Origin of the sequence: Microlunatus endophyticus (assembly GCF_014646195.1) — a bacterium.
GTDB lineage: Bacteria > Actinomycetota > Actinomycetes > Propionibacteriales > Propionibacteriaceae > Microlunatus > Microlunatus endophyticus.
Map to the genome: position 1 here is coordinate 1 of NZ_BMMZ01000013.1, position 57,671 is coordinate 57,671.

50 protein-coding genes and 3 pseudogenes (1 of these 53 running past the window's edge) are annotated in these 57,671 nt (G+C 67.6%); 35 read left to right on the forward strand and 18 right to left on the reverse strand.

Going from position 1 to position 57,671, the window contains the following annotated elements; translation table 11 throughout:
• Nucleotides 1-136: 136 nt before the first annotated feature.
• Entirely contained in the window at nt 137-1,129 is a 993-nt protein-coding gene (locus IEY07_RS20005) for an aldo/keto reductase (protein ID WP_188897181.1), read from the reverse strand.
• Between the two features lie 163 nt (nt 1,130-1,292).
• Here IEY07_RS20005 and IEY07_RS20010 point away from each other — a divergent pair, with 163 nt between their 5' ends.
• Nucleotides 1,293-1,769, forward strand: coding sequence for a GAF domain-containing protein (locus IEY07_RS20010; protein ID WP_188897182.1), 477 nt, complete (start codon nt 1,293-1,295; stop codon nt 1,767-1,769).
• A gap of 13 nt (nt 1,770-1,782) precedes the next feature.
• Here the strand turns inward: IEY07_RS20010 and IEY07_RS24585 are convergent, their stop codons facing one another.
• Nucleotides 1,783-4,755, reverse strand: a complete 2,973-nt coding sequence (locus tag IEY07_RS24585) for a helix-turn-helix transcriptional regulator (RefSeq protein WP_188897183.1) — start codon at nt 4,753-4,755, stop codon at nt 1,783-1,785.
• 140 nt (nt 4,756-4,895) lie between these two features.
• Between IEY07_RS24585 and IEY07_RS20020 the strand changes: the two genes are divergently transcribed.
• Nucleotides 4,896-5,180: a chorismate mutase gene (locus tag IEY07_RS20020; protein ID WP_268239251.1), complete on the forward strand. Its 285-nt coding sequence runs from the start codon at nt 4,896-4,898 to the stop codon at nt 5,178-5,180.
• A gap of 17 nt (nt 5,181-5,197) precedes the next feature.
• Here IEY07_RS20020 and IEY07_RS20025 read toward each other — a convergent pair whose 3' ends face one another.
• Nucleotides 5,198-6,862, reverse strand: a complete 1,665-nt coding sequence (locus IEY07_RS20025; protein ID WP_229670395.1) for an FAD-binding dehydrogenase — start codon at nt 6,860-6,862, stop codon at nt 5,198-5,200.
• A 129-nt stretch (nt 6,863-6,991) separates the two neighbouring features.
• On the opposite strand from IEY07_RS20025, the gene guaA reads away from it, so the two are divergent.
• Nucleotides 6,992-8,569 carry a glutamine-hydrolyzing GMP synthase gene (gene guaA / locus IEY07_RS20030; protein WP_188897186.1) on the forward strand — a complete coding sequence of 526 codons (1,578 nt, stop codon included), beginning with the start codon at nt 6,992-6,994 and terminating at the stop codon, nt 8,567-8,569.
• Here guaA and IEY07_RS20035 read toward each other — a convergent pair whose 3' ends face one another.
• The 3 genes from IEY07_RS20035 to IEY07_RS20045 all read right to left on the reverse strand — a co-directional run bounded on the left by IEY07_RS20035 (nt 8,570) and on the right by IEY07_RS20045 (nt 10,723).
• Nucleotides 8,570-9,106, reverse strand: a complete 537-nt coding sequence (locus tag IEY07_RS20035; RefSeq protein WP_188897187.1) for a PspC domain-containing protein — start codon at nt 9,104-9,106, stop codon at nt 8,570-8,572.
• Nucleotides 9,107-9,179: 73 nt separating this feature from the next.
• Complete coding sequence (locus tag IEY07_RS20040; RefSeq protein WP_188897188.1) at nt 9,180-9,374, reverse strand: hypothetical protein; 195 nt, start codon at nt 9,372-9,374, stop codon at nt 9,180-9,182.
• Nucleotides 9,371-10,723 carry a PspC domain-containing protein gene (locus tag IEY07_RS20045; protein WP_188897189.1) on the reverse strand — a complete coding sequence of 451 codons (1,353 nt, stop codon included), beginning with the start codon at nt 10,721-10,723 and terminating at the stop codon, nt 9,371-9,373. Before IEY07_RS20045 ends, IEY07_RS20040 begins: the two co-directional genes overlap by 4 nt.
• A gap of 185 nt (nt 10,724-10,908) precedes the next feature.
• Here IEY07_RS20045 and IEY07_RS20050 point away from each other — a divergent pair, with 185 nt between their 5' ends.
• The 5 genes from IEY07_RS20050 to IEY07_RS20070 all read left to right on the forward strand — a co-directional run bounded on the left by IEY07_RS20050 (nt 10,909) and on the right by IEY07_RS20070 (nt 14,226).
• Nucleotides 10,909-12,306: an ATP-binding protein gene (locus tag IEY07_RS20050; protein WP_373288898.1), complete on the forward strand. Its 1,398-nt coding sequence runs from the start codon at nt 10,909-10,911 to the stop codon at nt 12,304-12,306.
• A gap of 8 nt (nt 12,307-12,314) precedes the next feature.
• Nucleotides 12,315-13,034, forward strand: a complete 720-nt coding sequence (locus tag IEY07_RS20055; RefSeq protein ID WP_188897201.1) for a response regulator — start codon at nt 12,315-12,317, stop codon at nt 13,032-13,034.
• Between the two features lie 40 nt (nt 13,035-13,074).
• A complete protein-coding gene (locus tag IEY07_RS20060; RefSeq protein WP_188897203.1) occupies nt 13,075-13,338 on the forward strand; it encodes a GlsB/YeaQ/YmgE family stress response membrane protein in 264 nt (87 codons plus the stop codon).
• An 80-nt stretch (nt 13,339-13,418) separates the two neighbouring features.
• Nucleotides 13,419-13,769 carry a hypothetical protein gene (locus IEY07_RS20065; protein WP_188897205.1) on the forward strand — a complete coding sequence of 117 codons (351 nt, stop codon included), beginning with the start codon at nt 13,419-13,421 and terminating at the stop codon, nt 13,767-13,769.
• A gap of 10 nt (nt 13,770-13,779) precedes the next feature.
• Complete coding sequence (locus IEY07_RS20070; RefSeq protein WP_188897207.1) at nt 13,780-14,226, forward strand: RrF2 family transcriptional regulator; 447 nt, start codon at nt 13,780-13,782, stop codon at nt 14,224-14,226.
• Nucleotides 14,227-14,418: 192 nt separating this feature from the next.
• Here the strand turns inward: IEY07_RS20070 and IEY07_RS20075 are convergent, their stop codons facing one another.
• Entirely contained in the window at nt 14,419-15,657 is a 1,239-nt protein-coding gene (locus tag IEY07_RS20075) for a phospholipase D-like domain-containing protein (protein ID WP_188897209.1), read from the reverse strand.
• A gap of 82 nt (nt 15,658-15,739) precedes the next feature.
• Between IEY07_RS20075 and IEY07_RS24590 the strand changes: the two are divergent.
• Nucleotides 15,740-17,470: pseudogene (locus tag IEY07_RS24590) on the forward strand (UvrD-helicase domain-containing protein); the annotation flags it as partial.
• 315 nt (nt 17,471-17,785) lie between these two features.
• Nucleotides 17,786-18,481 (forward strand): annotated as a pseudogene (locus tag IEY07_RS24595) (3'-5' exonuclease); the annotation flags it as partial.
• Nucleotides 18,482-18,654: 173 nt separating this feature from the next.
• Here IEY07_RS24595 and IEY07_RS20085 read toward each other — a convergent pair.
• Entirely contained in the window at nt 18,655-19,680 is a 1,026-nt protein-coding gene (locus IEY07_RS20085; RefSeq protein ID WP_188897213.1) for a M23 family metallopeptidase, read from the reverse strand.
• Nucleotides 19,681-19,847: 167 nt separating this feature from the next.
• A pseudogene (locus IEY07_RS20095) lies at nt 19,848-20,941 on the reverse strand (M23 family metallopeptidase).
• Here IEY07_RS20095 and icmB point away from each other — a divergent pair.
• The 4 genes from icmB (at nt 20,882) to IEY07_RS20115 (ending at nt 24,399) form a co-directional block, all read left to right on the forward strand.
• Nucleotides 20,882-21,298, forward strand: coding sequence for a coenzyme B12-dependent isobutyryl CoA mutase small subunit (gene icmB / locus IEY07_RS20100; protein ID WP_188897219.1), 417 nt, complete (start codon nt 20,882-20,884; stop codon nt 21,296-21,298). The pseudogene IEY07_RS20095 and the gene icmB overlap by 60 nt on opposite strands.
• 96 nt (nt 21,299-21,394) lie before the next feature.
• Nucleotides 21,395-22,558 (forward strand): ADP-forming succinate--CoA ligase subunit beta, encoded by a 1,164-nt coding sequence (gene sucC, locus IEY07_RS20105; protein ID WP_188897221.1) that lies wholly within the window; start codon nt 21,395-21,397, stop codon nt 22,556-22,558.
• Nucleotides 22,559-22,592: 34 nt separating this feature from the next.
• Entirely contained in the window at nt 22,593-23,471 is an 879-nt protein-coding gene (sucD, locus tag IEY07_RS20110; protein WP_188897223.1) for a succinate--CoA ligase subunit alpha, read from the forward strand.
• Between the two features lie 10 nt (nt 23,472-23,481).
• Nucleotides 23,482-24,399: an aminoglycoside phosphotransferase family protein gene (locus IEY07_RS20115; RefSeq protein ID WP_188897225.1), complete on the forward strand. Its 918-nt coding sequence runs from the start codon at nt 23,482-23,484 to the stop codon at nt 24,397-24,399.
• A 12-nt stretch (nt 24,400-24,411) separates the two neighbouring features.
• On the opposite strand, the gene IEY07_RS20120 is transcribed toward IEY07_RS20115, so the two are convergent.
• Nucleotides 24,412-26,127 (reverse strand): hypothetical protein, encoded by a 1,716-nt coding sequence (locus IEY07_RS20120; protein ID WP_188897227.1) that lies wholly within the window; start codon nt 26,125-26,127, stop codon nt 24,412-24,414.
• Nucleotides 26,128-26,264: 137 nt separating this feature from the next.
• Here IEY07_RS20120 and IEY07_RS20125 point away from each other — a divergent pair, with 137 nt between their 5' ends.
• Genes IEY07_RS20125 through IEY07_RS20135 form a run of 3 tightly spaced genes read left to right on the forward strand, consistent with a single transcriptional unit; the run spans nt 26,265 to nt 28,649 of the window.
• Nucleotides 26,265-27,695 (forward strand): cell division protein PerM, encoded by a 1,431-nt coding sequence (locus tag IEY07_RS20125; protein WP_188897229.1) that lies wholly within the window; start codon nt 26,265-26,267, stop codon nt 27,693-27,695.
• Nucleotides 27,696-27,733: 38 nt separating this feature from the next.
• Complete coding sequence (gene purN / locus IEY07_RS20130; RefSeq protein ID WP_188897231.1) at nt 27,734-28,354, forward strand: phosphoribosylglycinamide formyltransferase; 621 nt, start codon at nt 27,734-27,736, stop codon at nt 28,352-28,354.
• A complete protein-coding gene (locus tag IEY07_RS20135) occupies nt 28,344-28,649 on the forward strand; it encodes a DUF3017 domain-containing protein (RefSeq protein ID WP_188897233.1) in 306 nt (101 codons plus the stop codon). The genes purN and IEY07_RS20135 overlap by 11 nt, the downstream gene beginning before the upstream one ends.
• Before the next feature lie 26 nt (nt 28,650-28,675).
• Here the strand turns inward: IEY07_RS20135 and IEY07_RS20140 are convergent, their stop codons facing one another.
• From IEY07_RS20140 to IEY07_RS20160, 5 genes are all read right to left on the reverse strand, one after another.
• Nucleotides 28,676-29,005: a DUF4190 domain-containing protein gene (locus IEY07_RS20140; RefSeq protein WP_188897235.1), complete on the reverse strand. Its 330-nt coding sequence runs from the start codon at nt 29,003-29,005 to the stop codon at nt 28,676-28,678.
• 45 nt (nt 29,006-29,050) lie between these two features.
• Nucleotides 29,051-29,758, reverse strand: coding sequence for a DUF4190 domain-containing protein (locus IEY07_RS24350; RefSeq protein WP_229670396.1), 708 nt, complete (start codon nt 29,756-29,758; stop codon nt 29,051-29,053).
• A gap of 43 nt (nt 29,759-29,801) precedes the next feature.
• A complete protein-coding gene (locus IEY07_RS20150; RefSeq protein ID WP_188897237.1) occupies nt 29,802-30,083 on the reverse strand; it encodes a DUF4190 domain-containing protein in 282 nt (93 codons plus the stop codon).
• 96 nt (nt 30,084-30,179) lie between these two features.
• Complete coding sequence (locus tag IEY07_RS20155; RefSeq protein ID WP_188897239.1) at nt 30,180-31,637, reverse strand: S10 family peptidase; 1,458 nt, start codon at nt 31,635-31,637, stop codon at nt 30,180-30,182.
• Between the two features lie 7 nt (nt 31,638-31,644).
• Nucleotides 31,645-32,634, reverse strand: a complete 990-nt coding sequence (locus IEY07_RS20160; RefSeq protein WP_188897241.1) for a malate dehydrogenase — start codon at nt 32,632-32,634, stop codon at nt 31,645-31,647.
• 141 nt (nt 32,635-32,775) lie between these two features.
• Here IEY07_RS20160 and IEY07_RS20165 point away from each other — a divergent pair, with 141 nt between their 5' ends.
• The 4 genes from IEY07_RS20165 to trpS are packed head-to-tail and all read left to right on the forward strand — an operon-like array spanning nt 32,776 to nt 37,440.
• On the forward strand, nt 32,776-33,822 hold the full coding sequence (locus tag IEY07_RS20165) for an SGNH/GDSL hydrolase family protein (RefSeq protein ID WP_188897243.1): 1,047 nt from the start codon (nt 32,776-32,778) through the stop codon (nt 33,820-33,822).
• Between the two features lie 15 nt (nt 33,823-33,837).
• The gene (locus IEY07_RS20170; protein ID WP_188897249.1) at nt 33,838-35,007 is read left to right on the forward strand and encodes a nucleotide sugar dehydrogenase; all 1,170 of its coding nucleotides are present in this window, start codon (nt 33,838-33,840) and stop codon (nt 35,005-35,007) included.
• Between the two features lie 49 nt (nt 35,008-35,056).
• Nucleotides 35,057-36,436, forward strand: a complete 1,380-nt coding sequence (locus IEY07_RS20175) for a hemolysin family protein (protein ID WP_188897252.1) — start codon at nt 35,057-35,059, stop codon at nt 36,434-36,436.
• Nucleotides 36,433-37,440: a tryptophan--tRNA ligase gene (gene trpS, locus IEY07_RS20180; RefSeq protein ID WP_188897254.1), complete on the forward strand. Its 1,008-nt coding sequence runs from the start codon at nt 36,433-36,435 to the stop codon at nt 37,438-37,440. The genes IEY07_RS20175 and trpS overlap by 4 nt, the downstream gene beginning before the upstream one ends.
• Before the next feature lie 9 nt (nt 37,441-37,449).
• Here trpS and IEY07_RS20185 read toward each other — a convergent pair whose 3' ends face one another.
• On the reverse strand, nt 37,450-39,348 hold the full coding sequence (locus IEY07_RS20185; RefSeq protein ID WP_188897257.1) for a Na+/H+ antiporter: 1,899 nt from the start codon (nt 39,346-39,348) through the stop codon (nt 37,450-37,452).
• Between IEY07_RS20185 and IEY07_RS20190 the strand changes: the two genes are divergently transcribed.
• From IEY07_RS20190 to IEY07_RS20230, 9 genes are all read left to right on the forward strand, one after another.
• Nucleotides 39,347-40,600, forward strand: a complete 1,254-nt coding sequence (locus IEY07_RS20190) for a phosphotransferase (protein WP_188897259.1) — start codon at nt 39,347-39,349, stop codon at nt 40,598-40,600. The genes IEY07_RS20185 and IEY07_RS20190 overlap by 2 nt on opposite strands.
• 179 nt (nt 40,601-40,779) lie before the next feature.
• Nucleotides 40,780-42,357 (forward strand): acyl-CoA mutase large subunit family protein, encoded by a 1,578-nt coding sequence (locus IEY07_RS20195; RefSeq protein ID WP_188897261.1) that lies wholly within the window; start codon nt 40,780-40,782, stop codon nt 42,355-42,357.
• 246 nt (nt 42,358-42,603) lie between these two features.
• The gene (locus tag IEY07_RS20200; RefSeq protein WP_188897263.1) at nt 42,604-43,026 is read left to right on the forward strand and encodes a hypothetical protein; all 423 of its coding nucleotides are present in this window, start codon (nt 42,604-42,606) and stop codon (nt 43,024-43,026) included.
• Nucleotides 43,027-43,070: 44 nt separating this feature from the next.
• Nucleotides 43,071-44,279 carry an amidohydrolase gene (locus IEY07_RS20205; RefSeq protein ID WP_229670397.1) on the forward strand — a complete coding sequence of 403 codons (1,209 nt, stop codon included), beginning with the start codon at nt 43,071-43,073 and terminating at the stop codon, nt 44,277-44,279.
• A gap of 153 nt (nt 44,280-44,432) precedes the next feature.
• Entirely contained in the window at nt 44,433-45,551 is a 1,119-nt protein-coding gene (locus IEY07_RS20210) for a BMP family lipoprotein (RefSeq protein ID WP_188897265.1), read from the forward strand.
• Between the two features lie 8 nt (nt 45,552-45,559).
• A complete protein-coding gene (locus tag IEY07_RS20215) occupies nt 45,560-47,155 on the forward strand; it encodes an ABC transporter ATP-binding protein (RefSeq protein WP_188897416.1) in 1,596 nt (531 codons plus the stop codon).
• Nucleotides 47,152-48,306 (forward strand): ABC transporter permease, encoded by a 1,155-nt coding sequence (locus IEY07_RS20220; protein WP_229670398.1) that lies wholly within the window; start codon nt 47,152-47,154, stop codon nt 48,304-48,306. The genes IEY07_RS20215 and IEY07_RS20220 overlap by 4 nt, the downstream gene beginning before the upstream one ends.
• Nucleotides 48,303-49,604 carry an ABC transporter permease gene (locus tag IEY07_RS20225; RefSeq protein WP_188897267.1) on the forward strand — a complete coding sequence of 434 codons (1,302 nt, stop codon included), beginning with the start codon at nt 48,303-48,305 and terminating at the stop codon, nt 49,602-49,604. Before IEY07_RS20220 ends, IEY07_RS20225 begins: the two co-directional genes overlap by 4 nt.
• Before the next feature lie 7 nt (nt 49,605-49,611).
• On the forward strand, nt 49,612-50,007 hold the full coding sequence (locus tag IEY07_RS20230) for a cytidine deaminase (RefSeq protein ID WP_188897269.1): 396 nt from the start codon (nt 49,612-49,614) through the stop codon (nt 50,005-50,007).
• A 72-nt stretch (nt 50,008-50,079) separates the two neighbouring features.
• Here the strand turns inward: IEY07_RS20230 and IEY07_RS20235 are convergent, their stop codons facing one another.
• Nucleotides 50,080-50,946 (reverse strand): endonuclease domain-containing protein, encoded by an 867-nt coding sequence (locus IEY07_RS20235; RefSeq protein WP_188897270.1) that lies wholly within the window; start codon nt 50,944-50,946, stop codon nt 50,080-50,082.
• A 157-nt stretch (nt 50,947-51,103) separates the two neighbouring features.
• On the opposite strand from IEY07_RS20235, the gene IEY07_RS20240 reads away from it, so the two are divergent.
• Genes IEY07_RS20240 through IEY07_RS20260 form a run of 5 tightly spaced genes read left to right on the forward strand, consistent with a single transcriptional unit; the run spans nt 51,104 to nt 57,280 of the window.
• Nucleotides 51,104-52,195 (forward strand): adenosine deaminase, encoded by a 1,092-nt coding sequence (locus IEY07_RS20240; RefSeq protein ID WP_188897272.1) that lies wholly within the window; start codon nt 51,104-51,106, stop codon nt 52,193-52,195.
• A complete protein-coding gene (gene cls / locus IEY07_RS20245) occupies nt 52,192-53,664 on the forward strand; it encodes a cardiolipin synthase (protein ID WP_188897274.1) in 1,473 nt (490 codons plus the stop codon). Before IEY07_RS20240 ends, cls begins: the two co-directional genes overlap by 4 nt.
• Nucleotides 53,665-53,700: 36 nt before the next feature.
• The gene (metG, locus tag IEY07_RS20250; protein WP_188897275.1) at nt 53,701-55,485 is read left to right on the forward strand and encodes a methionine--tRNA ligase; all 1,785 of its coding nucleotides are present in this window, start codon (nt 53,701-53,703) and stop codon (nt 55,483-55,485) included.
• A 38-nt stretch (nt 55,486-55,523) separates the two neighbouring features.
• Nucleotides 55,524-56,015, forward strand: coding sequence for a MarR family winged helix-turn-helix transcriptional regulator (locus IEY07_RS20255; protein WP_188897277.1), 492 nt, complete (start codon nt 55,524-55,526; stop codon nt 56,013-56,015).
• Nucleotides 56,012-57,280 (forward strand): MFS transporter, encoded by a 1,269-nt coding sequence (locus IEY07_RS20260; protein WP_229670400.1) that lies wholly within the window; start codon nt 56,012-56,014, stop codon nt 57,278-57,280. The genes IEY07_RS20255 and IEY07_RS20260 overlap by 4 nt, the downstream gene beginning before the upstream one ends.
• Before the next feature lie 24 nt (nt 57,281-57,304).
• Here the strand turns inward: IEY07_RS20260 and IEY07_RS20265 are convergent, their stop codons facing one another.
• On the reverse strand, nt 57,305-57,671 hold the 3' end of the coding sequence (locus IEY07_RS20265; RefSeq protein WP_188897279.1) for an aldehyde dehydrogenase family protein. It continues 518 nt past the right edge of the window; 367 of the gene's 885 nt are visible here — the last part of the coding sequence; its start codon lies beyond the right edge, outside the window; its stop codon occupies nt 57,305-57,307.

The window sequence follows — 57,671 nt, forward strand, 5'->3', positions numbered from 1 at the left end:
GGACCAAACCCGCCGACGAAATCCTGCCTCACGCCACCCGTCAACGAACTTCAGACGCGCGACACTAGCTGCAGCTGGTGCGGACTTCGGCAGGTGGTGCGGCTGTGCCCAGGAAGGAGGGCAGTGAGGGGTGGGTTCAGCGGGCGGCGTCGCCCAGCCGGTAATCGCGGGTGGCCTCGTCCAGCTTGGCGAGCAGGTCGGCGTCGAGGGTGACGTCGGCTGCGGCAAGGGACGCGTCGAGCTGCTCCGGCCGGCTGGCGCCGATGATCGGCGAGGTGACGGCGGGCTGGGCCAGCACCCAGGAGACGGCCAGTGTCACCAGCTCCAGATCCGCCTCGCCGGCCAGTGCCGACAGCTGTTCGACGGTGTCAAACTCGCGCTCGTGCCAGTACCGGTTCTGGTAGTTGGCGGCGGCGTTGCCGAGCGTGAACCGGGAACCCTCGGGCGGGGGCGCCTGGCGGTCATGCTTGCCCGACAGCAGCCCACCGGCGATCGGGTTGTAGGGGATCACTCCGACACCCTCCTGGAGAGCCAGCGGCAGCAACTCCCGCTCGATCTGGCGGAACAGCAGGTTGTAGCGCGGCTGCACCGAGTCGAATCGGACCAGCCCGAGGGCCTCACTGCGGCCGATCGCCCGCGCCATCCGATAGGCCAGGAAATTCGAGCAGCCGACATAGCGCACCTTGCCCTGCCGGACCAGGTCGTCGAGGGCCTGCAGCGTCTCGTCCAGCGGTGTCTCGCGGTCGTCGCTGTGCAACTGGTAGAGATCGATGTAGTCGGTCTGCAACCTTCGCAGTGAGTCCTCGACCGCCGACATGATGTGCTTGCGGGAGGCGCCCTGGTCCCACGGGTTCGGGCCCATCTGGCCGACGCACTTGGTGGCCAGGATGAAGTTGTCCCGCCTGCCCTTGAGCCAGTTGCCGACGATCTCCTCGGTGCGGCCCTTGAGCTCGAGTTCGCTGCCGAGCGGGTAGACGTCGGCGGTGTCGAAGAAGTCGACCCCGCCCTCGGCCGCCGCGTCCATGATCGAGAAGGCCGTCGACTCGTCGCTCTGCAAACCGAAGGTCATCGTTCCCAGGCACAGCCGCGAGACCAGCAGTCCGGTTCGTCCAAGGCGTACGTGATCCATGATCGGGATGCTACTCAGCGCCGATCCGGCCGGGGCGCGACCCCGGCCCGCTCGGAACCCGGGCCCGACTCTTGCGGGCCCGACCAGCCGAGCCGGACAATGGTGTCCCTTGAGGGTCACGATCATTCGATGCGCGGGGGAACCAGTGAATCCCTATGCGGCCTTGGACACCGCCACTTCGGTGCTCGATGTCGCCGACACCGTCCGGCAACTCGCCCGGCGCACCACGGGTGCGGACGGGGCGACTTTCGTCGTGCGCGAGGATCGGCACTGCTTCTACGTGGACGAGGACGCGATCTCGCCGCTCTGGAAGGGGCAGCGGTTTCCGATCGAGACCTGCATCTCGGGCTGGGCGATGCTGCACAGCGAGCCGGCTGTGATTCCCAATACCGGCGTCGACGAGCGGATCCCGCAAGCGGCGTATCGACCTACCTTCGTGAAGAGTCTGGTGATGATGCCCGTCGGTCAGCCGCAACCGGTTGCTGCGATCGGCATCTACTGGGCGCGGATCCACACCGCAACAGCGACCGAGCTGGCCGCCGTCGCCGACCTGGCCGCACGCACCGCGACGGCACTGCAGCGGGTCGGCCTCGCCGGTGCACCCTGGGCGCCGAACTTCAAACTCGACCGATCATCCTGACCCGCCGCCAGATTCAGCCGAGCAGTCCCTGGCGACGAGCGATCGCGACCGCCTCGGTCCGGCTGTCGGCGCCGAGTTTGGCCATGATGTTGGAGACATGCACGCTGGCGGTCTTGGTGCTGATCACCAGCCGGCATCCGATCTCCCGGTTGCTCAACCCCTCGGCGACGAGATCCAGGACCTCCCGCTCCCGCGCGGTGAGCGGGTTGCGATCCGACGGGCGGGGAGCGGCGGCTCCTCGTACGCCCAAGGTGGCCAGTTCTGCCTCCAGCGGCCGAGCACCGAGCCGGGCGGCGACCTGAGCGGCATCGGCGATCAACTCCGCCGCCTCCTGCCGGTCGTCGTGGTCGCCGTCGCGCAGCACGGCTGCGAGCCGGATCCGCGACCGGGTCGACTCGAGCAGGTGCGGATATTCGGTGAAACCCTGCACCGCGGCCCGCCAGGCGGCGACCTGGTCGGCGTACTCGACGGCCTGGCCGGTGGCTGACCGGAAGCGCAACTCCTCGGCCCGCACCCGAGCGAGCCAGGCGTACGCCTCCGGTCCCGGCGTCCGCATCGTCAGGAAGGAGTCCATGGCAGTGGTCGCGGCGGCCACCGCATCCTCGGCACGCGCCGCCAGCGGCGCGATGTCACGGCTCGCCCGCGCGGCCATGGTCAGCACGTCCAGCAGCACCCCGGACATCCGCAGCTGTCCGATGAACGTGCCGCCGTAGGCGCGTTCGGTGGCGGCCACCAGCTCGTCGTAGAGTCCCAGCGCCGCGTCGAAGCCGCCGGTGAATGCGTACAACTCGACAGCCGGCACCGAGTTGATGATCGTCATCGCGTCATAGGGCCACCAGCGCCGGAGCCGGGGCAGCAGCGCGAAGCCACTGGGGTCGCCCCGACCGGCGCGCACCGCCAGGATCCCGAGGTCCAGATTGGCGCGGCTGAGGTCCGGGACCTGTTCGTCGCCGGCCGACAACTCCAGGCTGCGATCCCATTCGCCGAGCGCGAAGGCCGTCTGTGCTGCCATCACCGCGGAGTCCAGACCGTGTGGTGACCATCGACGGCCGATGGTGGTGGCCCGCTCAGCACCGCGTTCGAAGGCGGCCAGGGCATCGGCCAGCCGGCCCTGCTCGAAGCGGATCGTGCCCAACTGGTCGGTTGCCCGCACCTCGGTCCCGGCGTCCCCGTCGGCGACCGCGTTCGCCAACACCCGCTCGGTCTCCTGGATCGAGGACTCCGGGTCGCCCAGCCGCTGTTTGATCCTGGCCAGCAGGATCGTCTGGTGCGCGACCGTACGATGCAGGCCGAGCTCGCGAGCCAGCGCGGTCGCCCGCCGGGAAGCCTCGATCGCGTCGCTGTAGCGGCCGCGGCTCATGAACGACCGCGCCCGGGTCGCCAGGATCTTGCAGTAGAGCTCCCGGTCGCGCTCCGGATCGACGAGATCGAGGGCCTCGGTCAGCAGCGTCCGTTCGTCGAGGTCGTAGTCGCTGTAGAGCAGTGAGGCGGCCAGCGCCTGCAGCAGGGCGGCCCGGACCGCGCCGGCCACCGCAGGCCCGTCGGACAGCCGGTCCCGGAGCAGGTCGATCGACTGGTCGAGATGGCCCGCGGTCTCGGCCGCGTCGGCAGCCTTGATGGTCAGCGACACCAGTGCCGCGGCCTGGTCGTCGACCCCGGGGATCGGGTTGGTCTCGGCCAACCGCAACGCGTTGCGATAATGCCGCAGCGCGTCGTCCGGGCCACCGACGCGCAGTGCCTCGTCGCCCGCCTCGATACTGGCGCGGATCGTGGTCGCGATGTCATGTGCGGACCGGGCATGCCGGGCCCGCTCGGCGGCGGTCCCGCCGATTCCCGGCCGGGACAGGGCCTGCACGTAGCGGGCATGGAAGCGGACCCGTTCACCCGGGAGCAGATCGTCGTAGACCGCCTCGGCCAGTAGCGCATGCCGGAATGCGTACCCGTCGCTCCGGCCGACCAGCACCTGTCCCTCGACGGCGCTGCGGATCGCCTGGTCCAGCTCGTCGGTGGGCAGCTCGGCCACGGCGGCCAGCAGTTCGTGCCCGACCTGGCGACCGGCCACGGCGGCGACCCGGACCACCTGCACGGCCGTCTCGGTGAGCGCGTCCAGCCGGACCAGCAGCAACCCGGCCAGATCCGACGGCACCGTGCCGCGGACGTCGGCGGCCGCCGCCAGCTCCTCGGCGAAGAAGGCGTTCCCGTCGGCCCGCCGCACGACGCTGTCCAACTCGCCGTCCTGCAGCTCGGGCCGCAGCCCCAAGACCATCTGCTGCAACTCGCCGTCGGACAGCCGGGGTAGGTCGATCCGCTCGAGTTGGTCCAGCCGCGACCAGTTGGCCAGCACCGCACGGAGCGGGTGGCTGCGGACCAGGTCGTCGGTCCGGTACGACATCACCAGGCAGACGGGATGCTCGAACCGGCGGGCCAGCAGATAGGTCAGCAGGTCCCGGCTGGACGGGTCCGACCAGTGCAGGTCCTCGATCATCACGACCAGCCCGCCGTCGGCGGCCAGCCGGTCGAAGGCTCGTGCCACCGCGTCGAAGAGCTCGGTCCGGCCGACATGCCCGGTCGGTTCGGCCGGCTCGTCGGGATCGTCGGGCAGGGCTCGCTCGGAGGGCAGCAACCGGCGGATCGCACGATGCCGGTGGGCGATCGCAGACATCTCGCTCGCCGCCTCGGCCTGCAACCGGCCGAAGATCTCGGTGAACGGCAGATACGGCAGCGTGGCGTCACCGAAGTCCAGACAGTGACCGATCGCCAGTCGGCGGTCCGATGATCCGACCAGCCGGCCGAGCTCGGTGAGCAACCGGGTCTTGCCGATGCCGGCGTCCCCGGCCACCAGCACATGCCGCAGTGCGCCGCTGGGTCCTGCCGCCGATCCCGGGCCGGTCAGGTCCAGCGCACGGGTCAGCCGCTCCAACTCCGCAGTCCGTCCGACCAGGGTCGACGCTGTCGGGGAGCGCGCGCTCAGCAGTTCCGTCGGCACCCGTCCATTCTCCCCGATGGCACTGACACTCCGCCCCCGAATTCCCGGCCGCCGGCTCGGATCCGCTGCGGGCAGAAGATCGCGGGCCGGATAGGCTTCGCGCTGTGGCTAAGGGTGTGCAGGCGGATGTGCAGGCAGGTGTGCAGGCCGAGTTGCATCGGCTCCGGTTGAGTATCGACAACATGGATGCTGCCCTGGTGCACCTGCTGGCCGAGCGGTTCAAGATCACCCAGGAGGTCGGTGAGCTGAAGGCCGCCAACGGCCTGCCGCCGGCCGATCCGGAGCGCGAGGTCCAGCAGATCGCCCGGCTGCGGGCGCTGGCCAGCGAATCCCATCTCGATCCCGAGTTCGCGGAGAAGTTCCTCAACTTCATCGTCGCCGAGGTGGTACGTCACCACGAGGCGATCGCCAACCGCGCCGGCTGATCCGACAACCCCGGGACTCAGCCCACGGCCGCGGCTGCCGCCTGGCCGGCGACCCGGCCCGAGAACAGGCAGCCACCCAGGAACGTGCCCTCCAGCGACCGATAGCCGTGGACGCCGCCGCCGCCGAAACCGGAGACCTCACCGGCGGCGTACACACCTGGCAGCGGGCTGCCGTCGGCCGTCAGCACCCTGCCGTCCAGATCGGTCTCCAATCCGCCGAGGGTCTTGCGGGTCAGCACGTGCAGGCGTACGGCCACCAGCGGGCCACCGGTGCCGGCGATCCCGGCTCCGGGTCGACGCGGATCGAGGTAGGGGTGCGGTGTGGCCACCCGGGAGAGTCGGTCGCCGAGGTAGCGCCGGGCCGCGGCGGTCGCGGTGACCTGCGGATCCTTGCCGAGCCCGGAGACCACCTGCTGGTCCCGCAACTCGATCAGCTGCCGCAACCGGTCGGCGTCGATGTGGTCGGTGCCGGTCAGCTTGTTCATCCTGGCGACCAGGTCGTCCACACTGCCGGCCGTGACGAAGTCCGCACCGCGCCGCAGGAAGGCCTGCACCTCGGGGGTCGGGCCCGGCCGGACCCGGGTGGACAACTGCCTGATGTCCTTGCCGGTCAGGTCGGCGTTCTGTTCCGATCCGGAGAGCGCGAGTTCCTTGCCGACCGTCTCCAGGTCCAGGACGAACCAGGAGTGGTCGTCGCCCCGGCTGGTGATGTGCCGCAGCGCCCCGAGGGCGTCGAATCCCGGGTAGAGCGGGAAGGGCAGCCGCTCGCCGTGGGCGTCGACCCACAGCGCGGAAGGGCCGGGCAGGATCCGGATGCCGTGCTCGGTCCAGATCGGTGCATGGTTGATCACTCCCTCGGGGTAGTGCCACATCCGGGTGCGGTTGATCACCCGGCCGCCGGCCTGCTCGGCGACCTGCAGCATCGAGCCGTCGACGAAGTCCGGCACGCCGATGATCATCTTCTCGGGCGGCCGGCCCCAGTCGGCCGGCCAGTACTTGCGGACAAGATCGACATTGCCGCCGATGCCGCCGGAACTGATGATCACCGCCGACGCGGAGAACGAGAAGTCGCGGGCGACCCCGTCCGGGCTGCGAGCACCCCGCGGCACCGTGCTGGCCAGCAGCACCTGACCGTTGACTCGTACGCCATCGGGGCCGGTCTCGAGGCCGGAAACCTTGTGTCGGTTGAGAATCCGGACCCGGTCGTTGCCCCGGATCCGATCCAGGAACGGTTGCACCAGAGCCGGTCCGGTGCCCCAGGTGATGTGGAAGCGCGGTACCGAGTTGCCGTGCCCCGGGATCGGACCGCCGCCCCGCTCGGCCCACTGGACCACCGGGAACCAGCGCACCCCGAGGCCGTACAGCCAGCTGCGCAGCTCGCCGGAGGCGAAGGACACGTACGCCTCCGCCCAGCGCCGCGGCCAGTAGTCCGACGGCGAGTCGAAACCGGCCGATCCCATCCAATCCGCCAGCGCCAGTGCCGCGGAGTCCTTGACCCGCATCCGTCGCTGTTCCGGGGTATCGACCATGAAGAGCCCGCCGAAGGACCAGTAGGCCTGGCCGCCGAGCGACTGCGCCGGCTCCCCGTCCAGCAGGATCACCGACCGGCCGGCAGCAGCCAGCTCCGCGGTGGCGACCAGACCTGACAGCCCTGCCCCGATGACGATGACGTCGGCGTCCATGAGCACGGCTTACCAGTCGCTAGCATCCGGCGCAACGGTTGAAGGGATCGCGGCGTCGTCCCGGTAGACTTCAGACCCAACCACCCCCGAGAGCCCAGAGGGTTGCCCGACGATCATGACCATTCCCGCATGAGCAGCCAGAGCCAGACCGCCGACGACCACGATCTGGTGATCGTCGTGGACTACGGCGCGCAATACGCGCAGCTGATCGCCCGCCGGGTGCGCGAGGCCAAGGTCTACTCCGAGATCATGCCGCATTCGGCGACTGTCGCCGAGGTCCTGGCGCGCAAGCCCAAGGCGGTCATCCTGTCGGGCGGCCCGGCTTCGGTATACACGCCCGGAGCGCCGCAGGTCGACGCGGATCTGTTCGACGCCGGTGTGCCGGTCTTCGGCATCTGCTACGGCTTCCAGGCGATGGCCAAGGCGCTCGGCGGCGAGGTCGCCCGCACGGGCGGCAGCGAATTCGGCCGCACCGACCTGCGGGTCGGCGATCACGGCCGGTTGCTCGCCGGGTTGCCCGACCAGTTGCGGGTCTGGATGAGCCACGGCGATTCGGTGGTCTCAGCGCCGCAAGGTTTCGCGGCACTGGCCGGTACCGACGGTGCCCCGATCGCGGCCTTCGAGGATCTCGGCCGCGGGCTGGCCGGTGTCCAGTGGCATCCGGAGGTGCTGCACACCCAGGCCGGTCAGCAGGTCCTTGAGCAGTTCCTCTATGACGTCGCGGGCGCCCGGCCGACCTGGACCGCGGCCAACATCGTCGAGGAATCGGTCGCCGCGATCCGTGCGCAGGTGGGGGACAAGCGGGTCATCTGCGGGCTGTCCGGCGGTGTCGATTCCGCCGTCGCCGCGGCCCTGGTACAGCGCGCGATCGGTGATCAACTGACCTGTGTCTTTGTTGATCATGGTTTGCTGCGCAGGGGCGAGGCGCAGCAGGTGGAGAAGGACTTCGTTGCTGCGACGGGTGTCGATCTCAAGGTTTTCGATGCCAGGAAGCAATTCCTCGCCGCCTTGGCCGAGGTGACCGACCCGGAGCGCAAGCGCAAGATCATCGGCAAGGAGTTCATCGACTCGTTCGAACAGGCCGCCCGGGAGATCGTCGGCTCCAGCGAGGAGTCGGTCGAATTCCTGGTGCAGGGCACCCTGTATCCGGATGTCGTCGAGTCCGGCGGCGGCGAGGGGGCGGCCAACATCAAGAGCCACCATAACGTCGGCGGCCTCCCGGATGATCTTCAGTTCAAGCTGATCGAACCGCTGCGGACCCTCTTCAAGGACGAGGTCCGGGCTGTCGGCGAGGAGCTGGGACTGCCGGCCGACCTGGTCTGGCGGCACCCGTTCCCGGGCCCCGGGCTGGCGATCCGGATCATCGGGGCGGTCACCCAGGAACGCCTGGACATCCTCCGCGAGGCCGATGCGATCGTCCGTGCCGAGGTCACCGCGGCCGGGCTGGACCGCGACATCTGGCAGTTCCCGGTGGTGCTGCTGGCTGATGTCCGTTCGGTCGGCGTCCAGGGCGACGGCCGGACGTACGGCCATCCGGTGGTGCTGCGACCGGTGACCAGCGAGGACGCCATGACCGCGGACTGGGGCCGGTTGCCGTACGACCTGCTGGAGCGGATCAGCTCCAAGATCACCAATCAGGTGCGGGAGATCAACCGGGTCACCCTGGACATCACCAGCAAGCCGCCGGCAACCATCGAGTGGGAGTGATCAGCTCGTCGGCTGATCGCTCTGACCGCTGTCTTTCTGATCACTGTCGGCAGGCGGCGGCGTGCTCGGTCCGCTGCTCGGCTGCGTCGGGTGCTTGGCCCGGCTGAAAAGGTCCTCCGCGCTCTGCCGCGGCGGTTGCGGTGCCGAGGTGTCGACGGTCTCGTCCTGGTTCGGTCGCCACGGCGGACCCGCCGGACCCCACACGGTGTCGGAGTGCGGCTGCGGCGCGCGGTCCTGACCGGACTGCCAGGGTTGCTGCTGCCCGGGTTGCCAACCGGACTGCTGCCACGGGTAGCGGGGCGCCGGGCCGAGGGATCCGGGCCGCTGGGTGTCGGCCTCGGGGATCAGCAACATCATCAGCAGGTAGATCGCGGCGACCGGTACCGCGGCCGTGACCAGGGCGATGATCACCACGCCCACCCGGACCAGGGTCGCGTCCATGTTCAGGTATTCGGCGAGGCCCCCGCAGACGCCGCCGATCCAGCGATCGTTGCGGCTGCGCCGCAATCGCCGAGGCTGATGGGCCGGATAACTCATGATCATGCCTTCCTGGTGTGTGGTTGCTACGAGTTCAAGATCAGCGGTCCGTTGGCTCAGGATCGCGGCTGACTCAGGAGCGCGGTCGGGCGGCGACCAGGCCGATGATTCCGATCAGCACGAGGACCAGCGGCGCCGCGATCCGCAGCGTGGACCATTCGATGGTGCCACCGAAGGAGAGCCAGAGGCCGCCCAGCGCCAGGATCGTCGCCATCAGGCCGAGAATCACCGACACCGCGTCGGGGCGCCGCTTCATCGGCGTATTCATCGGCGTACCTCCAGTTCTCCGTCGCCGACGGACAACCTGACCGTGAAGACCGGTCCCTTGGAGCCGGCCGGGGCCGGCTCGGTCAGGACCAGGTCGGGCCCGGTTCTGATGGACTGCTGGTCATTTCCGGTCTTCAGCATTCCGTTGTCGACCCGGGCGGTCAACGCGGTCGTGACGTCCGGTGGGAGATCGACGACCAACCGCCCCTTGTCCACCGACGCGCTGTAGGTCACCGACCGGTCCGGTCTGAGGGTGCTCAGATCGACGGTCAGCTGCCCGGTCCGCAGGTGATCGGCGGCCGGCAGCTGCTTCAGCGAGCCGTACGTCCGCTGTTGGACCCCGATGTCGCCGGCGAAGGAGGTGTTGTTCTGCCCGATCAGGGTCAGCACCATCGCCACGGCGACCACGACAGTGGCGAATGCCAGCCCGCGCGGCCGGCCGATCCGGGCACCGATCAGCAGCGTGATCCCGAAGACCAACAACGCCGCCGAGAGGTACACCGAGGCCGTGATCGGCAATCCCAGCACCGACAGCACACCCAGGCCCGTCATGGTCAACCCGAGCACGATCACCGACATCAGTCCCAGCCGCCGGGCGGCGCGCCGGCGCAGCCGCCGTTCGGTCGTCAGCCGGTCGATCGCACTGTCCGGTGCCGGTTCGGAATACAGGCCGACCGGGTCCGGGTCCGCAAGGAACGCCTCATGATCAAAATCCCGATCCGGGGCAGCAGTCGCCGCGCCCGCGCGGGGCTCGGCGTAGGCGAAGGTCCCCCACGAGGACGGCTGGTGGCGTACGGACGGTTCGCGGGTTGTCTGCTGACGGACCGACTGCTCCCGCAGCTGCGCCTGTTGGTAGTCGGCGATCCGCTGTTGCCAGGCGCGCGCCGCCTCGGTGAACGCGGTCGGCTCGCCCGGGAACTCGGCGAATCGCAGCTGCTGTTGTTGCGGTTGGTCGCGCTCGGCGCGGTGCTGGTCGCGGTTGCGGTAGTAGCCGAAATACCAGATCGCGGCCACCACCAGGGCCGCGGTGAAGCTGAAGGGCACCAGCCAGGACAGCGCGACGGCGCCGATGATGCAGGCGACTACGACGATTCCGATCTTGACCTCGCGCGACCAGCCGGCCGTCTGCGGCACCCACTCCTCGAGCTGGGACTTGTCCTTGTCCTCGAGTGGGACCATCAGCCAGCCGGCGGCGTACAGGACGATACCGACGCCGCCGCCCAGAGCGAGCACCGCGAAGCCGACCCGGACCAGCATCGGGTCGACATTCCAATCGGCGGCAAGACCGCCCGCCAGCCCGCTGACCTTGTGGTCGGTCGCGCTGCGGCGGACAGTCCAGATCGAACTCATGACACCAATAGTGGAACGCCGACGGCGCCAGCACTATCAGGGACGACCCCCAGCCGTCGTGGATTCCGACCCCATGGACTCCGGTGCCGTAGAGACCGGCGGGGAACCGATTCAGGGTTCCGCTGCGGGCTAACCCTGCTGCCCGCCGCCGCAGAACGTGCAACTCTGGATACATCATGGTTTCCGTGGGCTCTGCACGGCGGTCCGGTTCCGAGCTGGAACCCGGATCTGACCAGTTGCGCCCCCAGAATCCCGAGCGGTCACAGCGTGACCCTGCTGCCGAGCCGGACTCCGTCCCGGACCGGGTGCTGCGGACCGCAGCCCGCAAGGCCGAGGAGTCCGCCCCGAAGCCACGCAAGGCGACCCGGGTCAGCGACGGTGCCCTGCTCGGCGGTGTCTGCACCGGCCTGGCCCGGCATCTCGGCTGGCCGGTGATGGTGTTGCGGATCGGATTCGTCGCCCTGGCGCTGACCCAGTTCCTCGGCGTGATCGCCTACGCGGCGCTGTGGCTGTTGATGCCGCCGGAGAACAAGACCGCCGCTCCCGGACTCGAGGCGCACAGCCGGCAGGGCCTGCGGCAGGTGCCGCACCTGCGGTTCCGCCGCGGCGGCGATCTGGGGGTGCTGCTGGCATTGGCCGTGCTCGGCGCCGGGCTGGTCTGGTTGCTGCAGATGACCGGGTTGGGGATCCGGCAGCAGGTCTTCTGGCCGGTCGCGTTCGCCTGCGCCGGCGCCGCGCTGGTCTGGCGACAGGCCGACACGGCCCGGCAGAACCAGTGGAAGAAGGATGCCGGCGGCCGGGTCTGGCTGGCACCGCTGGTAGCGCGTGGCGGCTGGCCGGCGATCGTCCGGGTGGTCATCGGTCTGGCGCTGGTGGGTGCGGCGTTCGGCATCGTGATCGCCCAGCAGAACCAGATCCAGCAACTGCCCGACGTGCTCGCGATGACCGTGCTGGCGCTGGCCGGGCTGGCGATCGTCGCCGCACCCTGGCTCTACCGGTCCCGGACCGCCCTCAACGAGGCACGTACGGCGAAGGTCCGGGCGGATGCCCGGGCGGATATGGCCGCCCATCTGCATGATTCGGTGCTCCAGACGCTGGCGCTGATCCAGCGCCAGTCCGACGATCCCAAAGAGGTCCAGCGACTGGCCCGCCGGCAGGAGCGCGAGCTGCGCACCTGGCTCTACGGCGAGGAGGTCGCCGAGGAGACCCTGAAGGCCGCACTGACGAACGCGGCGGCCGAGATCGAGGACGAGCGCGGGATCCCGGTCGAGTTGATCATGGTCGGCGACTGCGAGCTCACCGAGCGGCTGCAGGCGGTCATCCGCGCTGCCCGCGAGGCGATCGTCAACGCCGCCAAACATTCCGGAGCGGACAAGATCGACGTGTATGCCGAGGTCTCCGAGGACGACGTCGAGGTCTTCGTCCGGGACCGGGGCAAGGGATTTGATCAAGAAACCATCGACGACGACCGGATGGGGGTGAAGGGCAGCATCATCGGTCGGATGAACCGGCACGGTGGCAGCGCCCGGATCCGCAGCGCACCCGGCGAAGGAACCGAAGTACGACTGGAGATGCGGATATGAGTGGGGACATGACACAGGACCAGAACCAGCCGGACACACTCGGCCGGCCCTCCGAGGCAGCCGAGGACACGGCTGATCCGCGGTCGAACAAACCCCGCAGCGTGGTGATCGTCGATGATCACGCGATGTTCCGCAGCGGCGTACGGCACGAGATCGGCACCCGATGCCGGGTTCTCGGCGAGGCCGAGGATGTCGACGCCGCGGTCCAGGTGATCCTGCGGACCAACCCCGACGTGGTGCTGCTGGATGTGCACCTACCCGGCGGCGGCGGTACCGAGGTGCTGACCCGGGTGCACCAGAAGAATCCCGATCAGAAGTTCCTGGCGCTGTCGGTCTCGGATGCCGCCGAGGACGTGATCGGCGTGATCCGTGCCGGTGCCCGGGGTTATGTCACCAAGTCGATCAGCGGACCGGAATTGATCGACGCGATCCGCCGGGTCGCCGAGGGGGACGCGGTGTTCTCGCCGCGACTGGCCGGATTCGTCCTGGACGCATTCTCCGGGGCGATCGACATCGCCAGCGTCGACGAGGACCTGGACCGGCTGTCCCCGCGGGAACGTGAAGTGATGCGATTGATCGCCCGCGGGTACGCCTACAAAGAGGTGGCCAAGGAACTGTTCATCTCGATCAAGACGGTGGAGACCCACGTCAGCAGCGTGCTGCGCAAGCTGCAGCTCTCCAACCGCCACCAGTTGACCAGATGGGCGACCGATCGCCGGCTGGTTTGAACGATCTCGGCGGCCGTGAACCGGCCGGAAGGAGTTGGTCATGAGCATCTTGGGAACGATCATCGCCGGCTTGGTGGTCGGTGTGCTGGCCCGGGTCGTACTACCCGGCCGGCAGGCGTACGGATGGATCGTCACCATCCTGCTGGGCATCGCGGGTGCGCTGATCGGCTACTGGCTTGCCGACCAGTTGGGTGTCGCCCAGACCCGGGGCATCGATTGGATCCGATGGATTCTCAGCGTGGCGGTGGCTGCGGTGCTGAGCGTGATCTTCAGCGCGATCACCAAGCGCAGGAAGGCCGCTTGACCGGCTTGCGGTCCCTGGCTCCATGGCCGTGGTCGTCGCGCCTGCGCCGGATGCGGCCGGGTGACTGCTAGTTTGCGGCCATGGAGCTGCTCGACGAGATCGTCCTGCTGCTGCATCTGATCGGCTTTGCTGCGCTCTTCGGCGGGATCCTGGTGCAGATCAGGGTGCGCGAGCCGGAGATCAACGCCGCGATGTTGCACGGCTCGTACACCATGCTGGTCACCGGGCTCGCGCTGGCGGTGTTCCTCAAGGCCGGTTTGGTCATCGGCGATATCAACCTGCCGCAGCTGGTGATCAAGCTCGTGATCTCGGCGATCATCACCTTCCTGGTGATCATCAACCGCCGGTTCACCTCGATCCCGCGGGGTTTGTGGACCCTGTTGGGTGTGCTCACGCTGGGTAACGCGGCTGTGGCCGTGCTGTGGCAGTAATCTTCTGTCGATGAGACTTTCAGCGCGCGTGGACTACGCCCTCCGGGCTGCCGCCGAGCTGGCAGCTGCGGGCGGACCTCGCACGCTCGACCAGCTGGCAGCGGCCCAGGAGATTCCGGCCAAGTATCTGGAGAGCATCCTGGGCGAGATGCGCCGGGGCGGCATTCTGCGCAGCCAACGCGGTCCCGACGGGGGCTATCGCCTCGGCCGACCGGCCGAGGACATCAGCATCGCCGACATCATCCGGGTTCTCGACGGCGAGCTCGCCAATGTGCGTGGCAGCCGTCCGGAGAATCTGGAGTACACCGGCGCCGCCGTCCCGCTGCAGCAGGTCTGGATCGCGCTGCGGGCCAGCGAACGTTCGATCCTCGAACAGGTCACCCTCGCCAACATCGCCAGCGCGAACATGCCGCAGGCCGTCGCCGATCTGATCGCCTCACCCGCCGCCTGGCTGTGAGATTGGGGGGCCGAGCTCCCCGACCCCCACGTTCACGGGCGGCGACGTGCGTTCTCGCTTCGCCTCGGTCCGGCTCTTTTAGCCCTCGCTTCCCGCCCATGCGCTCGCTTCCCGTGCCCGGGAAGCGAGCGAATGTTGGGGAAGCGAGAAACGTACGAAGTGAAGCGAGGTCGGAGCAGCTGCAGACCCGGGTCAGAGCAGGGGGCGGAAGGGCGTCAGAACACTCTCGCTGAATTTCACCATCGCCGGGCGGCTGTGCCATTCGTCCAGGGTGAGTTCGCGACAGTTGCCGGAATCGACGTCGAAGATCTCCTCCAGCTGCCGGGCGACCGCGTCGGAGAACACCTCGATGTTGATCTCGTAGTTCCCGGCCAGCGACAGCCGGTCGATGTTGGCGGTGCCGATCGTCGACCACTGGCCGTCGATACAGGCCGTCTTGGCGTGCACCATCGCGCCCTGGAAGAGGAACAGCCGGACACCGCCGCGCAGCAGCTGGCTGTAGAAACCGCGGGACAGCCAGTCGGCAACGATGTGGTTGGACTCCTCCGGGACGATGATCCGTACGTCCACCCCGCGATCGGCGGCCTGCAGCAGAGTGCGCACCATGTCGTCGTCGGGAATCAGATACGCGTGGGTCAGATAGATGTGATGCCGGGCCCGGTCCATCGCGTCCAGGTACATGCTGCGGATCGGGAAGACCAGGTTGCGGGGGACATTGCGGTAGAGCCGGATGTTGGGCTGCCAGACCAGACCGCCGGTGTCCGGCAGCGCCGGCAGCCGCTTGCGCGGGAAGAGATTCCAATAGTCGATGAAGGCATTCTGCATGTCCCAGACGATGTCGCCGGTCAGCCGGGCGTGCGTATCGCGCCAGTTGGTCGCGTACAGGCTGCCGATGTTGTAGCCACCGATGAACGCGACGTCGCTGTCCACGACCAGCAGCTTGCGATGGTTGCGTCCCAGCCGACGGGGCAGCGGCAGCGCGATGCCGCCCAGCCCGTGCGGCTTGATCTTGATGTTGGGATGCCTGGGGAAGTGGAAGAAGCTGCGCGGGACGACGAGATTGGCGAAGACGTCGTAGACGATGTAGACCCGTACGCCTCGGTCGGCCGCGGCAATCAGCGCGTCCTTGAACTCTTGGCCGACAGGATCGGATTTCCAGATGAAGGTTTCGAAGAAGATCTGCTTCTTGGCCTGCCGGATGGCGCCGAGCATGTCGGCGTACAGATCCTCGCCGTAGGTGTAGATGGTGACCTCGGACCCACCGGCTGTGACCGACCGCGGCGGCACCCGCGGGAAGACGGCCGGACGACGGTTCTTCTTGCGCCGGTGGTCCACCACCGCCAGCGAGGCCAGTGTCACGGCCTGGGCCGCACCGACTGCGAGTGCTGTGCGCCGCAGGATCTTGCGCACCGGTACCCGCCGCAACCACATGGCGACAGCGTAGCCGCCATCCACAACCAGGACCGCCCGTCGAGGCCGGTCTGTCCTCAGACCCCACTAGGCTGGACCGGTCATGGCCAACCCGTCCTCTTCCGTCCCGTCGTCAGCCGCCGCGCGCCCGACCCCGCCCGAGGACGCGCTCTTCCCGCAGGCCGACCGCGCAGCCAAGCGCAAGGACCGCGGCAAGGGCCGGGCGAAGGCGAAGGACCTTCTCGAGGGGCTCAATCCGCAGCAGCGACAGGCGGTCACCCACGAAGGTGCTCCGGTGCTGGTGGTGGCCGGCGCCGGCTCCGGCAAGACCCGGGTGCTGACCCGCCGGATCGCCTACCTGGTCTCCGAGCGCAATGTGCACCCCGGATCGATCCTGGCGATCACCTTCACCAACAAGGCGGCCGCCGAGATGCGCGACCGGGTGATCGAGCTGGTCGGCAACCGGGCCAGGTTGATGTGGGTGTCCACCTTCCACTCCGCGTGTGTCAGGATCTTGCGCGCCGAGATCGGCCGATTCGGCATCTCGCGGACATTCTCGATCTACGACGACACCGACGCCAAGCGGCTGATGCAGTTGATCTGTCGTGATCTCTCCCTTGATCCCAAGCGGTTCCCGCCGCGCGCGGTTCTGAACTGGGTGTCCAACCTGAAGAACGAGTTGATCGATCCGGATTCGGCCGGCGATCGGGTCAACACGGCTCTCGAGGAGGGCTATCTCGAGGCCTACAAGGAATATCAACGTCGGCTGACCGCGGCCAATGCGCTGGACTTCGACGATCTGATCATGACCACGGTCCATCTGATGCAGGCGTTTCCGGAGGTCCGCGAACAGTATCGGCGCCGCTTCCGGCACGTCCTGGTCGACGAGTACCAGGACACCAACATCGCCCAGTACGCGCTGATCCAGCAGTTGTGCGGCGAGATCGCCGATCCGGACGACGATGCTCCGGTCGCGGCTCCGGCGGAGCTGATGGTGGTCGGTGACTCCGACCAGTCGATCTATGCCTTCCGTGGCGCGACGATCCGCAACATCCTGGACTTCGAGAGCGATTTCCCGGGTGCCGAGACGATCTTGCTCGAACAGAACTACCGCTCCACCCAGAACGTGCTGGACGCGGCCAATGCGGTGATCAGTCACAACCAGGGCCGGACCGAGAAACGGCTGTGGTCCGATCTCGGTACCGGTGAGCAGTTGATCGGCTACGTCGCCGACACCGAGCACGACGAGGCCCAGTTCGTGGCCAACGAGATCGACTCGCTGGTCGACCAGGGCAAGATCAAATACAGCGATGTCGCGGTCTTCTACCGGACCAACGCGCAGTCACGTGCCTTCGAGGAAGTCTTCGTCCGCGTCGGGATGCCGTACAAGGTCGTCGGCGGGGTGCGCTTCTACGAACGCCGGGAGATCCGCGACGCGGTCGCCTATCTGCGCGCCATTGCCAACCGCACCGACGACGTCTCGCTGCGGCGGATCCTGAACGTACCCAAGCGGGGGATCGGCGACCGTGCCGAAGCCGCGGTCGAGGCGCACGCCGCCGAGCAGCAGATCAGCTTCGCCGACGCGTTGCGCCGGGTCGACGAGATCGGTGGGATAGCCACCCGGTCGGCCAAGCAGATCGCCGGCTTCACCAGCTTTATGGACAAATGCGAGCGGATGGTCGCCGAGGGGGCTCCGGCGGATCAGGTGCTGACGACTGTGCTGCAGGATTCCGGCTACCTGGCCGAATTGCACGAGTCGACTGATCCGCAGGATGAGACGCGGTTGGAGAACCTGGTCGAGCTGGTGGCGGTGGCCCGGGAATTCGTCACCACCGGTGCCGCTCCGCTGGGCGGTGCGCCGGGGGCTGGACCCGGTGGGCTGGAGGCATTGAGCACCGACCCGGCGGTCGCCTACAGCTATGACCTGCCGACGCCGGAACCGACTCCGGGACCAGGTCCCGCCGAAGCTCCGGCGCCTGCGGACAGCCTCTTCGCCGAGGGGCTCTTCGCCGTCGACGACGAGGCCGGCCCTTCGACAAGCCCAGGGCCCCAGAGCGCTGATCCCGCCGGTGCGCCGGCCGCGGGTCCGTCCATCCTCGACGCGATCAGCGTCGGCCCGGATGCCGACCAGCTCACCGGCGCCGAATTCGAGCTCGGCGCTGGCGCACCGGAGCCGGATGTCACCCTCGGCGCCTTCCTCGAACGGGTCGCCCTGGTCGCTGATGCCGATCAGATCCCGGACGCTCCCGGCGGGGAGAACTCCGGCATGGTCACCCTGATGACCCTGCACACCGCCAAGGGGCTGGAATTCGACACCGTCTTTCTGGGCGGCATGGAGGACGGGATCTTCCCGCACCAGCGGGCGCTGGGGGATCGTACGGAACAGGAGGAGGAGCGTCGGCTGGCCTATGTCGGACTGACCCGGGCGCGGCGACGGCTCTACCTCAGCCGCGCCATCGTCCGATCGGCCTGGGGTGCGCCACAGCACAACCCGCCCAGTCGTTTCCTCTCAGAGATTCCCAGCGACCTGATCGAGTGGCGCCGTACCGAAGGGGCCGTGACGACCTGGCGATCCTCCTCGGCGACCTCGAGCTGGGAGCGCGAACGCGCCAAGGACGAGGCGACCGCCCGCTGGCGCAACACCGTCGGCTTCGGCAGCCCGATGCCGAAGAAGAAGGAGATCCCGAGCCTGGCCCCCGGGGACCGGGTACTGCACTCGGTCTTCGGCATGGGCAGTGTGGTGGCGACGTCGGGCGCCGGTGACAATGCCAAGGCCGACGTCGACTTCGGTTCGGCGGGTATCAAGCGCCTGTCTCTGAAACACGCACCGCTCGAAAAGCTGTAGGCGCGGAACTTCGGCCGACGAGAACTCGGCACCCGCGAGCGTGAGCCGCCGGCGGAGGGACGGGCCGGCGAGTCTGGTCGCAAGCAGAGGTAGGTGCGGACGGGATACAGGGGTAGTCCCCCGGAACCTGCTCTTGGTGGTGCCAGACCGGGCGGCAGCAGCAGGAAGTGGACTCAGACTTTGAGGCCGTGGGCGGTGAACCAAGGGACCGGGTTGACGGCGCTGTAGACGTCGCCCGGGGTGACGCCGACCGGATACAGCTCGACGTGGGTGTGCGGACCGAACGCGCGGCCGGTCATCCCGACGTGGCCGATCACCTGGCCGCCGGTGACCTTCTGGCCGTTGGTGACCGCAGTCGACTCCATGTGGGCGAAGAGCATCTGCTCGCCATCGGCGAATTTGATCACCACGTAGTTGCCGGCCCAGCTGCTGGCCGGACCGATGCCGGCATTGGTCACCACACCGTTGGCGGTGGCATGGATCGGCGTGCCGATCGGGGCAGCGAAGTCGACGCCGGTGTGGTAGCGGGCCCAGGAGCCGACCTCGCCGAAGGTGGCCGCGATCGTGAACTGGCCCGGGTTGACCGGCAGGTGCGCGGTGCCGTCACCACTGGTGTCGGTGCCACCGACCCCGGCCTTGCTGAGTTTGCTGGAGAGCTTCTGGGTCTCGTTCGCCGTGGACTTGAGCGCCTTGGCGCGAGCGGCAGCGGCGGCTTCGGCTGCTGCGTCCTGCTGGCTGGTGTCGGTCACCTTGGCGTTGGCCTGGGCGTCCTGGCGGGCCGACATGTCGACGGTGCCGTCCAACGGCTGGCCGACGCTCTTGGACCCGGTGGAATCGCTCTCGGCGCCACTGTTCAACGCCGGGCGCTGAGCCGAACGGCTGCTGCCACCGGTGCGTCCGGTGACTGCTCCGGACGCCGAGTCCGCCGAATTCGAGGAGTTCGCGACCGTCACCGACGTTGCCGCGCCATGGCTGTCGTGGGCCGAACTGGTCGCTGCCACCGCTCCCGCAACACCGAGGCCGAGGCCGGAGATCGCCAGCGCGGCGATCCCGTTGCGGAGCCAGCCCCGCCTGTCCTTCTCGATCTCTTCGATGGCCCGCCGGGCCGACGAGTGCCGATAGACCCCGGAGGCAGAAGTCCGCAGACTGTTGAATCGGTTCAACGGCGCATCGGACTTGCGGCGTGGTTGCGGTGACACGCGGTGGGTACTCCTGTCCTCGACGACTGCCCGCTGAGACCCCTAGCAGGCAACAGGCACTCGAAGACCATAACGGATGAATAACGGCCCGACAAACCCTGCGGGTGGATCTGTGGACAAAATTCGGTCGCGCTGAGATTTCGGATGCTGGTCGGTTTCACCGGGATTCAGCGGGGATGGACGCCGACCGCGGCCAGCCACGGCAAGGGGTCGACCGCCCGGTAGACGTCGCCGAAGCGGACTCCGGGTGGATACACCTCGAAATGCAGGTGCGGTCCGAAGGCACGGCCGGTCTGGCCGACCCGCCCGATCACCTGGCTTGCCGCCACCTGCTGGCCGACAGTGACCCCGATCCACGACAGGTGGCTGTACATCGTCGTCACGCCGTGGGATGCCGGACGGCCACGTGATTGCCCGCCCAGTCGCCGCTGTTCCCGGCGAAGACGACCGTCCCGGCGGCCGCCGCGTGCACCGGCTCAGCGTACGGCGCCCGGAAGTCCACTCCGGTGTGATAGCTCGCCCAGGACCCGGTCGCGCCGAACCGGGTCCCGATCACACCAGCCGCGATCGGCAGGGCACCGGATCCCGCTGCTTCGACCTCGTCGAGCCTGGCCCGGGCGGCGGCGATCACCTGTTGGCGCTCACGGTCGGCGAAGATCCTGGTCTGGGCCCGCTGGGTCGCATCAGCCGTCTCGGTGAGCGCGTGCTGCCGGGCTCCGGCCTGGGCCTGATAACCCGCCTGGACCCACTGCTGACGGTCCAGCGCGAGGGCGTACTGACGCTGGGCGGCGACCAGCCGGGTCTGCGCGGGGGTGCTCAATCGGATCACCGGAACCGCACCCAGGCTCGGATCGTAACTGTCGAGCGGCGCCGGGCCCTCCGCACTGCGATCGGCAGACGCGACCTGTGCGTTCGGCTCGAGGCCGAGGCCGAGGCCGAGGTCGGTGGTCGCAGCGAGCAGGATGCCCAGGCCGCTGATCACCCCGACGGCGGCAACAGTGGATGCCCAGCGTCCGAGCCAGGACCGGATCGCCGGGCGCAGCTGTCCGGAGGTCGCCTCCTCGACGAGGCGGCCGATGCTCTTCGGCGCTGCCCGTAACACGACTCTCCTGCCGCCGTCCTCAAGTCTGGCACCGCTGGGGTGCACCCGGTGCCGACCGGAACAGCGGATTCGGGGCCGCGGGCGGGTAACGTCGGCGGCATGCAGAAAGCGTCGACGCCGTTGCGGATCGTGGTCGCAAAACCGGGTTTGGACGGACACGACCGCGGGGCCAAGGTGATCGCCCGCGCATTGCGCGACGCCGGGATGGAAGTCATCTACACCGGCCTGCACCAGACACCCGAGCAGATCGTCGCGACCGCGATCGCCGAGGACGCCGATGGGATCGGGCTGTCGGTGCTGTCCGGTGCACACATGACTCTTTTCGCCCGGGTCCTGGAACTGCTCAAAGACGCCGACGCCGACGACATCGTGGTGTTCGGAGGCGGCATCATCCCCGAGGCCGACCGGTCGCAGCTCGCCGACCTCGGCGTGACGGGCATCTTCACTCCAGGCGCCAGGATGGACGAGATCGTCGACTGGGTCCGAGCGAACGTACGGCGTACGGCGACCTTGTAAGCACCCTGACCCGGGTGATCACCGCCCCCTCGCCGGGGCTAGGCTGCGGCACGTCTGCTACCGCGGACGCAACTGTCAGGAAGCGAGGTATGGCGCGTGGATCTGTACGAGTACCAGGCGCGTGATCTGTTCGAGGCACATGGCGTCCCCGTCCTGCGCGGCATCACCGCGACGACGCCGGACGAGGCCAGGACTGCCGCAGCCGAACTCGGCACTCCGGTCGTCGTCGTCAAGGCTCAGGTGAAGACCGGCGGCCGAGGCAAGGCCGGCGGTGTGAAGATCGCCAAGAGCCCGGACGAGGCTGCCAGCCGTGCCGAGGAGATCCTCGGCCTGGACATCAAGGGTCACGTCGTCAAGAAGCTGATGATCGCCGAGGGCGCCGACATCGCGGAGGAGTACTACTTCTCGGTGCTGCTCGACCGCGCCAACCGCCGCTACCTGGCGATGTGCTCCAAAGAGGGTGGCATGGAGATCGAACAGCTCGCGGTCGAGCGCCCGGACGCGCTGGCCCGGGTCGCCGTTGATCCGCTGGTCGGCATCGACGAGGCCAAGGCCACGGAGATCGTCGCAGCGGCCGGCTTCGACGGTGAGACCGGCGCCAAGATCGTCCCGGTGTTGATCAAGCTCTACGACGTCTACGTCGGTGAGGATGCCACCCTGGTCGAGGTCAACCCGCTGGTCAAGACCGGCGCCGGGGAGATCGTCGCGCTGGACGGCAAGGTCACTCTGGACGAGAACGCGGAATTCCGTCACCCCGACCACGAGGCGCTGGCCGACAACGCGACCACCGATCCGCTCGAGGTCAAGGCGAAGGAGAAGGGTCTCAACTACGTCAAGCTCGACGGCGAGGTCGGCATCATCGGCAACGGCGCCGGCCTGGTGATGAGCACACTGGACGTGGTCGCCTACGCCGGGGAGCCGTACGGCGTGAAGCCGGCGAACTTCCTCGACATCGGTGGCGGCGCGAATGCCACCGTGATGGCCAACGGCCTGGACGTCATCCTCGGCGATGATCAGGTCCGCGCCGTCTTCGTCAACGTGTTCGGCGGAATCACCGCCTGTGACGAGGTCGCCAACGGCATCAAGGGCGCGCTGGAGATCCTCGGGGAGGAGGCCACCAAGCCGCTGGTCGTGCGGCTGGACGGCAACAACGTCGAGCAGGGCCGCGCGATCCTGAACGAGCTGAACCACCCGCTGGTGACCCAGGTCGACACGATGGACGGAGCCGCGGCCAAGGCCGCCGAGCTCGCCGCCCGGTGACCCGCTGACAGCAGAGAAGAGGAATCACAGAACCATGTCGATCTTTTTGAACGCTGACAGCAAGATCATCGTCCAGGGCATGACCGGCTCGATGGGGGCCAAGCACACCCGGCTGATGTTGCAGGCCGGATCCAACATCGTCGGCGGCGTCAACGCCCGGAAGGCCGGGACGACCGTGGACTTCGACGGCACCGAGCTGCCGGTCTTCGGCACTGTTGCCGAGGCGATGGAGAAGACCGGTGCGAATGTCTCGGTCGCCTTCGTTCCGCCGGCCTTTTCCAGGGACGCGGCGATCGAGGCCATCGATGCCGAGATTCCGTTGCTGGTGATCATCACCGAGGGCATTCCGGTCAAGGACTCCGCCGAGGTCTTCAACTATTCGCTGGGCAAGAAGACCAGGATCATCGGGCCCAACTGCCCCGGGATCATCACCCCGGGCGAGTCGCTGGCCGGGATCACGCCGCACACCATCGCGGGCAAGGGCCCGATCGGGCTGGTCAGCAAGTCCGGCACCCTCACCTACCAGATGATGTACGAGCTGCGGGATTTCGGCTTCACCACCGCGATCGGCATCGGTGGCGATCCGGTGATCGGAACCACTCACATCGATGCGCTGCAGGCATTCCAGGATGACCCGGACACCAAGGCGATCGTGATGATCGGGGAGATCGGCGGCGACGCCGAGGAACGGGCCGCCGACTACATCAAGGCCCATGTCACCAAGCCGGTGGTCGGCTACGTCGCCGGCTTCACCGCACCGGAAGGCAAGACGATGGGCCACGCCGGTGCGATCGTCTCCGGCTCGTCGGGCACCGCGGAGGCCAAGAAGGCCGCTCTGGAGGCCGTCGGGGTCAAGGTCGGCAAGACGCCGAGCGAGACCGCGGAGCTGATGCGGGCGATCCTGAACGGCTGAAGTCGGCGGTGTGGTAGCGGTACCCGAAGCCGTACGCATCCGAGCGGTCAGCCAGGGGCAGGGCGCCTGGCTGACCGGTCTCGATGATCAACTCCGCCGATTGTGCGCGAACTGGGGTCTCACACCGGGCCAGGTGCTCGATGGCGGAACTGCGTCGCTGGTGCTTGGAGTGACCTGCGCCGACGGCGCTCCCGCCGTGCTCAAGCTAGTGATCCCCGGTATCGACTTCCATGATCAACTCCGGCTGCTGGAGCTGGCCGATGGTCGCGGTTACGTACGGGTGCTCGGTGTTGATCAGGAGACGAACGGCTACCTGCTGGAGTCACTCGGCGGGTCGCTGGCCGACGCCGATCTTCCACCCCAGGAACAGATCCGGGCCGTCTGCGATCTCCTCCGGGTCGCTTGGGAGGTCCCGGCCACGAGCTACCTCGACCAGAGCTGGAACAACGCCGAGGAACTCGCCCGGCTGATCACAAAGCTGTGGAATCGCCACAACCGTCCCTGTCCGGAACGGGTCGTCGACCAGGCCCTCGGCTATGCGGCCCGTCGAGCCGCGATGCCGCGCGGTGAGTGGGTGGTCGTGCACGGCGATCCGCATCCGGGCAACGTGCTGCGCTCGCCCGACGCCCGGGAGGGCTCGGTCGGAGGGTATGTCTTCGTCGATCCGACAGGATTCCTGGCCGATCCGGCCTACGACGTCGGCATCCTGATGCGGGACTGGAGCGACCAGCTGTTGGCATCCGACGATCCGCGGGGGTGGCAGCAGCACCATTGCGCTCTGGCCGCCGGCTACAGCGGACTGGACTGCGACACCATCGCCGAATGGGCATACATCGAACGGGTGAGCAGCGGGCTGTTCGTCCTCGATGTCGGCGATCCTGATCATGGTCGCCGGTTCCTGCAGACCGCTGAACTGCTGATCGCTTAGTGTCTCGCGCGACTAACGAACCTGGCTGGCACGCTGGGCGGCTCGTACGGTCAGTGTCGACCACTCGTCCTGGGGAAGGTCCCAGTCCGGGGTCCGCGGCAGGAAGGTGTAGACCAGCTTGTCGCCGACGGCCGCAATGCCGACCCGGTATTTGGACGACTTCTTGGTGGTGATCCGCTGACTGACGAGCGCGACCGAACCGGTGATGTCGGTGTCGTCGGCACCGACGCCGGACACCCGGGCATCGTCCAGCACGTGGGCCGTCGGCAGCCTGTCGGAGCACTTCTTGATGTTGTCGCCGATCATGCCTGCTTCATGGGCGGCGTCCTTGGCGGATTTCATCGTGATCGTGATCTCGTCCAGCCCGAAGGTGCTCGGCATGCCCTTCGGCTTGTCGACGAGCACATAGCTGCGTGCGGCCCGGCCGGTGGCCGAGAGAGTTGCGAAGTCGACGTTCTCACATCCCGAGGTGACGACGTCGGCGGGTGAGCCGGGCGCCAATCCGCCCCAGGTGCCGGTGTTGCTGGTCGGCACCGGGATGTCGGCCAGCGCCAGGAAGCCGGGCTCGTCGCCACCGACCGGCGGCGGCCCGTCGCTGACCTGCGGATCGCTGGCGCAGATGCCGATGGCCGCGGTGCACTGCTGATCGGTGAGCTTGCCGAGTGCGGCGGCGGCCTTGTCGAGGTCGGGTGCGGTCTTGGTCTGGGCGATGTCGATCACGTTGACCAGCCGTCCGGTGCGGTTGGCCACCACAGCGCGGTAGCTGTCCTTGGCCGGATTCTCCAGCAATACGGCGGTGGCCTGGTCGCCGAGGCCGGTGATCACCCGCGCTGCATCGATGAAGCTGCCCTTGAGGTTGCAGCCGCCCAGCGACTTTGCGACGAGGGCGAAGGACTCTGCCGCCAGTTCCGAGGTCCGGTAGGCCTCCGACAGATGCAACGCAGTGGGTCCGTTGGTCGAAGTGGACAGCGTCCGGACCATCGTCTCCGACGGGGTCGGGGCGTCATCCTGAGGCCCGGCCAGGCATGCGGGAACGGGGGAGTCCGCGCCGCCGGCCGGCTGGTCGGCGGTGACCTGCCAGGGCAGGTTCACGACCGTATTGGCCAGTTGCGGACTGAACATCGTCTGCTCGGTGATCAGATGGGTGCTGGCCGCGCTGGTCGCCGACGGCTGTGGCTCCTGCGCGGCCGGGGTGGCGCGGTGGTTGGACCAGAGCAGGTAACCGACGGCCAGGGCGGCCACTACCACGACGGCGATCACGCTGACGGCGATGCCCGACCGGCTCCGGCGCGCGGGACGGACGACCGGCTCACTGAGGTTGGGCCGGCGGCCGACATCTGGCCGGTCGGCCTTCTGCAGCCCGCTGCCGCCGCTGCTGTCCCGCAGCTGCTGGAGCTCGGCCAGTCGTTCGGCCCGCCGGGCTGCGGCGATCCGCTCCTCGGTCGTCGGCTGGTGGACCGGGGCCGGCTGCTCTGCGGCATCGGCGGGTGACCGTGGCGCCGGTGGCTCCTGGCGTACGGCCGAGTGTGAACCGGTCGCGACGTCCGCCTCGTCCTTGACCGGCGCCTCGTCCTTGACCGGCGCCTCGTCCTCGACCGGCGGCTGGTCTGCCAGGTCGTCGGCCGAGTCGTCGGCCAACTTGTCAGATGGGCCTGCTGCCGGGTGGTCGGTCGGGTCGTCGAGACGGGCCCGGCGCGGTCGGTACTCGCCCCGATCATTCCCCGCCATGCTCGACCGAACTCCCTGCTGACGTGCCGTTTCAACCGGGGCGGACCCCGGGTGGCCCCTCTCGGACCGCTTGAACTGTACCTGCTCGGGCGTGTCTGTCCCAGATTGCCGCAGCGGCAGGAGAGCATGGATGAGCCATGGCCTCCCCACTGTCCTCGCGTCGGTCCAAGCGTCCGTCGGCCCGTCAGACGCCTGACGTACGCCTGACCGCCACGCGCGCGGAAGAGGCGGACTCGGACGGGGAGCCGTACGGCCCGCGATGGGGCTGGCAGCTGGTGGCAGTCGGTGGTGCGCTGATCAGCGCACTCGCCGGCTGGGTCATCGTGTCCGGTCTGGCCGTCGTCGGCTGGCTTGCCGCCGACCCCGGCGACCTCAGTTCGGTGCTGCACACCGGGACACGCTTGTGGCTTCTGGCCAACGGGTCGCCCGCCCGGCTGGGCGGCGTCTCGTGGTCGCTGGTTCCGCTCGGAATGAGCCTGCTGATCGTCTTCATGATCAGCCGCTTCACCCGTTCGGCGGTCCGGTTCGCCCAGGCGGAGGACTCGGAGGCGCTCAGGATCGCGGCCGGCGCGGCCGGCCTGGCGACCGTCGGTTACGCCATCGTGGTGGCAGCCGTGGCATTGACCAGCGGGGCCGATGTGGTCCGCGGCGTCGTCGGCGCCGCGTTGATCGCGGCGATCGGCAGCTTCTGGGGTGCCAGCCGGGGCGCCGGGATCCGGCTCAGCGACTACTGGCCGCAATGGACTCGGCCGCTTCCGGCTGCCGTCAGCGGCGGGGTAGGAGTGCTGCTGGTCTCCGGATCGGCGGTACTGGCGACCGGGATGATCTTGCACGCCCACCGGATCTCCGTCCTGGCCGCCGGGCTCGGCGCGGGCACCGTCGGCGGCATCGCGCTCTGGGCGGCACAGGCCGCCTTCGCCCCGAATGTTGTGATCTGGGCGGCCAGCTATGCCCTCGGCGCCGGCTTCACGATCGGCCAGGGCTCGGTCGTCGCGCCGTCCGACACCAGCCTCGGACTGCTGCCGTCGATTCCGATCCTCGGCGCCCTGCCAGGTGTGGGTCCCGGCACTGCCGTCAGTCTCAGCTGGCTGGGCTCGGGGGTGGTCGCGGGCGCCGTTGCGGCCTTCTTCGTGGTGCGCCGCCGACCGGACGCGCGCCCGGACGAGACGTCGCTGGTCGGCGGTCTGGCCGGTCTGCTCGCTGCTCTGGTCTTCACCGGACTGGGCGCCGCCACCGGCGGCGGCCTCGGTGACGGACGGCTGGCCGGTGCCGGCCCGCGGATGCTGCCGCTCCTGGTGATGAGCTGTACGCTGCTCGGTCTGTCGGGAATGATCTGCGGCCTGGTCTTCGGCCTGGTCGCGACGCTGCGGCGGGTCCGCAGCCACCGCACGCAGGCTGCGGACCGACGCGTCCGGCCGGAGGCGGCCGCAGCGCCGGCGATGGAGGACGACGACACGGTCGCGGTCGAGCTGCCCGAAGACGCCGAGATCGACGCGGAGGAAGACGCCGAGATCGACGCGGAGGAAGACGCGGAGGAAACAGTCGTCCGGCAGCGCCGGTCCGCCTGAGCGTGGCCGGCAGCTGATCGGCAGATAGGCTGCCCGGCGTGGCGTTACGCGTGGTCGTGCTGGTGTCTGGATCGGGGACCCTGTTGCAGTCGTTGATCGACGCACAGTCCGGCCCGGAATTCGGCGCCCGGATCGTCGCGGTCGGATCCGATCGGCCCGCGGTCGAGGGCCTGGACAGAGCCCGGCAGGCGGGGATCCCGACCTTCAGCCACCCGTTGCCGAAGGGCGCAGATCGTGCGGCCTGGGACCGGGCCCTCACTGAGCTGGTCGCCGATCACCAGCCCGACGTGGTCGTGCTGGCCGGCTTCATGAAGCTTGTCGGAGCAGCGTTCCTGGAGAAGTTCTCCGGCCGCATCATCAATTCCCACCCGGCCCTGCTGCCTTCCTTCCCCGGGATGCACGGGACCCGGGACGCCCTCGACCACGGCGTCAAGATCACCGGATCGACCGTGTTCCTGGTCGACGACGGTGTGGACAGCGGTGCGATCCTCGACCAGGCCGCCGTACGGGTCCTCGACGACGACACCGTCGACAGCCTGCACGAGCGGATCAAGATCACCGAACGCGAGTTGCTGGTCCGGGTGGTCGCCCGGATGGCCGCGCAGTCGTGGTGGGTCGAGGGGCGCAAGATCTGCTGGGGCGGATCCGATGGACGCTGAACGACAACCGGCACACCTGAGCACTTCGGCGGAGATCACGCCGTTGGCGGTGGTCGTGATCGGCATGGCTGCCGGGGTCGTCGGCGTGCTGATCGGTCACTGGCGGCTGGGCTGCGTGGTCATCGGCGCATTCCTGACCATCGGCGGCATCGAGCGGCTGGTGCTCGCCGATCGGTCCGGCCTGTTGCAGGCCAGGAACAGATTCTTCGACGTGATCGCCCTGTTGGGAATGGGGATCGCGGTCATCGTGCTGGCCATCGTCGTGCCGCACGGCGGCGGCAACCCGATTCCCTAGTTTCGTGCGACGCGTGCCGCACCTTCCTAATAGCTGGACTGGGAAGCGGAGATGCCGATGATCACCACGAAATAGATGATCATGAGCACGACACCGGCCGCGTTCAGCAAGGTTCCGACGATTCCCAGGATTCGTCCGGCACTGATGAGGCTCCGATTGTCGTAGGCGCCCGGATTCGCGTCGACCTCCGCCAGTGCTTTGTTTCCTATCACCCAGGCGGCGATACCGAAGCCGAAGCACACGACGAAACCGAGGATGCCGAAGACCAGAACGATCGCTCCCTGCGGATGCGACTGGCGGATCGGCCCATAACCGTAAGGCTGACCGTAGGGGCCAGGACCGTACGGAGAACTCATACTCCCCGGCCTCGTGCGACCTGCGTCGGTGGACTCGGTGGGCTGCTAGGAGCCACTGCTGGCCGCCGCCGCGATGATCACGATGATGTAGATCACGATCACGATGCCCTGCAGGATCGTGGAGATGATGCCGCAGATCCGGCCGGCGTTGACCACGCCGCGGTTGGAGTAGGCGCCAGGATTGGTGTCGATCTCCCGCAGTGCCCGGGTGCCCATCACCCAGGCAGCGATGCCGAAGCCGAAGCAGACCACGAATCCGAGGATGCCGAAAACCAGGATCATGGTGCCCTGCGGGTGCGGCTGCTGCATCGCACCGTAGCCGTACGACTGCGGGCCGCCGTAGCCACCCGAGTAGGGCTGGGTGCCGTAGGAGGCCGGAGTGCCGGTGTTCGGGGCGCTGCCATAGCTGGACGGGGCGGTGCCGTAGCTGGACGGCGTTCCGTAGCCGGGTTGCTGACCGTAGCCGGGCTGCTGACCGTAGCCGGGCTGGCTCTGCGGCGGCTGCTGCTGCCCGTACCCCGGTTGCTGGCCCGGTTGCTGGCCATAGTCAGGTTGCTGACCGTAGGAGGGCTGTTGCCCCTGGGACGGGTCCTGCCCGTACCCCGGCTGCTGGCCCGGTTGCTGGCCATAGTCAGGTTGCTGTCCGTAGCCGGGCTGATTACCGGACTGATCACCCTGCTGATCTCCGGACTGGTCGCCGGACGAATCGTTCGGCTGATCGCCGTAGGGGCTGGAACCGTAGAGGGAGCTCATGCCACCCATCTTCTCCTCAATCCGCTCACCGAGCGGTCAAACTTCAGTTGCCGTGGGAGAGCGCGAACCGGGCGATCAGGCCGATGACCCAGATCACGATGGCGATGATGCCGAGGATCCGTCCGGCATTGACCATGCCACGGTTGGTGTAGGCGCCAGGGTTCGCGTCGATCTCCTTGAGTGCGCCGTTACCCAGGACCACGGCGATGATCCCGCAGGGAAAACAGATCACGAGGCCGACGATGCCCAGGATGAGCACCGGGACACCACGCGGATGGGGCTGCGGCACGGCACCATAGCCGGGCTGCTCGTATGGAGTAGTCACAAGCCCAGGATGTCGGATTGAGGGTGCATTGAGCTATAGAATCCCCGATATCGGACCGCCTTGATGAAATCTTGATTCTTCCCGGCGTTCCTCGACTCAGGTCGCCGAGCGGATGAAGGCGCGCAGATCCTCCGACTGCTGTTGCCTGCTCGGCTCGTGCACATAGGTCATGTGCCCGGCCTCGTAGTAGGCCCACTCGATCCGCTCCCTGGCCGCTGCCGGAATCCGCAGGTGCGCGATCACGTGTTCGGCGGCGAAGTGCGGGGTCGCCCCGTCGTAGTAGCCGCAGGAGATGTGCACCCGCAGGGCGGGATTGTCCCGCAACGCCTTGGCCAGCGCGGTCGCGGTCTCCACCGAGGCGTTCTCGAATTCCTTGTACGACCAGGGATAGACCTTGGGCGTCAGGATGTTGTACGGGATGTCGATCTTGAAACCGCATTCGTCCCGGATATAGGAGTTGAAGGCCGTCGCGTACGGTCCGAGGATCGCGCTGTAGGACGGGTCGTAATCCATGTGCGAGTCGTTGCCGTGGTCGAGCCAACCGACGAACCGCATGTCCAGCCGGCCCACCAGTTGCTGCCGGTCACGCATCAGCTCGGCGACGAAGTCGAACAGCGTGATCCGCAGGTCGGCACGGTCGACATAGGCGGGATCGAGGCCGGTCAGCCGGGCATAGCGCTCGATCACCGCTCGGCGTTCGTCGGTCGGAAGCCGGGAACCGCGGGCCAACGCGTACGGAAGATCACGGGCAGCGAAGTCTTCTGCCTGGGCGACCACATCGGCCAGATCACCAAGATCATCGGCGAGCTTGCCGTGATAGTGCGCGGTCGCTGCGTAGGTCGGCAGGTAGAGGGCGAATGCCTGGTCATTGCCCTCGGTGAAATCGGCACTGGCGAAGTCGAGGATGCTGGAGATCAGGATGACGCCGTTGACGTACATCCCGTACTCCGATTGCAGCCGGTTGGCCAGTCCCGCCGCGCGGGTCGTCCCGTACGACTCTCCGGCCAGGAATTTCGGGGACGACCAGCGGCCGTTGCGGGTGGCCCACAACCGGATGAATTCGCCGACCGATTCAAGATCGCGACCGAAGCCGTGGAAATCGTCGGCCCGATGTCCCTCGACGGTGCGGGAGAAGCCCGTCGTGACCGGATCGATGAAGACCAGATCGGTCTCGGTCAGCAGCGTCTGCAGGTTGTCCTCGATCGCATACGGCGGCGGTTTCAGGTCACCGGCGTCACCCATGATCACCCGGCGCGGGCCGAGCAATCCCAGATGCAGCCAGACCGAGGACGAGCCGGGGCCGCCGTTGAACGCGAAGGTGACTGGTCGGCTGCCGGGTTCGGCCCCATCGAGGGTGTAGGCGATGTGGAAGATCTCCGCCCGGGCCTGGTGGCCGCCGAACTTCTGGTCCTCGATGATCTCCTCGCGCAGCACCATCCGGCCGCAGCTGACGTGATACTCCAGCCGCTGCTCACCGGAGCCGATCGACCCGGTGCTGGTGACCAGATAGTCGGCCGGCGCCGGTTGCTCGGTCGCCTTCGCGTCGTCGGTCATCGTCGGCTCAGATCAGGCCGAGGCTCTTGACGGCTTCGGCCTCGTCCCGCAGCTCGGCCACGGAGGCGTCGATCTTCGCCTGGGAGAAGTCATCGATCTCCAGGCCCTCGACGATGGCGTATTCGCCACCCGAGACGGTCACCGGGAAGGAGCTGATCACGCCCTCGGCGATGCCGTACGAGCCGTCGGTCGGCACCGCCATCGAGACCCAGTCGCCTTCGGGAGTGTCGGTGAGCCAGGTGCGGGCGGCCTCGAGGGTCGCGTTGGCCGCGCTGGCGGCCGAACTGGCGCCGCGGGCCTCGATGATCGCCGCACCGCGCTGCTGCACCGTCGGCAGGAACTCCGACTCGATCCACTTCTGGTCGTTGATCACCTCGGCCGCCGGGGCGCCGTTGATCTTGGCGTGGAAGACGTCCGGGTACTGGGTGGCGGAGTGGTTGCCCCAGATGGTGACGTTGGTGACGTCGTCGACGGTGACGCCGGCCTTCGCGGCCAGTTGGGCCTTGGCCCGGTTGTGATCAAGACGAGTGAGTGCGTTGAACCGGTTGCCGGGAATGTCGGGAGCGTTGCTGGAGGCGATCAGCGCGTTGGTGTTGGCCGGATTGCCGGTGATCAACACCTTGACGTCATCGGCTGCGTGATCATTGAGCGCCTTGCCCTGGGCCGAGAAGATCGCGCCGTTGGCCTGCAGCAGATCCGACCGCTCCATGCCCTTGCTGCGTGGACGGGCGCCGACCAACAAGGCCAGGTTGATGCCCTCGAACACCTTGTTCGGGTCGTCGCCGATCTCGACACCGGCCAGGGTGGAGTAGGCGCAGTCGTCCAACTCCATCACGACGCCCTCGAGTGCCTTGAGGGCCGGTGTGATCTCCAACAGGCGCAGTTCGACCGGCTGGTCGGGACCGAGCAGTTCGCCGGAGGCGATCCGGAACAACAGGCTGTAGCAGATCTGGCCGGCGGCGCCGGTGACGGCGACCTTGACGGGGGCGGGGCTCATGTCACTCTCTCCTCAGGTGATGCATACCAGTCGGTCGACTGGACGACCAGGATCCGACGCTAGCAAGATTGGTGGACACGGTGATCGGGCGGGTCGCGTGATGATGCCCACACGCCGCAATCCCGAGCGAAGGAGCTGTCGATGACCTTGTCGGCGACTGACGGTCTGCAGTGGCATGAGTTGGACGGCGAGCCGGAGGGCCGGGGCTGGCGCATGCCGGACACAGCGCTCCGCACGGATCGGCTGCCGGCCCGGGCGCAGGCGGTCGTCCCGCAGCCGGTCTGGGACCTGAGCCGGCACTCCGCCGGGCTGTACTACCGGTTCCGGACCGACGCGACGCGGATCGCAGCCCGCTGGACCGTCGGGCTCGAGCCGGTGGCCATGCGGCACATGCCGGCCAGTTCGGTCAGTGGCGTCGATCTGTATGCCGCCGACGACCGCGGGCTGCTGCGCTGGGCGTCGTTCGGCGCTCCGGATGCGGTCGGAACCACCACCGACGTGTTGCTGGACGGTATCCGACCGGCTGGTCCTGGCGGCCGGGAGTTCCGGCTCTACCTGCCGCTGTTCAACCGGGCCGACGATGTCGCCCTCGGTGTCCCGGCCGGCGCCACCCTGCAGGTACTCGATCACGATCCGACGCCGCCGGTGCTCTACTACGGCACCTCGATCGTGCACGGTGCCGCGGCGTCGCGCCCGGGGATGGCGATGCCGGCCATGCTCGGCCGCCGGCTCGGCAGACCTGTCATCAATCTCGGCTTCTCCAGCAACGGCCGGATGGAGATCGAGCTCGCGGCGCTGTACGCCGAGGTCGATGCGGCCGCGTACCTGATCGACTGCCTGCCCAATATGACCACCGAACAGGTCGCCGAGCGCGCCGAGCCCTTCGTCCGACGGCTCCGGCAGGACCGGCCGTCGACGCCGATCCTGCTCGTCGAGGACCGGACCAGGACCGACGCCTGGATCCTCTCCGACGTCCAGGAGAATCACGAGCTTCGCCGCGGCGCGCTGCGGACGGCCTACGAACGACTGCTCGCCGAGGGCGATGGCAACCTCCACTACCTGTCCGGGCCCGGCTTGCTGGGCACCGACGGCGAGGCGACAGTCGACGGCTCCCATCCCACCGATCTCGGTTTCAGCCGGATGGTCACCCATCTGTTGCCGAGCTGCCAGAAGATGTTAAGGAACTGAACTAGGTTGGTTGCCATGACCAAGGTTGCGGTGGTGGGAACGGGCTACGTGGGGCTGTCGATGGCGATCCTGCTGGCCCAGCACAACCGGGTGGTGGCCTACGACATCGATGCCGAACGGGTCGAGTTGCTGAGGGCCGGGACGTCGCCGATCGAGGATGTCGAGATCATCGACCACCTGGCCCACGCCGAGCTGGACCTGACCTTCACCACCGACAAGCACCAGGCGTACGAGGACGCGGAGTTCGTGATCATCGCGACCCCGACCAACTACCACCCGGTGAAGAACTACTTCGACACCCGGTCGGTCGAGGGCGTGATCACCGACGTTGCGGCGGTCAACCCGGCGGCGGTGATGGTGGTCAAGTCAACTGTCCCGGTCGGCTTCGTCCGCGACGTCACGTCGCGGCTCGGCACTGCCAACGTGATGTTCAGCCCGGAGTTCCTGCGGGAGGGGAAGGCACTCTACGACAATCTGCACCCCTCGCGGATCATCGTCGGCGAGACCAGCGTCCGGGCCAAGCGCTTCGCCGACCTGCTGCTGGAGGCCGCCGAGGACACCGACGTGCCGGTGCTGATGACCGAACCGACCGAGGCCGAGGCGATCAAGCTCTTCGCCAACACCTACCTGGCGATGCGGGTCGCCTACTTCAACGAGCTCGACACCTTCGCCGTCCTGCACGGATTGGACTCGCGGCAGATCATCGAGGGCGTCGGTCTGGACCCGCGGATCGGCAGCCACTACAACAACCCGTCCTTCGGCTATGGCGGCTACTGCCTGCCCAAGGACACCAAACAACTGCTGGCCAACTACCGGGACGTGCCGCAGACACTGATCGAGGCGATCGTCGACGCCAACGGCACCCGCAAGGATTTCGTCGCCACCGACATCCTGTCCCGGCATCCGCGGACCGTCGGGATCTACCGGCTGATCATGAAGACCGGATCCGACAACTTCCGCGAATCCAGCGTCCAGGGCGTCATGAAGCGGATCAAGGCCAAAGGCATCGAGGTGCTGGTCTACGAGCCAGAGCTGACCGACGACAGCTTCTTCGGCTCGGAGGTCATTCGTGATCTTGATCAGCTGAAGTCCCGGGCCGACGTGATCGTCGCCAACCGCCGGCATCCTGATCTGGCCGACGTGGAGGCCAAGGTCTACACCAGGGACCTGTTCGGGACCAGTTGACCGATCCGCTGGTCGTGCCCAATGGCCGTGCCCAATTAGTCTGGGGCGCATGAGCACCGTAGTGGGCGATGCCGGTCTGATCCTGCTGTTCATCGTGATCAGCGGGGTCTTCGCGGCCGCCGAGATGGCGCTCGTGTCGCTGCGCGAGAGTCAGGTCAGGCAGCTGGCCCATCGCAGCAGCCGCGGTCAGACGATCGTCAAGCTGACCAGCAACCCCAACCGTTTCCTGTCCGCCGTCCAACTCGGTGTGACGCTGGCCGGCTTCTTGTCGGCGGCCTTCGGCGGTGCGACCCTGTCCGGCCCGCTGGGCCGGCAGTTGCAGCGGTTGCATCTCAGCCCCGGAGTCGCGAACACCGTCGCCCTGGTGGTGGTCACGGCGATCATCTCCTACGTGTCGATCGTGGTCGGTGAGCTGACCGCCAAGCGACTGGCCCTGCAGCGCTCGGAGTCCTTCGCGATGGCGCTGGCTCCGGTGGTCGACTTTGTCGCCCGGATCGCCAGGCCGGTGATCTGGCTGCTCGGCGTCTCCACCAACGGTCTGGTCCGGCTGCTCGGCGGTGACCCGTCGGCCCATCGCGAGGAGGTCAGCAGCGAGGAGATCCGGGCCATGGTCAGCGGGTCGGAGAGCCTGGGTGAGGAGGAGCGGCGGATCGTCGACGACGTGTTCGCGGCCGGTTCGCGCAGCCTGCGCGAGGTGATGGTGCCGCGGACGGAGGTGGACTTCCTTGATGCCGACACTCCCGCCTACCAGGCGGTCCGCGAGGTCAACACCGCGGCCCGCTCCCGATATCCGGTCCGCGACCAGTCATCGGACGACATCATCGGCTTCGTGCACATCCGCGATCTGCTGGATCCCCGCGTCAGCACCCGCGCGATCCCGGTCCGCGAGTTGGTCCGGCCGGTCGTCTCCCTGCCCGACACCGTACGCGTCCTGCTGGCCCTGACCGAGCTGCGCCGGCAGGCCGCCCACCTGGCCATCGTGGTCGACGAGTACGGCGGCACGGCCGGCATCGTCACCTTGGAGGACCTGGTCGAGGAACTGGTCGGGGAGATCACTGACGAGTACGACGAGCCGGAGGTCGATCGTGGTCCAGACCGGGACCACGAGGTGGACGGGCTGCTGACGCTGGAGGAGTTCGCCGACCGCACCGGGCTGACGCTGCCGGAGGGCCACTACGACACCGTGGCGGGCTATTTCGTCGCGCGCCTCGGCCGCATCCCCGAGCTCGGCGACACTATCGACGACGAGATCCCGACCGGCCGGTCCGGTGACGACGACACACCGGCAATGACCCGACTGGAAATGCGCGTGACCGAGCTGGACGGCCGCCGGGCAGCCCGGTTCTGGGCCCGGATGACGCCGGTGGAGCCGTCCAAGGCGGCGACCGAGGAGGTCGTGCCGCACGTTCAGCCGGCGATGGAAGAATGACCTCCGTGTCCGACCGTGTTCTTTCCCTGATCCAGCCCACCGCCGATTCGCTGCATCTGGGCAACTATCTGGGCGCCCTGCGCCAGTGGGTACCGCTGCAGGACAGCTACGACGCCTTCTACGGCGTGGCCGACCTGCACGCGTTGACGGTCGAGCCGGATCCCGTCGTCCTGAAGGAACGCACGCTGCGGGCCGCCGCACAGCTGATCGCCGCAGGGATCGACCCGAGCCGGTCGACGGTCTTCGTCCAGTCCCACGTCGTCGAGCACACCCAGCTCAGCTGGGTGCTGTCGTGCATGACCGGTTTCGGGCAGGCCAGCCGGATGACCCAGTTCAAGGACAAGTCGGCCAAGGCCGGATCCGACTCGACCAATGTCGGGCTCTTCAGCTACCCGATCCTGATGGCCGCCGACATCCTGCTCTACCAGGCGGCGCAGGTGCCGGTGGGGGAGGACCAGCGCCAGCACCTCGAGCTGACCCGGGACCTGGCCGGTCGCTTCAACGCCCGCTACGGCCGGACCTTCGTTGTCCCCGAACCGCACATCCTCAAGTCGGTCGGCAAGATTCAGGACCTGCAGGAGCCGACGGCCAAGATGAGCAAGTCGGCGGCCTCGCCGAACGGACTGATCGACCTGCTGGACGATCCTAAGATCAACGTCAAGAAGATCAAGTCCGCGGTCACCGACTCGGGCCGGGAGATCAGCTTCGACGAGGACGCCAAGCCCGGAGTCTCCAACCTGCTGACCATCCTCGCCGCCCTCACCGACGAGCCGATGGACACCCTGGTCGCCGGCTTCGAGGGCAAGGGGTACGGCGATCTCAAGGGTGCGGTGGCCGATGCGGTGACGGCCTTCGCGGCGCCCTACCGGGAGCGTACGCTGCAACTGCTGGACGAGCGGACCGAACTGGAGAAGATCCTCGCCGAGGGCGCAGCCCACGCCCGCGAGGTCGCCCACTCCACGATCACCGACGTTTACGCCAAGGTCGGGCTGCTGCCCGCCTGAGCCGGGCGGCTAGCCCAGCTCCTCATCCACGAAACACCAGCGCCACTTCTCGCCCTGCTCGAAGCTGCGCATCACCGGGTGCCCGGTGTCCTGGTAGTGCCGGGTGGCGTGCTTGCCGACCGAGGAGTCGCAGCAGCCGACCTTGCCGCAGGTCAGGCACAGCCGCAGGTGCACCCAGCGCAGGCCCTCGCGCCGGCAGTCCTCGCAGACCGCGGGCCCGTTGGGCTTGATCACGTGCGGCGCCTGCTGGAGATGCTCGCAGTCACCCTCCAGCGAGGCGCGGGTGAGCAGTGGTTCGGCTTCGGACACGTCACCGGTCTGGTCCTCCAGGACGGTCAGCATCGACTCCTCGACGTCCAGGCCGTAGAGCACGTCTTCGATCACCTCATGATCGATCTGGCCCAGGGCGCGGATCCGCAACACCTCCTTGCGCTCGGCGGTCAGGGTCGCCATCCGGAGCCGCCGATACTCCTCGGCCGGGGTCTCGACATCGCTGCCGGTGCCCAGGTGCTCCCACATCTCATTGGTCCTGCGGGTGATCCGGTAGCGCAGCTGCTCGATGGTGTCCTCGGCATCCGACGGCCTCCTGATCTCCTCGAGCGTCTCCAACGCGACCCGGGAACTCGACTCCAGCACAGACGCGGCCTGCAGCGCATCCTCGCGGGGATCCGGGCCGTGCAGTCCGGCCCGTCGGGCGAATGCAGGCAGCGTGAATCCCTGCAACAGCAGAGATCCGACGGTCACCACCATCGCGGCGAAGACCAGCACCGAGCGGTACGGCGTCTGCTGCGGCAGCACGAAGGCGGTAGCCAACGTGACGACACCGCGCATGCCGGCCCAGCCGATGATCGCCGACTGGGCCCAGCTGCCGTCCCGCATCAGGCCGGTACGCCACAACACCGCCCGGCTCACGGCGACGACCAGCAGCCGGACCACGATCACGCCGCCGAAGACGGCGGCGCAGACCGCGATGATCTTGCTCGGCCGGACACCGGAATCGGCGAGATCGGAGATGATCCAGCGCGCCTGCAGCCCGATCAACAGGAAGACCGCATTCTCCAGCAGGAACTGGATCGTCGCCCAGTTCATCCGCTCGCTCAGCCGGGACCGCGCGGTCTGCACCACCGGCGCCTTGTGGCCGATCAGCAAGCCTGCTGTCACCACTGCGATCACCCCGGAGACGTGCAGACCGGCGAACTGGATCTCCTCGGCCGGCAGGTAGGCGGCGAACGGCAGCAGCAGCGAGAGCGCATTGTCCAACCGGGCTGAGGTGATCGCGGCGCGGATGCGGACGGCGAGGAACGCCACCACCAGACCGATCAGCACACCGCCGCCGGCCGCGGACACGAAGGCCAACCCGATCCGTCCGAAGCCGACATCGGCGGTCATCGCCAGGATCGCCACCCGCAGGCAGGTGATCGCGGTCGCGTCGTTGAAGAGCGACTCGCCCTCCAGGATGGTGACGATCCGCCGTGGCAGTCCGACCCGCCGGGCGACCGAGGTCGCGGCCACCGCATCGGGCGGAGCGACCACGGCGCCGATCGCCACGCCGACGGCCAGCGGTACCGACAGCAACAGGTGGACCAGGATCCCGATTCCCAGTGCGGTGATCACCACCAGCCCGACCGACAGCACCGCGATCGCCGACGCCTGGGCCCGGAAGTCGATCACCGAGGATCTGATCGCGGCGGCGTACAACAGCGGCGGCAACAGGCCGATCAGGACGATCTCGGCGCTCAGCTGGACCTGGGGGAGTTGCGGCACGAACGAGGCCGCGATGCCGACCACCATCAGCACCAACGGCGCCGGGACCCTGATCTTCGCCGCCAACGCGGTAACAGCGATCACCACCGCGGTGAGCGTCGCTATGCCGAGTGCCACCTCCACGCGGGCTATCGTGCCACCCATGGCCGATCCCTTGCGCCACCAGAACGCGACCCTGCAGCGGGACGATGGTTCGGACCTGCTCACCTCCGACGAGGCCAAGGAGGTCCTGACCGCGGCCGTCGGCCGGGGCGGTGGCCGGCTGGTGTCCTGGCAACTCGATCATGTGGACGCCAACCCGAGGCGCAGTACGACCGCAACCTTCCACACCGTCGTCGACTGGCCGCACGGGCGGCGCGAGGAGTTGATCGGCGTCAGCGCCCGCGCCGACGGCCGGACCCGCAGCGACGAGCGCGCGGTGATCTTCGGCAACGGCAGCCGCGAGGTCGCGGTCTGGCTCTACCCGGACGACCCGGACCTGCCCGGCCTGCATCGGGCGGCGTTCCCGGAGCGCTTCGCGGCCCTGTTCACCGAGCTGGGCATCGTCGGCCGGCCGGTGCGGACCGACCAGGTGCGGCTGGAGCTGATCGGCTACCGGCCGCGCCGCCGGGCGGTGATCAAAGCCGTCGTCGAGAGCCAGTACGGGCCGGAGGTGTTCTTCGTCAAGGCACTGCGCGAGCAGAGCTTCGCCAGCATCCTCGGACGACACCGGCTGCTGCTCGACGCCGGATTGCCGGCCCCGCTGATCGCGGCGGCGACCCCTGATTTCCTGTTGGTGCTCAGAGAACTGCCGGGCCGGCCGCTGGCGCTGGCACTCTTCGACGACGTTCCGCCGACCCGGGCCGAGGATCTGATCGCGGTCCTGGACGCGATGCCGCCGCAGGTCGCCGGACTCGACCGGCACCGGCCCTGGACCGATGCCGTCGACCAGTACGCCACCATGGTCTCCACAGCGCTGCCCGAGGCCGAGCCGATGCTGACAGCGATGGTCAACCACATCCGTTCGGGGTTGGCCGGGATCCCACTCGGCAACGAACCGACCCACGGCGACTTCTACGAGGCGCAGGTGTTCGTCAGCAGCGGCCGGGTCAGCGGGATCCTCGACATCGACACCATCGGCCCGGGCCGGCGTGCCGATGATCTTGCCTGTCTGGTGGCTCATCTGGCCACCGTGCAGCGGATGAATGCGGCCCAGGCGGCCCGGGTGCAGCGGCTGCTCACCGAGTGGCTGCCGGTCTTCGACAGCCGAGTGGACCCGGTTGAGTTGCGGCTGCGGGCCGCCGCGGTCGCGATCTCGCTGGCCACCGGCCCGTACCGGGGCCAGGAGCCCGACTGGCAAGGGGAAACCTGGCAGATTCTGCGATCAGCCGATCAATTGATCCGCAGCATTTCCTGAAGTTATGGATTAAACGGTTAATCACGCTACGATCGGCTTGCCGCCGAGTCGTCGCGGGAATCCTTTGTTCCCAAGGCGTTCCGGCGGCCCATGATCACCGGCCAAACCCCCGATGGCCGGTCAGGTGCCCGCGTACCACTCGGTGCGCGGGCACTCTTGTCTTCGGTACGCTACCGACGATGGAGCGCTTCACCGAATCGGGAATGCCATTCGCGCCCGTCTACGGACCCGAGGATCTTGCCGGGTTCGATCCGGCTCGTCTCGGCGCGCCCGGGGAGTTCCCCTACACCCGCGGTGTCTATCCGGGGATGTACACCCAACGACCGTGGACGATGCGCCAGTACGCAGGCTTCGGGACCGCGCAGCAGTCCAACGAGCGCTATCGGGAGCTGATCGAGGCCGGCACTACCGGTCTGTCGGTCGCCTTCGATCTGCCCACCCAGATGGGCTACGACTCGGACGCGCCGCTGGCCCACGGCGAGGTCGGCAAGGTCGGGGTGGCGATCGACAGCCTGCAGGACATGCGGCTGCTCTTCGACCGGATCCCGCTTGGCGAGGTGTCGACGTCGATGACGATCAACGCCCCCGCGGCGGTGTTGCTGCTGCTCTATCAGTTGGTGGCCGAGGAGCAGGGCGTCGATCCGGCGAGGCTGACCGGCACCATCCAGAATGACGTGCTCAAGGAGTACATCGCCCGCGGCACCTACATCTATCCGCCGGCCGCGTCGTTGCGGCTGGTCAGCGACACCTTCGCCTACTGCAACCAGGTGCTGCCGCGGTGGAACACCATCTCGATCTCCGGCTACCACATGGCAGAGGCCGGCGCGCATCCCGCGCAGGAGATCGCCTTCACGCTGGCCGACGGCATCGCCTACGTCGAGGCCGCGATCAAGGCCGGACTGGCGGTCGACGACTTCGCGCCCCGGCTGTCCTTCTTCTTCGTCTCCCGGACCACGCTGCTGGAGGAGGTGGCGAAATTCCGGGCGGCCCGGCGGATCTGGGCGACGATCATGCGTGATCGTTTCGGTGCACAGAATCCGAAGTCGATGATGTTGCGGTTCCACACCCAGACCGCAGGGGTGCAGCTGACCGCCCAGCAGCCGGAGGTCAACATGGTGCGGGTCGCGGTGCAGGCGCTGGCGGCCGTGTTCGGTGGCACTCAGTCGCTGCACACGAACTCATTCGACGAGGCGATCGCGCTGCCCACCCAGAAGGCGGCCCGGCTGGCGTTGCGGACCCAGCAGGTGATCGCCTACGAGACCGATGTCACTGCCACCGTCGACCCGTTCGCCGGCTCCTACGTGATCGAATCGCTGACCGATGATCTTGAGGCGCACATCCTGGAGCTGATGCAGGCGGTCGACGACCGCGGTGGCGCGGTGGCCGCGATCGAGGAGAACTACCAGAAGAACGAGATCGAGCAGACGGCGTACGCGACCGCCCAGCAGATCGACTCCGGCGACCGGGTCGTCGTCGGGGTCAACCGCTTCGCGCTGGATGCCGAGGAGCCGTACGAGCCGTTACGGGTCGATCCGGCGATCGAGCAGGAACAGGCCCAGCGACTGGCCGGCCTGCGCCGTCATCGCGACGACGCTGCCGTACGGAAATCGCTTGATCAACTGCGTGACGCGGCGACCGGGGACAAGAATGTCTTGTATCCGATGAAGGACGCCCTGCGTGCATTGGCGACCGTCGGTGAGGTCTGCGACACGCTGCGTGACGTCTGGGGACGCTATGTCCCTCCGGACAGCCTCTGAGCATGCACCCCGGATGGTGCATAGTTCCCCGGTATGAAAGTCTCCCGGGCGATGATCGCCGCCGTTGCGGCCGCAGGGTTGCTGCTGGCTGGTTGTACAGACGATGATCAGTCGGGTTCGGACGCTGGTAGGACGGCCGCTCCGACGAGTGCGGCCGCGAGCCCGCAACAGACTCCGACTCCGACCCTGACACCGACGCCGAGTCCAACACCTACCCCGACGCCTACCCCGACGCACGCGGCCGGTGTGACCACGACCGTCGGCGGGTCGCCCAAGCTGGAGTCGAAATCCGACAAGCGGACCGTCGCAATGCTGAAGGCCTTCTGGCCGGCCTACGAGAAGTCTCTGGCCGAGCACGAACTCGACTCCCTGATCTACCTGACAGCGCCGGACATGGTCGGGCCGCTGAAGAAGCAGTTCAAGGCCGACAAGTCGGCGCACCGCGAATACAGCGGCAAGGTCACGGTGACACTCAAGAAGGTCGACACCACGACGCGGGGCGGCACGGTCCTGGCCTGTGTGGACACCAGTCACCTGACCACCACCACCAACGGCAAGAGCCGGCGCGGCAGTGCCAGCGGCCAGCGGATGCAGATCAGCGTCTTGTACCTTTCGTCCGGACAATCGTTCGGGGTCGGCCCTTCGACCACGGTCAAGGGCGTCTGCTAGACCCGGCACGGCGCCGGTCCACCGCCAGGTGCAAAACTGAGCCAGTGTCGAATTCGGATCCGGAGCTGGAAACCAAGATCAACTCGCTGGTCGACGATTTCGGCCGGGACCTGATCGACTTCCGGCGCGACCTGCACGCCCATCCCGAGCTCGGCTTCGCCGAGCACCGGACGACCGATCGGATCATCGCCGCGCTGACCGCAGCCGGGCTGCAGCCGCGGCGGCTGCCGTCGGGCACCGGGCTGCTCTGCGACATCGTGCCTGAGGGGGCACAGGACCAAGCTCGGATCGGACTGCGCGGCGACATCGACGCGCTGCCGATCCCCGACGGCAAGGACGTCAGCTATCGCTCGACCAACGCCGGGGTTTGTCACGCCTGCGGTCATGACGTGCACGCCACCGTCGTGCTCGGCACCGGTCTTGTGCTGGCCCGGCTGCGCGATCTCGGCCTGCTGGCCAAACCGGTCCGGCTGATCTTCCAGCCCGCGGAGGAGCCAAGCCCGGGCGGGGCACCGGTCGCCATCGACGCCGGCGCGCTCGACGGCGTCGACGAGGTGTACGCCTTCCACTGCGACCCGCGGACCGAGGTTGGCAGGATCGCACTGCGGGTCGGCCCGATCACCTCCGCCAGCGACCGCGTACTGGTCCGGCTCACCGGCGGCGGTGGTCACACCTCCCGTCCGCACCTGACCGCGGATCTGGTCACTGCACTCGGGCAGATCGCGGTGACCGCGCCGCTGCTGTTGTCCCGGCGGATCGATCCGCGAGGCGGCAGCTCGTTGGTCTGGGGCCGGATCCAGTCCGGCACGGCGGCCAACGCGATCCCCGACATCGGCGAACTGGAGGGCACGGTCCGGTCCACCCGGATCGAGGGCTGGCGCGCTGCCCAGGAGGTGCTCCCGGACCTGATCCGCCAGATCGCCGCCCCGTCCGGCGCGACCGTGCTGGTCACGGTGACGCCGGGCGTCCCGCCGACCGTCAACCATGCGGTCGGGGTCCGCCGGCTGACCGAGGCGGCGACCGGCATCCTCGGCGAGGGCACAGTGGTCAGCACCGAACAGTCCCTGGGCGGCGAGGACTTCTCCTGGATGCTGGACAAGGTCCCGGGAGCGATGGCCCGGCTCGGCGTCCGCAACCCGCAGCAGTTGGAAGCCGTCGACATCCACCAGCCGCGCTTCGATCCCGACGAGCGGGCCATCGGTGTCGGTGTCCGGGTCTTCAGCAGGCTCTGCGCCACGGCCGGATCGCACTGACCCGTTACAAACTCGTATCGGGCTTTCCCACGAGGACCGGGATTTCGCCTCCAACCACTACAGTGCCGCATGGCTCGGGCACCCATCCCTTCACCAGATCTTCGCCCGGGATTCAGATCAGTCCGGAAGATCCCGGCCTGAAGAGGAGGCGGAGTGAAGAAATCCCTGTTCGTGAGCGCGACGGCGGCTGCGGCGGTCGTCCTGGCACTCGCCGGCTGCGCGAAGCCGCCGGCATCGTCCAGCGGAGCGCCTGCCAACACACCGGCGGGTGGCAAGACCTCGGCCGCGGCGCCGGCAGGCGGTTTCAAAGCCTGCATGATCTCCGACACGGGCGGCTTCGACGACAAGTCCTTCAATCAGACCTCGTACAAGGGCATGGAGGACGCCAAGAAGGCGCTCGGTATCCAGACCGCCTCGGTCGAGTCGAAGGCCGCTTCCGATTACGCGACCAACATCCAGTCGATGGTCGACGCCAAGTGCAACGTGATCGTCACCGTCGGCTACACGCTGTCCGACGACACCCTGGCGGCGGCCAAGAAGAACCCGGACATCGACTTCGCCATCGTCGACAACTACGACCCGAAGTACGCCGAGGTCAAGAATCTCAAGGGTCTGCAGTTCAACACCGCACAGTCGGCGTTTCTCGGCGGCTACCTCGCTGCGGCGATGACCAAGACCGGCAAGGTCGGCACCTTCGGCGGCCAGAAGCTGTCGACCGTGACGATCTACATGGACGGCTTCGCCCAGGGCGTGCAGTACTACAACCAGCAGCAGAAGAAGGACGTCCAGGTGCTCGGCTGGGATGTCGCCAAGCAGGACGGTGACTTCACCAATGACTTCAGCAATCCGTCGACCGGGCTGACCCAGGCCAAGAACCTGATCAGCCAGGGCGCCGACGTGATCTTCCCGGTCGCCGGCGGCGCCGGCGAGGGTGCACTTCAGGCTGCCAAGGCCAGCAGTGGCAAGGTCAACACCATCTGGGTCGACACCGACGGCTGTGTGAGCGCCGCTGATTACTGCCCGCAGATCATCAGCAGCGTCTACAAGGGCATGGATGTCGCGGTGCAGAAGGTGATCACGGACTCCAAGAACGGCACCTTCGATCCGTCGCCGTACGTCGGAACGCTGCAGAACCAGGGCACCGGGCTCACCGGCTTCCACGACTGGGACTCCAAGGTTCCGGCCGACGTCAAGTCCCAGCTGAAGCAGCTGCAATCCGACATCATTTCCGGCAAGATCAAGATCACCTCCAAGGCCCAGCCGACCAGCTAGCCGTGGCGATGACCCCTGACGCACCCGAGGCCGCGGATTCCCGCGCAGACGAGAGTCTGCGGCTGAGCGGGATCACCAAGCGGTTCGGCAGCCTGGTCGCGAACTCCGGCATCGACCTGGAGCTGCGACCGGGGGAGATCCACTGCCTGCTCGGAGAGAACGGTGCCGGCAAGTCAACGCTGATGAACATCCTCTACGGGCTGCTGCAGCCCGACGAGGGACAGATCGTCGTCGACGGCGTGCCGCGGGTCTTCACCGGCCCGCGGAACGCCATCGACGCCGGTATCGGCATGGTGCACCAGCACTTCATGCTCGTCGACGTCTTCACCGTGGCGGAGAACATGATCCTCGGGCGCGAGCCGGGGACGCTGGGATTGATCAATCTGCGACAGGCCCGGCGACGGGTGACCGAGTTGTCGCAGCAGTACGGCCTCAGCGTCGACCCGGACGCCAGGATCGAGAATCTGCCGGTCGGCATTCAGCAGCGGGTGGAGATTCTCAAGGCGCTCGCCAACGACGCCCGGTATCTGATTTTCGACGAGCCGACCGCCGTCCTCACCCCGCAGGAGATCGAGGAGTTGATGCGGGTGATGAGGTCCCTGCGCGACGAGGGCAAGGGCGTCATCTTCATCACCCACAAGCTGCGCGAGGTGCGGGCGATCGCGGACCGGATCACCGTGATCCGTCGCGGTGCGGTGGCCGGCGTTGCGGGACCGGGCGAATCGGAGGCGTCGCTGGCCGAGAAGATGGTCGGCCACCAGGTCAGCCTGACGGTTTCCAAACAGCAGCACGAGGCCGGGGACGTACGGCTGCGGCTCTCCGGGGTGACCGCTGTCGCGGCGAACGGCTCGGTGGCCGTCGACGACCTCGACCTCGAGGTCCGCGGCGGCGAGATCCTTTGTATAGCAGGGGTTCAGGGCAACGGGCAGTCGGAGCTTGCCGCGGCACTGATCGGCACCTACCCGCTGAGATCGGGAACGATCATGGTCGACGGCCGGACCGTCGACCGGTTCACCACCAAGGAACGGATCGACGCTGGTCTCGGCTACGTGCCCGAGGACCGGCAGCACGACGGCTTCGTCGGCAGCTACAGCGTCGCCGAGAATCTCGTGCTGAATTCCTATCACAAACCGCCGTACGCCCAGGGCCTGGCACTGCGCGGCGGCGTGATCCGCAGCAACGCCCGGGATCGGGTCGCCGAATTCGACATCCGGACCACCTCGATCGATACCGAGGTCGCCGCGCTCTCGGGCGGCAACCAGCAGAAGGTCGTTCTGGCCCGGGAACTGTCCCGGGAACTGGCGGTGCTGGTGGCCAGCCAGCCGACCCGCGGCGTCGACGTCGGCGCGATCGAGTTCCTGCACAAGCGGCTGGTAGCCGAGCGGGACCGCGGCACCGCGGTGTTGATCATCTCGACCGAGCTCGACGAGGTCGCAGCACTTGCGGATCGGGTCGCGGTGATGTTCCGGGGCCGGATCGTCGGCATCGTCGGTCCGCACACCTCCCGCGAGGTGCTCGGGTTGATGATGGCGGGCGCATCGGTCGAAGAGGCAATGGCCTCGGCCGACGTCACGACCGAGGAGACGGAAGGAGTCGTGACGTGACCCGGTCATCGTGGTGGACAGAGATCCTGACCACGATCGCGGCCATCGTGCTGGCGTTGATCATCGGGGCCGTGGTGATGGTCGTCTCCGACCCCGACGTGCTCGACAAGTACGCCTACTTCTTCTACCGACCTGGCGATGCGCTGGCTGCCTCCGGCGACAAGATCGGCAGCGCGTACTTCGCACTGCTGAAGGGCGCGGTCGGCAGCTGGGGAGCGATCACGCAATCGACGTCCCAGGCCGCACCGCTGATCTTGGCCGGGCTCGGCGTCGCGCTGGCGTTCCGCGCCGGCCTGATCAACATCGGCGGCCAGGGCCAGGCGATCTGGGGCGCGATCTTCGCCGCCTACATCGGCTTCGGGGTCCACCTGCCGTTGGTGATCCACGTCCTGGTGGCGTTGATCGCCGGCGTCCTGGGCGGTGCGATCTGGGGCGGCCTGGTCGGCTGGCTGAAGGCCAGGACCGGCGCCCACGAGGTGATCGTGACGATCATGCTCAACTACGTCGCGATCCGGATGCTGGCCTGGCTGCTGACCACGCCGGCCTTCCAGCGGCCCGGACGGACCGATTCGATCTCGCCGATCGTCGACTGGACCGCGACCTTCGCCCGCCTGGCGGGTTCGCAGCTGCATGTCGGCTTCGTGCTCGCACTGCTGGCAGCCGCCGCGGTGTGGTGGCTGCTCGAGCGGTCGACCCTCGGGTTCGCCCTGAAGGCCGTCGGTGCGAATCCGCACGCCGCGGCGACCGCCGGGATGAGCGTTGCCCGAACGACGATCATCGTGATGGTGCTCGCCGGAGCCCTGGCCGGGCTGGCAGGTGTCGACGCTGCGCTGGCACCGAGCGACAGCGGCGTCCCGGTGCCGCTGTCCAACGGCATCGTCGGAGATGTCGGATTCGATGCTGTGACGGTCGCTCTGGTCGGCAGGTCCCGCCCGGTGGGGGTGGTGCTGGCCGGTCTGTTGTTCGGTGCCCTGCACACCGGTGGCCTGGGCATGCAGGGCGCCCAAACGCCGGGCACGGTGACCGACGTCCTGCAGGCGTTGATCGTGCTCTTCGTCGCCGCTCCGGCACTGGTCACCCGGTTGCTGCCCTTCCTGCGTCGGCGCGCCGCCCGCTCGGCGACGCCGGAGTCGACCGGAGCGCTGACGTGAGTGGGGAGCGTACGACGGCCGGGTCGCTCGAGGGATCGGTCCTCGAACCGGGACGATCGCTGGAGACCGCGGCGCTCCGTCGCCAGCGGCTGTCGGTCGGGATCCTGATCTCGGTCGTCGGACTGTTGCTGCTCGGCCTGCTGGCCGCCACCCACGGGACGGCACGGTTCGCGCTCTCGAACGCCTTCGACCCGGTCCAGCTACCGACGGTGTCGCTGCCCGGGCTGCCGCTGGTGCTGGTCTGCGGACTGTTGTGCGTGGCGGCCGGCGCCGGACTGCTGACCGGTCGGTTGGCCGGCCGGTTCCAGACGCTGGCCGGAACCGTCGGCGGCGTCGGATTCCTGGTCGGCTTCCTGACCTGGGCGGCGGCCGGACGTGCGCTGCCGTTCCCGGTCAGCAACCAGATCGCCCAGACCTTCGCGGTGGCGACTCCGCTGGTGCTCGGTGCTCTCGCCGGCGTGCTGTGCGAGCGGGCGGGCGTGATCAACGTCGCGATCGAGGGCCAATTCCTGGTCGCAGCCCAAGCCGCCGCCGTCGTAGGGACGGTCACCCAGTCGATCGCCTGGGCGATCATCGCGGCCGCGCTGGCCGGCGTGGGGATGGCAGCCCTGTTGGCGGTGTTCGCGATCAAGTACCGGGTCAACCAGGTCGTCCTGGGCGTGGTGCTCAACCTGCTGGCCAGCGGCATCACCGGCTTCCTGCTGGACCAGAGATTCAGCCAGAGCAATCTGAACAGCGCTCCGGTGATGTCCAGCATCGCGATCCCCGGTCTGTCGAAGATCCCGTTCATCGGTCCGGTCGTCTTCGACCAGAACATCCTGGCCTACCTCGCCGGCATCTCGGTGCCCGTCGTGTGGGTGCTGCTGTTCAAGACCTCGTGGGGCCTGCGGGTCCGTTCGGTCGGTGAGCATCCCCGGGCGGCCGACACCGTCGGGATCAGCGTGACCGGGATGCGCTGGTCGGCGGTCTTGGTCGGCGGAGTCTTCGCCGGCATCGGCGGTGCCTTCTTCATCCTGGCCGCAACCGGTCACTTCACCCGTGATTTCACGAACGGCAGCGGTTTCATCGCCCTGGCCGCGGTGATCATGGGCCGCTGGCACCCGGGCTGGGCGGCGCTGATGGCGATCTTCTTCGGATTCGCCACCGAGCTCGGATCCCAGGTGCAGACCCTCAACACGCCGGTGCCCAGCGACTTCCTGCAGATGCTGCCCTATGTCGCCACCGTGATCGCGGTCGCCGGCCTGATCGGCCGGGTCCGGCCGCCCGCGAGCGACGGCGAGCCCTATCAGAAGGCATGATGACCGGGTGAATCAGACCATCGACTGGGAATCGCTGCGGACGGCGGCGCGCGAAGTCAACCAGAAGGCCTACGCACCGTACTCCCGGTACCGGGTGGGCGCCGCCGGCCTGGTCGACGACGGCCGGATCGTGGTCGGCTGCAATGTCGAGAACGCGGGTTACGGCGTCACGCTGTGCGCGGAGTGCGGCGTGGTGTCCCAACTGCACAGCACCGGCGGCGGCCGCCTGATCGCGGTCGCCTGCGTCGATGCCCAGGGCCGACCGCTGATGCCCTGTGGCCGCTGCCGGCAGTTGCTCTGGGAGGCCGGCGGTGCCGACTGCCTGCTGGACACCGCCACCGGCCCGCGCCCGATGAGCGAAGTGCTCCCGGACGCCTTCGACGTCGCGGATCTCAATCGCTGATCGCGAAGAACGTCCTTCCGGATTCTCTGAGCTGCCTTGTTCGGGCCTCATCACCGATCCGCAGGGACGTTGTCAGCGTTTGAGCGCTCTGGTGATGCAGTCGATCACCCACTCCGGATCATCCGACACCTGTCGCCAGGTGAAGTTGAGCACCGTATAGCCAGCGAGGACGAGCTCGTTGCGTCGGCGCCGATCGTTCTCGAACGCCTCCCGGTCGCTGTGGAACTCCCAGCCGTCGAACTCGACGATCAGTCGCGCACGGCGGAACAGCACGTCGGCGAAATAGCCGCCGCCTCGGGTGTCCACCCAGACGTTGGTCCGCCAGCCGGTGATCCGCTTCTGCCGCAAGAGCCGATGGCCCAGTCGTTCCAGTTCTGACCACGGTTGATCGCGTGAGTCCTGGAGGATCTGCAAACGTGTCCCGTTCCCACGGCGTCCGCGCATCGCTGCCAGTGCAGCGGTCATCGCGGACAGGGTCGCCTGTCTGCTGCGGAGCGCTCTATCAATGACGGCAGGTCCGTCGTCATCGGCTGCAAGTTCGACCGCGGTGTAGGCGGGGTTGGACATGCGAAGGCCCGAACGCAACCATGTGAGCTCGGGTGGCACGGTCGAGTTGACAACCGGCCAGCCGGACTGAGGTCGGGGCGGATTCCGGACGGTGAAGCTGATCGTCGTGTTCTCACAGGTCCGCCAGAACGTGAGCCTGGCCGCCGAATATCGGGTGACGACGGAGTTCGGGCCCGCCCAGGACGACCCGATCCGCAGCCGGATAGCCCAGGAGTCGGCGCCCTCGGGTGTGGTCAGGAAGCCGGGGAGCAGGTTGACCAGTTGCCCGGACGCCTGCAGCCGGTCCAATCGATACCGGAGCCGATCAGGGCAGTCCCGACGTCGGAGGTAGCCTCCGTTGTCGCGCAGCAGTTGTTCGATGTCTGCCTTCACATCCTTATTTATGTGGCTGAGGGCGGCTGATGGTTCACCACAGCATCGCTTCTGTGGACAGCGCTGAGAACGTGCTTGCGGTTGTGGAAAACTGTTCGATTCCGGCCTCGCCGAGAATCCGCGACGACATTATTAGCGCGTTGACTATGCTTGGGCTGTGGTCGCTCGTGACGTGTTGCACCGGGCACCCAAGGTGCTCCTCCATGATCATCTGGACGGCGGACTGCGCCCGCAGACGATCGTCGACCTGGCCGGTGTCATCGGACACGAGCTGCCGACGTCCGATGCGGACGGTCTGGCCCGCTGGTTCGCCGAGTCCTGCAATTCCGGCTCGCTCGAGCTATATCTGGAGACCTTCCGGCACACGGTCGCGGTGATGCAGACCCCTGACGCCCTGCGCCGGGTGGCCAGGGAGATGGTGCTGGATCTGGCTGCCGACGGGGTCGTCTACGTCGAGTCACGCTGGGCTCCCGAACAGCACCTGACTGCCGGACTGGAGCTTGATCAGGCGGTCGCGGCAGTTCGCGACGGCCTCGCGGAGGGCATGGCCGAAGCCCGGGTCAAGGGCACACCGATCGTCGCCCGGCAGATCCTGACCGCGATGCGGCACGCCTCCAGTGCCCGGGAGATCGCCGAGTTGGCGATCCGGCACCGCGACGAGCGTGTCGCCGGCTTCGACATCGCCGGCGCCGAGGCCGGTTACCCGCCCACCCGGCACCTGGACGCGTTCGACTACATCAAGCGCAACAACGGCTACATCACCATCCACGCCGGTGAGGCGTTCGGGCTGCCGTCGATCTGGGAGGCGGTGCAGCTCTGCGGCGCCAACCGGCTCGGGCACGGCGTCCGGGTGATCGACGACATCACGATCTCGGGCGACCAGGTCCAGCTGGGCCGGCTGGCGAGCTACATCCGCAATGTCCGGGTGCCGCTGGAGATGTGCCCGTCGTCCAATGTGCAGACCGGTGCCGTGGCCTCGATCGCCGATCACCCGATCCGGATCCTGGCCCAGCTCGGCTTCCGGGTGACGGTCAACACCGACAACCGGCTGATGAGTAACACCACCATGACCAGAGAGTTCGAGCGGCTGTCCGACGCGTTCGACTATCAGCTCAGCGACATCCGGTGGCTGACGCTGAACGCGATCAAGAGCGCCTTCTCACCCCACCCGGACCGGCTCGCGCTGATCGAGAACGTGATCAAGCCGGGCTACCAGACCCTGCTCGAGGAGCTGGACCAGTCCGCATGAGCGGTAGTGAAGTCGTCAACATCATCGCTCTGATCGTCGCCATCGTCCTGCTGGTCAACATCGTTGGGGCGATCATCACGCTCTTCCTGGAGCGACGTGACACGGCATCCTTGTGGGCCTGGATCCTGGTGCTGACGCTGATCCCGGTGCTCGGCTTCGTGCTCTACCTGTTCATCGGCCGCCGGATCACCAAGACCAAGATCTTCCGTCTGCTGGACGGGTCGGAGACCGGGCATTCCAAGGCCGGCAAACAGCAACTGGCCGAGGTCGGCCGGCACGAGTACGAATTCGTCAATGCCGTCAGCCGGTCCAACGTCGAGCTCGCGACCCTGCTGATGAACGACGACGTCGGATCGCTGAGTCACAACAACGCCGTCACGGTCTTCGACGACGGGGCCGAGAAATTCGAGGCGTTGATCAACGACATCAGGTCGGCGACCGATCACGTGCACGTCCTCTACTACATCTTCCGGTCCGACCTGATCGGAACCCGCGTCCTGGAGGCGCTGATCGAACGCGCCGAGGCCGGCGTCGCTGTACGGCTGTGCTTCGACGCGTACGGCGGCCGCGGGATCGCGAAGAAGCACCTCAAGCTGCTGCGCGCCGCGGGTGGGGAGGCGTACCCGTTCTTCCCGAACAACTTCGGCCCGGTCAACTTCCGGGTCAACTTCCGGACCCACCGCAAGATCGCCGTGATCGACGGTCGGGTCGGCTACGTCGGCGGCTTCAATGTCGGCGATGAGTACGTGACGCCGACCAAGAAATTCGGCTACTGGCGTGACACCCATCTGCGGATCGAGGGCAGTGCCGTGGAGTCGTTGCAGACCCGGCTGCTGATGGACTGGAATGTCGCCGCGCCGAAGGATCGCCGGGTCGGGCACGACCCGCGCTACTTCCCGGTCGTCGAGACCAGCCCGGGTGATGTGGCGGTCCAGATCGCCTCCAGCGGCCCGGATTCGGAATGGGAGTGGATCAAGTACGGCTACCTCAAGGCGATCCACGAGGCGAACGAGTCGATCCGGATCCAGACCCCGTACTTCATGCCCGACGCAGCAGTGATGGACGCGCTCAAGATCGCCTCGCTGTCCGGGGTCGACGTCCACCTGATGATCCCGGACAAGCCGGATCACCCGCTGGTCTACCCGGCGACGTTGTCCTACGCCGACGAGCTGGCCAAGGTCGGGGTCAACGTGCACATCTACGAGGGCGGATTCCTGCACGCCAAGACGCTGTTGATCGACGACGAGGTCGCCTCGGTCGGTACCGCCAACTTCGACTACCGCAGTTTCCGGCTCAATTTCGAGGTCAACGCCTTCATCTACGATGTCGAGCTGGGCAAGCGGATGGCCGCGATCTACGAACGCGATCTGCTGTACTGCCGCACCTTCGACCATGATCAGATCTACCGCCGACCGTTCGTCGGCCACATGAAAGAAGCCGTCAGCAGGCTCGTCGCACCCCTGCTCTGATTACGGGTGAATTGGCCCGAAAGCTAGGGTTGAACCATGGCATCTCATGTTCTGACCAGCGTTGCGTGGCCGTACGCCAACGGCCCGCGGCATATCGGTCACGTCTCGGGTTTCGGTGTTCCCTCCGACGTCTTCTCCCGCTACATGAGAATGTCCGGCCACAACGTCCTGATGGTTTCGGGCACCGACGAGCACGGCACGCCGATCTCGGTCCAGGCCGAGGCCGAGGGCGTCACCGCGCGCCAGCTCGCCGACAAGTACAACGACGTCATCACCCACGATCTGCAGGGCCTCGGGCTGTCGTACGACCTCTTCACCCGGACCACGACCCGCAACCACTACCGGGTGGTGCAGGAGCTCTTCAGCGCGTTGTACAAGAACGGTTACGTGGTGCCGAAGACGACCATGGGCGCGATCAGCCCGAGCACCGGCCGGACGCTTCCGGACCGCTACATCGAGGGCACCTGCCCGATCTGCGGCTACGACAGCGCCCGCGGCGACCAGTGCGACAACTGCGGCAACCAGCTCGATCCCGTCGACCTGATCAATCCGCGCTCGCGGATCAACGGCGAGACGCCGAAGTTCGTCGAGACCGAGCACTTCTTCCTCGATCTGCCGGCGCTGTCCGGTTCGCTGGAGAAGTGGCTGGGGACCAAGACCGAGTGGCGCCCGAATGTGCTGCGCTTCTCCCACAACCTGCTGGCCGACCTGAAGCCGCGGGCGATCACCCGCGATCTCGACTGGGGCGTACCGATCCCGCTGGACGGCTGGCGCGACCAGTCGATGAAGCGGATCTACGTCTGGTTCGACGCGGTGATCGGCTACCTGTCCGCCTCGATCGAATGGGCCAGGCGGACCGGCGACCCCGAGGCATGGAAGCAGTGGTGGCTCGACCCGGACGCCGAGGGCTACTACTTCATGGGCAAGGACAACATCGTCTTCCACTCGGTGATCTGGCCGGCGATCCTGCTGGGCCAGAACGGCCAGGGTGATCATGGCGGCGAGGTCGGCCCGTTCGGCACCCTCAACCTGCCCAGCGAGATCGTCTCCAGCGAGTTCCTGACCATGAGCGGCTCCAAGTTCTCCACCAGCCGCGGCCAGGTGATCTACGTCGGCGACTTCCTCCGCGACTTCGGTCCGGACGCGTTGCGCTACTTCATCGCGGTTGCCGGCCCGGAGAACCAGGACACCGACTTCACCTGGTCGGAATTCGTCCGGCGGACCAACTTCGAGCTGGCCAACGAGTGGGGCAACCTGGTCAATCGCTCGGTCTCGATGGCCCACCGCCAGGTCGGAGCGATCCCGGAGGCGAATGATCAACGCGATGCCGATCATGACCTGCTCTCCTTGTCCGGCAGGGCTTTCGATGAGGTCGGGGCACTGCTGCGCAGGAGCCGGTTCAAGCAGGCGATGACCGAGTCGATGCGCGTTGTCACCGCGGCCAACAGGTACCTGTCGGATCAGGAGCCGTGGAAACTCAAGGACGATCCGGTCCGCCGCGACACCGTGCTGCACACCGCGCTGCAGGTGGTGTCGGATGCCAACACGCTGCTCACCCCGTTCCTGCCGCACGCGGCGCAGAAGGTGCACGAGGCGCTGGGCCGCGACGGCGTCTGGGCCGCCCAGCCCGAGATCCGTACGGTCAGTGAAGAAGACGGCCCGGACTATCCGGTCCTGATGGGGGAGTACGCCTCCGAGCAGGCCGAGTGGAAGTCCACCCCGATCACCCCCGGTGCGCCGTTGCAGAAGCCGACGCCGCTGTTTCCCAAACTCGACGAAAGCCTGGGCGACACCGGACCGGACTGGGCCCGGCTCGACTGACCTTGCATTTAGTTAGGCAGTCTATATAGACTGCATATGTGGTTGAGTCGACGGCACCAACAGTCGCGTCCCCAGGTTCGATCGGACACGCTTCCGTCGGGGAGGCTGCAGGTGACCTCTTCTTGGCCTGCGACCGCTTCACCCGTGCTGCGGCACGGCTGGGCCGGACCCGGGACGCCTCGGCAAGTTGGCGCGCCATGGCGATCCTGGAGGAGTCCGGTCCGCTGCGGATCAGCGAATTCGCCGCACTGGACCGCTGCTCACAACCCACGGCGACGGCCATGATCAAGAAGCTCGAGGAGGCCGGCTACGTGCAGCGCACGTCCGACCCCGAGGACGGCCGTGCGTGGCTGGTCAGCATCACCACGGTAGGCAGCGACCGACTGCAGCAGGTCCGGGCGGAGACCACAGAGATGATCGGCCACCGGCTGAGTGACCAGACAGACGTAGGCCGGGATGAGGTTGCCGCGGCATTGCGGGTGCTGACCCGACTGACCGACATGATCAACGAGAAAGGTGACAACCAGTGAGCGCCAGCGCACATACCGAGGCGAAACCGTCGATCTTCCGGCAGACGAAGGCGGTCTGGGCCGTCGCGTTCGCGTCGGTGATCTCCTTCATGGGCATCGGCCTGGTCGATCCCATCCTGCCGACGATCACCAACCAGCTGAATGCCACACCGTCGCAGACGCTGCTGCTCTTCACCAGCTATCTGATCATCACGGGCGCGGCGATGTTCTTCACCAGTTACGTCTCCGGCCGGATCGGTGCCAAACGGACGCTGCTGTTCGGCCTGGTGTTCATCGTCGCGTTCGCGGCGGCGGCGGGTGCGTCCAACTCGGTCGGCATGATCATCGGCTTCCGGGCCGGCTGGGGCCTGGGCAACGCGCTCTTCATCTCGACCGCGCTGGCCACCATCGTCGGCGCGGCCAGTGGCGGAGTGGACAGCGCGATCATCCTGTACGAGACCGCTCTGGGCGTCGGCATCGCGATCGGTCCGCTGCTCGGCGGCATCCTCGGCGGGATCAGCTGGCGCGGTCCGTTCTTCGGCACCGCGATTCTGATGGCCATCGCGCTGATCGCCATCCTCGTCCTGTTGGGGAAATCGGACGCCGCTCCCCAGCGGGTGAAGTTCACAGCGCCGTTCGCCGCAGTCCGGCATCCAGCGATCCTCACCCTCGGACTGGTCGCACTGTTCTACAACTTCGGCTTCTTCACACTGCTGGCCTACAGCCCCTATCCGCTGAATGACGCGGTGAAGGTGATGACCGGCAAGCCGATGGCCCCGATCCAGCTTGGGCTGGTGTTCTTCGGCTGGGGTCTGTGTCTCGCGATCACCTCGGTCTTCGTCGCCCAGCCGCTGGCACGCAAGATCGGCCGCCGGCACACCGTCTACATCGTGCTGGTCGCCCTAGCCGTCATCGAAGTGATCATGGCATTGAAGGTCAGCTCGTTCGTGGTCGTCACGGTCTGCATCATCGTCGGCGGTCTCTTCCTCGGTGTGATGAACACGGTCATGACCGAGTCGGTGATGGAAGCCAGCGACCTGCCGCGGAATGTCGCCTCCTCGACCTACTCCGGCATCCGCTTCCTCGGCGGCGCGATCGCGCCGGCCATCGCCGGTCCGATCTCGACCCACATCAGCGCCGGTGCGCCGTTCTTCTTCGGGGCCGGCTCACTGCTGGCCGGTGTGGTGGCTCTGACCATCGGCCGGAAGGCGATCGCCCACATCGATGCCGAGGAGAAGTTCTCCGACGAAGAGGAAGCCGAGCTGCTGACCGCCGCCGACTCCTGAGTCGCCGGGACCGGCGGGCAGCGGTCAGTAGCTGCTGCCGCCGGCCAGTGACGGTGAACCGGTCGGGTGCCAGACGGTCTTGATCTCCAGGAACGACCGGAGCCGTACGGTGCCGGGAGCGGCTGCGAAATCCGGACGCCCCTTCGGCCGGTAGACCCGCTTCACGGTTCCGGCCGCCACCCCCTCGAGTTCCGTGGCGAGGCCAGCTTCGGCACCGGTCAGGTCGAGTGCGTTGACGTCGGCGTGCGCGGCCAGATGCGGGGCGATTTCGGTGGCGCTGCCGGTCAGGATGTTGACCACGCCGGCCGGTACGTCCGAGGTTGCCAGCACCTCGGCGAAGGTGATGGCGATGCAGGGGTCTGCCTCGGCAGCGATCAGTACCGCGGCGTTG

What these genes read in the sequence shown, in the direction of transcription:
- IEY07_RS20005 (WP_188897181.1), bottom strand. Translation starts at nt 1,129, where the DNA reads ATGGATCACGTACGCCTTGGACGAACCGGACTGCTGGTCTCGCGGCTG.
- IEY07_RS20025 (WP_229670395.1), bottom strand. Translation starts at nt 6,862, where the DNA reads ATGGACGCCGACGTCATCGTCATCGGGGCAGGGCTGTCAGGTCTGGTC.
- guaA (WP_188897186.1), top strand. Translation starts at nt 6,992, where the DNA reads ATGAGCAGCCAGAGCCAGACCGCCGACGACCACGATCTGGTGATCGTC.
- IEY07_RS20035 (WP_188897187.1), bottom strand. Translation starts at nt 9,106, where the DNA reads ATGAGTTATCCGGCCCATCAGCCTCGGCGATTGCGGCGCAGCCGCAAC.
- IEY07_RS20040 (WP_188897188.1), bottom strand. Translation starts at nt 9,374, where the DNA reads ATGAATACGCCGATGAAGCGGCGCCCCGACGCGGTGTCGGTGATTCTC.
- IEY07_RS20045 (WP_188897189.1), bottom strand. Translation starts at nt 10,723, where the DNA reads ATGAGTTCGATCTGGACTGTCCGCCGCAGCGCGACCGACCACAAGGTC.
- IEY07_RS20055 (WP_188897201.1), top strand. Translation starts at nt 12,315, where the DNA reads ATGACACAGGACCAGAACCAGCCGGACACACTCGGCCGGCCCTCCGAG.
- IEY07_RS20060 (WP_188897203.1), top strand. Translation starts at nt 13,075, where the DNA reads ATGAGCATCTTGGGAACGATCATCGCCGGCTTGGTGGTCGGTGTGCTG.
- IEY07_RS20065 (WP_188897205.1), top strand. Translation starts at nt 13,419, where the DNA reads ATGGAGCTGCTCGACGAGATCGTCCTGCTGCTGCATCTGATCGGCTTT.
- IEY07_RS20070 (WP_188897207.1), top strand. Translation starts at nt 13,780, where the DNA reads ATGAGACTTTCAGCGCGCGTGGACTACGCCCTCCGGGCTGCCGCCGAG.
- IEY07_RS20075 (WP_188897209.1), bottom strand. Translation starts at nt 15,657, where the DNA reads ATGTGGTTGCGGCGGGTACCGGTGCGCAAGATCCTGCGGCGCACAGCA.
- icmB (WP_188897219.1), top strand. Translation starts at nt 20,882, where the DNA reads ATGCAGAAAGCGTCGACGCCGTTGCGGATCGTGGTCGCAAAACCGGGT.
- sucD (WP_188897223.1), top strand. Translation starts at nt 22,593, where the DNA reads ATGTCGATCTTTTTGAACGCTGACAGCAAGATCATCGTCCAGGGCATG.
- IEY07_RS20120 (WP_188897227.1), bottom strand. Translation starts at nt 26,127, where the DNA reads ATGGCGGGGAATGATCGGGGCGAGTACCGACCGCGCCGGGCCCGTCTC.
- IEY07_RS20125 (WP_188897229.1), top strand. Translation starts at nt 26,265, where the DNA reads ATGGCCTCCCCACTGTCCTCGCGTCGGTCCAAGCGTCCGTCGGCCCGT.
- IEY07_RS20135 (WP_188897233.1), top strand. Translation starts at nt 28,344, where the DNA reads ATGGACGCTGAACGACAACCGGCACACCTGAGCACTTCGGCGGAGATC.
- IEY07_RS20140 (WP_188897235.1), bottom strand. Translation starts at nt 29,005, where the DNA reads ATGAGTTCTCCGTACGGTCCTGGCCCCTACGGTCAGCCTTACGGTTAT.
- IEY07_RS24350 (WP_229670396.1), bottom strand. Translation starts at nt 29,758, where the DNA reads ATGAGCTCCCTCTACGGTTCCAGCCCCTACGGCGATCAGCCGAACGAT.
- IEY07_RS20155 (WP_188897239.1), bottom strand. Translation starts at nt 31,637, where the DNA reads ATGACCGACGACGCGAAGGCGACCGAGCAACCGGCGCCGGCCGACTAT.
- IEY07_RS20160 (WP_188897241.1), bottom strand. Translation starts at nt 32,634, where the DNA reads ATGAGCCCCGCCCCCGTCAAGGTCGCCGTCACCGGCGCCGCCGGCCAG.
- IEY07_RS20165 (WP_188897243.1), top strand. Translation starts at nt 32,776, where the DNA reads ATGACCTTGTCGGCGACTGACGGTCTGCAGTGGCATGAGTTGGACGGC.
- IEY07_RS20170 (WP_188897249.1), top strand. Translation starts at nt 33,838, where the DNA reads ATGACCAAGGTTGCGGTGGTGGGAACGGGCTACGTGGGGCTGTCGATG.
- IEY07_RS20175 (WP_188897252.1), top strand. Translation starts at nt 35,057, where the DNA reads ATGAGCACCGTAGTGGGCGATGCCGGTCTGATCCTGCTGTTCATCGTG.
- trpS (WP_188897254.1), top strand. Translation starts at nt 36,433, where the DNA reads ATGACCTCCGTGTCCGACCGTGTTCTTTCCCTGATCCAGCCCACCGCC.
- IEY07_RS20190 (WP_188897259.1), top strand. Translation starts at nt 39,347, where the DNA reads ATGGCCGATCCCTTGCGCCACCAGAACGCGACCCTGCAGCGGGACGAT.
- IEY07_RS20185 (WP_188897257.1), bottom strand. Translation starts at nt 39,348, where the DNA reads ATGGGTGGCACGATAGCCCGCGTGGAGGTGGCACTCGGCATAGCGACG.
- IEY07_RS20195 (WP_188897261.1), top strand. Translation starts at nt 40,780, where the DNA reads ATGGAGCGCTTCACCGAATCGGGAATGCCATTCGCGCCCGTCTACGGA.
- IEY07_RS20215 (WP_188897416.1), top strand. Translation starts at nt 45,560, where the DNA reads ATGACCCCTGACGCACCCGAGGCCGCGGATTCCCGCGCAGACGAGAGT.
- cls (WP_188897274.1), top strand. Translation starts at nt 52,192, where the DNA reads ATGAGCGGTAGTGAAGTCGTCAACATCATCGCTCTGATCGTCGCCATC.
- metG (WP_188897275.1), top strand. Translation starts at nt 53,701, where the DNA reads ATGGCATCTCATGTTCTGACCAGCGTTGCGTGGCCGTACGCCAACGGC.